This window comes from Chloroflexota bacterium, from assembly GCA_038040195.1.
GTDB lineage: Bacteria > Chloroflexota > Limnocylindria > QHBO01 > QHBO01 > DASTEQ01.
Window position 1 is genome coordinate 376,347 of the sequence record JBBPIR010000001.1, and the last position, 54,821, is coordinate 431,167.

The 54,821-nt window shown below is 69.2% G+C and carries 62 protein-coding genes and 3 tRNA genes (2 of these 65 cut by a window edge); 35 read left to right on the plus strand and 30 right to left on the minus strand.

The window, feature by feature from the left end; all coding sequences use genetic code 11:
* The 5 genes in view from sufC to sufB are tightly spaced (at most 21 nt apart) and all read right to left on the minus strand, a layout consistent with a single transcriptional unit that may run on beyond the window.
* Positions 1-120, minus strand: the 5' portion of a protein-coding gene (sufC, locus tag AABM41_01880) for a Fe-S cluster assembly ATPase SufC (GenBank protein ID MEK6191057.1). The gene continues 738 nt to the left of window position 1, outside the view; only the first 120 of its 858 coding nucleotides appear in the window; the start codon lies at positions 118-120; its stop codon lies beyond the left edge, outside the window.
* Entirely contained in the window at positions 117-623 is a 507-nt protein-coding gene (locus tag AABM41_01885; protein ID MEK6191058.1) for an Rrf2 family transcriptional regulator, read from the minus strand. Before AABM41_01885 ends, sufC begins: the two co-directional genes overlap by 4 nt.
* A 10-nt stretch (positions 624-633) precedes the next feature.
* Complete coding sequence (locus AABM41_01890; protein ID MEK6191059.1) at positions 634-963, minus strand: Rieske 2Fe-2S domain-containing protein; 330 nt, start codon at positions 961-963, stop codon at positions 634-636.
* Positions 960-2,225: a SufD family Fe-S cluster assembly protein gene (locus AABM41_01895; GenBank protein MEK6191060.1), complete on the minus strand. Its 1,266-nt coding sequence runs from the start codon at positions 2,223-2,225 to the stop codon at positions 960-962. The genes AABM41_01890 and AABM41_01895 overlap by 4 nt, the downstream gene beginning before the upstream one ends.
* A gap of 21 nt (positions 2,226-2,246) precedes the next feature.
* A complete protein-coding gene (sufB, locus tag AABM41_01900; GenBank protein MEK6191061.1) occupies positions 2,247-3,671 on the minus strand; it encodes a Fe-S cluster assembly protein SufB in 1,425 nt (474 codons plus the stop codon).
* 315 nt (positions 3,672-3,986) lie between these two features.
* On the opposite strand from sufB, the gene rsgA reads away from it, so the two are divergent.
* Genes rsgA through AABM41_01915 form a run of 3 tightly spaced genes read left to right on the plus strand, consistent with a single transcriptional unit; the run spans position 3,987 to position 8,229 of the window.
* Positions 3,987-4,904, plus strand: coding sequence for a ribosome small subunit-dependent GTPase A (gene rsgA, locus AABM41_01905; protein ID MEK6191062.1), 918 nt, complete (start codon positions 3,987-3,989; stop codon positions 4,902-4,904).
* A 52-nt stretch (positions 4,905-4,956) separates the two neighbouring features.
* On the plus strand, positions 4,957-5,649 hold the full coding sequence (locus tag AABM41_01910) for an MBL fold metallo-hydrolase (GenBank protein ID MEK6191063.1): 693 nt from the start codon (positions 4,957-4,959) through the stop codon (positions 5,647-5,649).
* Positions 5,650-5,661: 12 nt separating this feature from the next.
* A complete protein-coding gene (locus tag AABM41_01915; protein MEK6191064.1) occupies positions 5,662-8,229 on the plus strand; it encodes an AMP-binding protein in 2,568 nt (855 codons plus the stop codon).
* Here AABM41_01915 and AABM41_01920 read toward each other — a convergent pair.
* Positions 8,226-9,725, minus strand: a complete 1,500-nt coding sequence (locus tag AABM41_01920) for a M20/M25/M40 family metallo-hydrolase (protein ID MEK6191065.1) — start codon at positions 9,723-9,725, stop codon at positions 8,226-8,228. The genes AABM41_01915 and AABM41_01920 overlap by 4 nt on opposite strands.
* A gap of 98 nt (positions 9,726-9,823) precedes the next feature.
* Here AABM41_01920 and AABM41_01925 point away from each other — a divergent pair, with 98 nt between their 5' ends.
* From AABM41_01925 to AABM41_01935, 3 genes are all read left to right on the plus strand, one after another.
* Complete coding sequence (locus AABM41_01925; GenBank protein ID MEK6191066.1) at positions 9,824-10,246, plus strand: cyclic nucleotide-binding domain-containing protein; 423 nt, start codon at positions 9,824-9,826, stop codon at positions 10,244-10,246.
* A 34-nt stretch (positions 10,247-10,280) separates the two neighbouring features.
* Positions 10,281-10,356, plus strand: a tRNA-Gly gene (locus tag AABM41_01930).
* 26 nt (positions 10,357-10,382) lie between these two features.
* Positions 10,383-11,315, plus strand: coding sequence for an acyl-ACP desaturase (locus AABM41_01935; protein MEK6191067.1), 933 nt, complete (start codon positions 10,383-10,385; stop codon positions 11,313-11,315).
* 28 nt (positions 11,316-11,343) lie between these two features.
* Here AABM41_01935 and AABM41_01940 read toward each other — a convergent pair whose 3' ends face one another.
* The gene (locus AABM41_01940; protein ID MEK6191068.1) at positions 11,344-11,757 is read right to left on the minus strand and encodes a DUF6855 family protein; all 414 of its coding nucleotides are present in this window, start codon (positions 11,755-11,757) and stop codon (positions 11,344-11,346) included.
* Between the two features lie 56 nt (positions 11,758-11,813).
* Between AABM41_01940 and AABM41_01945 the strand changes: the two genes are divergently transcribed.
* Positions 11,814-12,716, plus strand: a complete 903-nt coding sequence (locus AABM41_01945) for an NAD(P)H-binding protein (protein ID MEK6191069.1) — start codon at positions 11,814-11,816, stop codon at positions 12,714-12,716.
* A gap of 22 nt (positions 12,717-12,738) precedes the next feature.
* Here the strand turns inward: AABM41_01945 and AABM41_01950 are convergent, their stop codons facing one another.
* The gene (locus AABM41_01950) at positions 12,739-13,191 is read right to left on the minus strand and encodes a hypothetical protein (GenBank protein ID MEK6191070.1); all 453 of its coding nucleotides are present in this window, start codon (positions 13,189-13,191) and stop codon (positions 12,739-12,741) included.
* Between the two features lie 48 nt (positions 13,192-13,239).
* Positions 13,240-14,091 (minus strand): pirin family protein, encoded by an 852-nt coding sequence (locus AABM41_01955; GenBank protein ID MEK6191071.1) that lies wholly within the window; start codon positions 14,089-14,091, stop codon positions 13,240-13,242.
* A gap of 92 nt (positions 14,092-14,183) precedes the next feature.
* Between AABM41_01955 and ribA the strand changes: the two genes are divergently transcribed.
* The 4 genes from ribA (at position 14,184) to AABM41_01975 (ending at position 18,451) form a co-directional block, all read left to right on the plus strand.
* Positions 14,184-14,957, plus strand: a complete 774-nt coding sequence (ribA, locus tag AABM41_01960) for a GTP cyclohydrolase II (GenBank protein MEK6191072.1) — start codon at positions 14,184-14,186, stop codon at positions 14,955-14,957.
* Positions 14,958-14,970: 13 nt separating this feature from the next.
* Positions 14,971-15,657 carry an SDR family oxidoreductase gene (locus AABM41_01965; GenBank protein ID MEK6191073.1) on the plus strand — a complete coding sequence of 229 codons (687 nt, stop codon included), beginning with the start codon at positions 14,971-14,973 and terminating at the stop codon, positions 15,655-15,657.
* A 10-nt stretch (positions 15,658-15,667) separates the two neighbouring features.
* Positions 15,668-16,762 (plus strand): kelch repeat-containing protein, encoded by a 1,095-nt coding sequence (locus AABM41_01970; protein MEK6191074.1) that lies wholly within the window; start codon positions 15,668-15,670, stop codon positions 16,760-16,762.
* A gap of 108 nt (positions 16,763-16,870) precedes the next feature.
* Entirely contained in the window at positions 16,871-18,451 is a 1,581-nt protein-coding gene (locus tag AABM41_01975; protein ID MEK6191075.1) for a phosphoenolpyruvate carboxykinase, read from the plus strand.
* Here the strand turns inward: AABM41_01975 and AABM41_01980 are convergent.
* Positions 18,448-20,676, minus strand: a complete 2,229-nt coding sequence (locus AABM41_01980) for an adenylate/guanylate cyclase domain-containing protein (protein MEK6191076.1) — start codon at positions 20,674-20,676, stop codon at positions 18,448-18,450. The genes AABM41_01975 and AABM41_01980 overlap by 4 nt on opposite strands.
* Before the next feature lie 5 nt (positions 20,677-20,681).
* A complete protein-coding gene (locus tag AABM41_01985; protein ID MEK6191077.1) occupies positions 20,682-21,134 on the minus strand; it encodes an OsmC family peroxiredoxin in 453 nt (150 codons plus the stop codon).
* Positions 21,135-21,188: 54 nt separating this feature from the next.
* Between AABM41_01985 and AABM41_01990 the strand changes: the two genes are divergently transcribed.
* From AABM41_01990 to pyrE, 9 genes are all read left to right on the plus strand, one after another.
* Positions 21,189-21,794, plus strand: a complete 606-nt coding sequence (locus tag AABM41_01990; protein ID MEK6191078.1) for a GNAT family protein — start codon at positions 21,189-21,191, stop codon at positions 21,792-21,794.
* Positions 21,795-21,812: 18 nt separating this feature from the next.
* Positions 21,813-22,790, plus strand: a complete 978-nt coding sequence (locus AABM41_01995; protein MEK6191079.1) for an HIT domain-containing protein — start codon at positions 21,813-21,815, stop codon at positions 22,788-22,790.
* Between the two features lie 81 nt (positions 22,791-22,871).
* A complete protein-coding gene (gene pyrR, locus AABM41_02000; GenBank protein ID MEK6191080.1) occupies positions 22,872-23,423 on the plus strand; it encodes a bifunctional pyr operon transcriptional regulator/uracil phosphoribosyltransferase PyrR in 552 nt (183 codons plus the stop codon).
* Positions 23,420-24,367: an aspartate carbamoyltransferase catalytic subunit gene (locus tag AABM41_02005; GenBank protein MEK6191081.1), complete on the plus strand. Its 948-nt coding sequence runs from the start codon at positions 23,420-23,422 to the stop codon at positions 24,365-24,367. Before pyrR ends, AABM41_02005 begins: the two co-directional genes overlap by 4 nt.
* Positions 24,361-25,749, plus strand: a complete 1,389-nt coding sequence (locus AABM41_02010) for a dihydroorotase (protein MEK6191082.1) — start codon at positions 24,361-24,363, stop codon at positions 25,747-25,749. Before AABM41_02005 ends, AABM41_02010 begins: the two co-directional genes overlap by 7 nt.
* Before the next feature lie 33 nt (positions 25,750-25,782).
* Complete coding sequence (locus AABM41_02015; GenBank protein MEK6191083.1) at positions 25,783-26,139, plus strand: hypothetical protein; 357 nt, start codon at positions 25,783-25,785, stop codon at positions 26,137-26,139.
* Positions 26,140-26,151: 12 nt separating this feature from the next.
* Entirely contained in the window at positions 26,152-26,478 is a 327-nt protein-coding gene (locus AABM41_02020; GenBank protein MEK6191084.1) for a hypothetical protein, read from the plus strand.
* Positions 26,475-27,296, plus strand: coding sequence for a hypothetical protein (locus AABM41_02025; protein MEK6191085.1), 822 nt, complete (start codon positions 26,475-26,477; stop codon positions 27,294-27,296). Before AABM41_02020 ends, AABM41_02025 begins: the two co-directional genes overlap by 4 nt.
* A 27-nt stretch (positions 27,297-27,323) precedes the next feature.
* Positions 27,324-27,953, plus strand: a complete 630-nt coding sequence (pyrE, locus tag AABM41_02030) for an orotate phosphoribosyltransferase (GenBank protein ID MEK6191086.1) — start codon at positions 27,324-27,326, stop codon at positions 27,951-27,953.
* A gap of 28 nt (positions 27,954-27,981) precedes the next feature.
* On the opposite strand, the gene AABM41_02035 is transcribed toward pyrE, so the two are convergent.
* From AABM41_02035 to AABM41_02045, 3 genes are read right to left on the minus strand one after another with little or no spacing between them, the layout of a single operon-like run.
* Positions 27,982-28,851 carry an NAD(P)H-hydrate epimerase gene (locus AABM41_02035; protein ID MEK6191087.1) on the minus strand — a complete coding sequence of 290 codons (870 nt, stop codon included), beginning with the start codon at positions 28,849-28,851 and terminating at the stop codon, positions 27,982-27,984.
* Complete coding sequence (locus tag AABM41_02040; protein ID MEK6191088.1) at positions 28,848-29,408, minus strand: cytochrome c; 561 nt, start codon at positions 29,406-29,408, stop codon at positions 28,848-28,850. The genes AABM41_02035 and AABM41_02040 overlap by 4 nt, the downstream gene beginning before the upstream one ends.
* A 4-nt stretch (positions 29,409-29,412) precedes the next feature.
* Positions 29,413-30,882, minus strand: a complete 1,470-nt coding sequence (locus tag AABM41_02045) for a cbb3-type cytochrome c oxidase subunit I (protein MEK6191089.1) — start codon at positions 30,880-30,882, stop codon at positions 29,413-29,415.
* A 104-nt stretch (positions 30,883-30,986) separates the two neighbouring features.
* On the opposite strand from AABM41_02045, the gene AABM41_02050 reads away from it, so the two are divergent.
* Positions 30,987-31,544: a nitroreductase family protein gene (locus AABM41_02050; protein MEK6191090.1), complete on the plus strand. Its 558-nt coding sequence runs from the start codon at positions 30,987-30,989 to the stop codon at positions 31,542-31,544.
* A gap of 45 nt (positions 31,545-31,589) precedes the next feature.
* Here the strand turns inward: AABM41_02050 and AABM41_02055 are convergent.
* From AABM41_02055 to AABM41_02070, 4 genes are all read right to left on the minus strand, one after another.
* A tRNA-Met gene (locus tag AABM41_02055) sits at positions 31,590-31,664 on the minus strand.
* A 49-nt stretch (positions 31,665-31,713) separates the two neighbouring features.
* The gene (locus AABM41_02060; protein ID MEK6191091.1) at positions 31,714-32,043 is read right to left on the minus strand and encodes a sporulation protein; all 330 of its coding nucleotides are present in this window, start codon (positions 32,041-32,043) and stop codon (positions 31,714-31,716) included.
* Between the two features lie 212 nt (positions 32,044-32,255).
* A complete protein-coding gene (locus AABM41_02065) occupies positions 32,256-32,609 on the minus strand; it encodes a hypothetical protein (protein MEK6191092.1) in 354 nt (117 codons plus the stop codon).
* Between the two features lie 165 nt (positions 32,610-32,774).
* Positions 32,775-33,692, minus strand: coding sequence for a glycosyltransferase family 87 protein (locus AABM41_02070; GenBank protein ID MEK6191093.1), 918 nt, complete (start codon positions 33,690-33,692; stop codon positions 32,775-32,777).
* Between the two features lie 86 nt (positions 33,693-33,778).
* On the opposite strand from AABM41_02070, the gene AABM41_02075 reads away from it, so the two are divergent.
* The 4 genes from AABM41_02075 (at position 33,779) to AABM41_02090 (ending at position 37,330) form a co-directional block, all read left to right on the plus strand.
* Positions 33,779-34,945, plus strand: coding sequence for an acyltransferase family protein (locus tag AABM41_02075; GenBank protein ID MEK6191094.1), 1,167 nt, complete (start codon positions 33,779-33,781; stop codon positions 34,943-34,945).
* Positions 34,942-36,885, plus strand: a complete 1,944-nt coding sequence (locus AABM41_02080) for a long-chain fatty acid--CoA ligase (GenBank protein ID MEK6191095.1) — start codon at positions 34,942-34,944, stop codon at positions 36,883-36,885. Before AABM41_02075 ends, AABM41_02080 begins: the two co-directional genes overlap by 4 nt.
* A 21-nt stretch (positions 36,886-36,906) precedes the next feature.
* A tRNA-Lys gene (locus tag AABM41_02085) sits at positions 36,907-36,981 on the plus strand.
* 19 nt (positions 36,982-37,000) lie between these two features.
* On the plus strand, positions 37,001-37,330 hold the full coding sequence (locus AABM41_02090) for a hypothetical protein (protein MEK6191096.1): 330 nt from the start codon (positions 37,001-37,003) through the stop codon (positions 37,328-37,330).
* A gap of 67 nt (positions 37,331-37,397) precedes the next feature.
* Here AABM41_02090 and AABM41_02095 read toward each other — a convergent pair whose 3' ends face one another.
* Entirely contained in the window at positions 37,398-39,020 is a 1,623-nt protein-coding gene (locus tag AABM41_02095) for an alkaline phosphatase PhoX (protein MEK6191097.1), read from the minus strand.
* Between the two features lie 139 nt (positions 39,021-39,159).
* A complete protein-coding gene (locus AABM41_02100) occupies positions 39,160-39,519 on the minus strand; it encodes a TSUP family transporter (GenBank protein ID MEK6191098.1) in 360 nt (119 codons plus the stop codon).
* A gap of 142 nt (positions 39,520-39,661) precedes the next feature.
* Between AABM41_02100 and AABM41_02105 the strand changes: the two genes are divergently transcribed.
* The 7 genes from AABM41_02105 (at position 39,662) to AABM41_02135 (ending at position 46,201) form a co-directional block, all read left to right on the plus strand.
* Positions 39,662-40,711, plus strand: coding sequence for a substrate-binding domain-containing protein (locus AABM41_02105; GenBank protein MEK6191099.1), 1,050 nt, complete (start codon positions 39,662-39,664; stop codon positions 40,709-40,711).
* A 99-nt stretch (positions 40,712-40,810) separates the two neighbouring features.
* The gene (gene pstC, locus AABM41_02110; protein ID MEK6191100.1) at positions 40,811-41,755 is read left to right on the plus strand and encodes a phosphate ABC transporter permease subunit PstC; all 945 of its coding nucleotides are present in this window, start codon (positions 40,811-40,813) and stop codon (positions 41,753-41,755) included.
* Positions 41,755-42,699, plus strand: a complete 945-nt coding sequence (gene pstA, locus AABM41_02115) for a phosphate ABC transporter permease PstA (GenBank protein ID MEK6191101.1) — start codon at positions 41,755-41,757, stop codon at positions 42,697-42,699. Before pstC ends, pstA begins: the two co-directional genes overlap by 1 nt.
* A 61-nt stretch (positions 42,700-42,760) precedes the next feature.
* Positions 42,761-43,612 carry a phosphate ABC transporter ATP-binding protein PstB gene (gene pstB / locus AABM41_02120; protein ID MEK6191102.1) on the plus strand — a complete coding sequence of 284 codons (852 nt, stop codon included), beginning with the start codon at positions 42,761-42,763 and terminating at the stop codon, positions 43,610-43,612.
* Positions 43,609-44,427, plus strand: a complete 819-nt coding sequence (gene phoU / locus AABM41_02125) for a phosphate signaling complex protein PhoU (protein MEK6191103.1) — start codon at positions 43,609-43,611, stop codon at positions 44,425-44,427. Before pstB ends, phoU begins: the two co-directional genes overlap by 4 nt.
* An 11-nt stretch (positions 44,428-44,438) precedes the next feature.
* The gene (locus tag AABM41_02130) at positions 44,439-45,122 is read left to right on the plus strand and encodes a response regulator transcription factor (GenBank protein ID MEK6191104.1); all 684 of its coding nucleotides are present in this window, start codon (positions 44,439-44,441) and stop codon (positions 45,120-45,122) included.
* Positions 45,119-46,201 carry an ATP-binding protein gene (locus AABM41_02135; protein ID MEK6191105.1) on the plus strand — a complete coding sequence of 361 codons (1,083 nt, stop codon included), beginning with the start codon at positions 45,119-45,121 and terminating at the stop codon, positions 46,199-46,201. The genes AABM41_02130 and AABM41_02135 overlap by 4 nt, the downstream gene beginning before the upstream one ends.
* Here the strand turns inward: AABM41_02135 and AABM41_02140 are convergent.
* The 8 genes from AABM41_02140 to ccmA are packed head-to-tail and all read right to left on the minus strand — an operon-like array spanning position 46,198 to position 52,548.
* On the minus strand, positions 46,198-47,238 hold the full coding sequence (locus tag AABM41_02140; GenBank protein MEK6191106.1) for a tetratricopeptide repeat protein: 1,041 nt from the start codon (positions 47,236-47,238) through the stop codon (positions 46,198-46,200). The genes AABM41_02135 and AABM41_02140 overlap by 4 nt on opposite strands.
* Positions 47,235-47,762, minus strand: coding sequence for a redoxin family protein (locus tag AABM41_02145; GenBank protein ID MEK6191107.1), 528 nt, complete (start codon positions 47,760-47,762; stop codon positions 47,235-47,237). Before AABM41_02145 ends, AABM41_02140 begins: the two co-directional genes overlap by 4 nt.
* 3 nt (positions 47,763-47,765) lie before the next feature.
* Positions 47,766-49,736, minus strand: a complete 1,971-nt coding sequence (locus tag AABM41_02150; protein MEK6191108.1) for a cytochrome c-type biogenesis CcmF C-terminal domain-containing protein — start codon at positions 49,734-49,736, stop codon at positions 47,766-47,768.
* Positions 49,736-50,173, minus strand: a complete 438-nt coding sequence (locus AABM41_02155) for a cytochrome c maturation protein CcmE (protein MEK6191109.1) — start codon at positions 50,171-50,173, stop codon at positions 49,736-49,738. Before AABM41_02155 ends, AABM41_02150 begins: the two co-directional genes overlap by 1 nt.
* Positions 50,170-50,355 carry a hypothetical protein gene (locus AABM41_02160; protein ID MEK6191110.1) on the minus strand — a complete coding sequence of 62 codons (186 nt, stop codon included), beginning with the start codon at positions 50,353-50,355 and terminating at the stop codon, positions 50,170-50,172. Before AABM41_02160 ends, AABM41_02155 begins: the two co-directional genes overlap by 4 nt.
* Positions 50,352-51,071 carry a cytochrome c biogenesis protein CcsA gene (gene ccsA / locus AABM41_02165; GenBank protein MEK6191111.1) on the minus strand — a complete coding sequence of 240 codons (720 nt, stop codon included), beginning with the start codon at positions 51,069-51,071 and terminating at the stop codon, positions 50,352-50,354. The genes AABM41_02160 and ccsA overlap by 4 nt, the downstream gene beginning before the upstream one ends.
* 8 nt (positions 51,072-51,079) lie before the next feature.
* Complete coding sequence (locus AABM41_02170; GenBank protein ID MEK6191112.1) at positions 51,080-51,769, minus strand: heme exporter protein CcmB; 690 nt, start codon at positions 51,767-51,769, stop codon at positions 51,080-51,082.
* Positions 51,766-52,548, minus strand: coding sequence for a heme ABC exporter ATP-binding protein CcmA (gene ccmA / locus AABM41_02175; GenBank protein MEK6191113.1), 783 nt, complete (start codon positions 52,546-52,548; stop codon positions 51,766-51,768). Before ccmA ends, AABM41_02170 begins: the two co-directional genes overlap by 4 nt.
* A 128-nt stretch (positions 52,549-52,676) precedes the next feature.
* Here ccmA and AABM41_02180 point away from each other — a divergent pair, with 128 nt between their 5' ends.
* The 3 genes from AABM41_02180 to AABM41_02190 all read left to right on the plus strand — a co-directional run bounded on the left by AABM41_02180 (position 52,677) and on the right by AABM41_02190 (position 54,100).
* Positions 52,677-53,141 (plus strand): plastocyanin/azurin family copper-binding protein, encoded by a 465-nt coding sequence (locus AABM41_02180; protein MEK6191114.1) that lies wholly within the window; start codon positions 52,677-52,679, stop codon positions 53,139-53,141.
* A 64-nt stretch (positions 53,142-53,205) separates the two neighbouring features.
* Positions 53,206-53,580 carry a helix-turn-helix domain-containing protein gene (locus AABM41_02185; protein MEK6191115.1) on the plus strand — a complete coding sequence of 125 codons (375 nt, stop codon included), beginning with the start codon at positions 53,206-53,208 and terminating at the stop codon, positions 53,578-53,580.
* A gap of 10 nt (positions 53,581-53,590) precedes the next feature.
* Complete coding sequence (locus AABM41_02190) at positions 53,591-54,100, plus strand: GAF domain-containing protein (GenBank protein ID MEK6191116.1); 510 nt, start codon at positions 53,591-53,593, stop codon at positions 54,098-54,100.
* A gap of 16 nt (positions 54,101-54,116) precedes the next feature.
* On the opposite strand, the gene AABM41_02195 is transcribed toward AABM41_02190, so the two are convergent.
* Together AABM41_02195 and AABM41_02200 are read right to left on the minus strand one after the other, a co-directional pair.
* Positions 54,117-54,323 carry a hypothetical protein gene (locus AABM41_02195; protein ID MEK6191117.1) on the minus strand — a complete coding sequence of 69 codons (207 nt, stop codon included), beginning with the start codon at positions 54,321-54,323 and terminating at the stop codon, positions 54,117-54,119.
* Positions 54,316-54,821, minus strand: partial view of a transketolase gene (locus AABM41_02200; GenBank protein ID MEK6191118.1) — the 3' portion only. It continues 1,864 nt past the right edge of the window; 506 of the gene's 2,370 nt are visible here — the last part of the coding sequence; its start codon lies beyond the right edge, outside the window; the stop codon is at positions 54,316-54,318. The genes AABM41_02195 and AABM41_02200 overlap by 8 nt, the downstream gene beginning before the upstream one ends.

Sequence of the window (54,821 nt, forward strand, 5' to 3'; positions counted from 1 at the left end):
GCCGTTGGGGCCCATCAGGGCGTGAACCTCGCCCTGGGCCACCGTCAGCGACAGGCCGCGCAGGATCTTCCGCTTCCCGGCGCTGACCTGGAGGTCGGTGATCACCAGCTGGTCGGTCATGAGGCTCCGTTCACGATCTGGGCGTGGGCGGTGGCTTCCGCGACCGCACGGATCCGGCGGCGTACGTCGGGCGAGTAGGGCGGGCCGCCGGCGGACTCGGCCCGCGCGGCCAGCTCGGCGAGTGTGGTCGCACCCAGCGTGGCATCGATCGAGGCGAACAGGCGCTCATAGGCCTCGTGGACTGAGCAAGGCTCGCGGTCGCACTGCTCGCCGCTGTTGACCCCGGCACACGGCATCTCCAGCAACGGACCGTCCAGGGTCCGAATCGCGGTGGCCAGGCTGATCTGGTCCGGCGGTCGGGCCAGCCGATAGCCGCCCGCCTGGCCGCGCGTGGCAGTCACCAGTCCGGCGCGTCGCAGGTCGGCCACCAGCTGCTCGAGGTAGGCGTGCGGCAGCCGTTCGCTGCGCGCCACGCTGGTGAGCGAGACCGGCTCCTGCCCCTCGGCCCGGGCCAACGCCAGCAGGACGCGGATGCCGTATTCGGATCGAGTGCTGATCTTCATGACCGGTCTCTCATGGCAGTTCGACCAGGACCTCGTCATCCTCGACCTGCACAGGGTACGCCCGGACCGGGATCACGGGCGGCAGGGCCAGGACCCGGCCACTGAACAGGTCGAAGCGACCGCCGTGGCGCGGGCATTCGACCGCATCGCCGTCCAGCTCCCCCTCGCCCAGGTCGCCTTCATCGTGTGTACACACATCGTCGATCGCGCCCCACCGCCCGTCGGTGGTCTGCCCCACGCACAGCGGCACGCCCTGCACCACCACGGTCACCACCGTCCCCGGGGTGACGTCGGCAGCGTGCAGGCCGGTGGCGAACCCGCGGGTCGTCATGATGCTCATGCCGCCTCCTGACCGATGCGCGTCGCCAGCGCGGCCAGGACTCGGGCACGGATGGGCTCGGAGCCGATGTCGGCCACCGCCCGCTCGAAGAAGCCGCGCACGATCATCCGCTCTGCCTCGTCGGCGGTCAGGCCGCGGGTCTGGGCGTAGAACATCTGGATCGGGTCGATGGCCCCCGCCGTGGCGCCATGGCCGCAGCGCAGGATGTCATTGGTCTCGATTTCGAGGACCGGGATCGGCTCTGCGCCCGCGTTCGGGGAGAGCAGGAGGTTTCGGCATTCCTGGTAGGAGCTGGTCTGCTTGGCCTCCGGCCGTACCCGGGTCAGGCCGTAGAACGCGGAATGGGCCTGGTCGTAGAGGGCGGACAGGTACAGCAGGTCCGAAGTGGTGTGGCTGGCCAGCAGGTCCTGAATCGAGTTGATGTCGATCTTCTGGTCGTCGCCGGCCGCCAGCACGCCGAGAAGCTTGCTGGTGCCGCCCTTGCCGGCCATCAGGACCTCGACCCCGAGCTTGGTCACGCGTGAGCCGATCTCCGCGTTGAGGGTCGTCACCTGTGCATCGGCGCCCACCACCACCCGCTGCGCTGACACGCGCCAGGCGCCGTCGCCGAGCAGCTGGAGACTCGCGTAGCGCACCCGGGACCCCCGCTCGGCTCGAACGTTCACCGTTCCGCCGAACCACCCGGCACCGCCGTCGGGAGAGGCGAACTCCTCGAGCAAAGTGACCTGCGAGTCCTCCCCGGCGACCACCAGGGTGACGGGGAATGCGGCCGCGTCCGCCCGCGACTGAACCGTTCGAGCCCGGAGGACCAGCTCGACCGTCACCTGCGGCGGGACGTACAGGAACGTCCCGGTGGTCCAGGCCGCCCGGGCCAGCTCCCAGAACGTGGCATGCGTCGCCGGACCGGGCGTGTCGTCGGTGAGATACGGGCGCACCAGTTCGGGGTGGCTGGCCACCGCCTCGGCCAGGGGCGTGAAGATGACGCCGCGAGCGGCGGCATCCGGGTCGAGGCCGGAGACCTCGGTGGTGGCCGTCTCGTCGAGCGGCGCATCGATCGGGAGGCTGGCCAGCGACGTGCGGCGCCACTCCTCCTCGCTGCCGCTCGGCCAGGGCGTGGCGCGGTAGCGCTCCGCGCGCGTCAGACGCTCGGCGCCCAGCCAATCGGGTTCGCCGCGCGCGCTCGACAACGCCGCAATGGCCGACGGGTCGAAGGCTGCCGGGGAGAGGCGGACCGGAGTGGCGGTCTGAGCGCCAGTTGTCATCGGTTCATGGGCGAAATCGGTCTAGCCGACCGCGCCCTCCATCTGGAGCTGGATGAGGCGATTCATCTCGACGGCGTACTCCATCGGCAGCTCCTTGACGATCGGCTCGATGAAGCCGTTGACGATCATGGCGCTCGCCTCGGCCTCGTTCATGCCGCGGCTCATCAGGTAGAAGAGCTGCTCGGAGCCGACCTTTGAGACGCTCGCCTCATGCCCGATGGTGACGTCCTCCTCGTCGATCTCCATGTACGGGTACGTGTCGGAGCGGGCCTCGTCGGAAAGGATCAGGGCATCGCAGCGGACCGTGGACTTCGACCGCTTGGAGCCGGGGTAGACCTTGATCAGGCCCCGGTAGCTGGTCCGGCCGGTCCCCATGCTGATGCTCTTGGAGGTGATCAGGCTGGTGGTGTTGGGAGCGGCATGGATGACCTTGCCGCCCGCGTCCTGGTGCTGGCCGCTCCCGGCGAAGGCGATGCTCAGGACCTCTCCATGGGCCCGCTCACCGAGGAGATAGATGCTTGGGTACTTCATCGTCAGGTGGGATCCCAGGTTGCCGTCAACCCACTCCATCACGGAGTCCTCGTAGGCCACGGCCCGCTTGGTGACCAGGTTGTAGACGTTGTGGCTCCAGTTCTGGATGGTCGTGTAGCGCACCCGGGCGCCCTTCTTGACGATGATCTCGACCACCGCCGAGTGGAGGCTGGCGGTCGTGAAGGACGGGGCCGTGCAACCCTCGACGTAGTGCACGCTCGATCCCTCGTCGGCAATGATCAGGGTCCGCTCGAACTGGCCCATGTTCTCGGTGTTGATCCGGAAGTAGGCCTGCAGCGGCAGCTCGACGTGGACGCCCGGCGGCACGTAGATGAAGCTCCCGCCTGACCACACGGCGGTGTTCAGGGCAGCGAGCTTGTTGTCGTTGGCGGGGATGACCGTGCCGAAGTACTCCCTGAACATCTCGGGGTACTTGATCAGGGCCTCATCGGTCCCCAGGAAGATGACACCCAGTTTTTCCAGGTCGGCGCGGATGTTGTGGTAGACGACTTCAGAGTCGTACTGCCCGCCCACCCCGGCCAGGTACTTCTTCTCGGCCTCGGGGATGCCCAGCCGGTCGTACGTGCGCCGGATGTAGTCGGGCACGTCGTCCCAGGACTGGACCGCCTTGTCGGTGGCCGTCACGTAGTAGTAGATGTCCTGAAAATCGATCTCGCTCATGTCCCCGCCCCAGGTCGGCATGGGCCGCTTTTCGAAATGCCGATACGCCTTGAGCCGGTTGTCGGTCATCCACTGCGGCTCGCCCTTGATGCGACTGATCTCCTCCACAACCGCGGCGCTAAGCCCCTTCTTCATGACGTGCAGGGGCTTCATCTCCGAGTCGTGCCAGCCGTACTTGTAGCCGGCGGGGACCTGGGTCAGAGCGGGGTTCGGAGTGGGGTTGGGAAGGGTCATGTGACTCCCGATTCATGCCTAATCCGACTCATTCAGTCGGGGATGCGAGCATCATCCTCCCTGGGCCGAGATCGGTCAACCGGACCGATGGCCCCGGCCGGCCGCGTTGACACCGGACGCCCCGACCGATACCGTCGGGAGCCTCATCACTCGCAGGCGAAAAGGAGACGCACCGATGACGACGCCCGTTGTCCTCGACCGGTCGCGCTCGCGCCTGCCCGGAGCGACATTCCCGGCCTGATCCGGCCGCCGGCCGCTCCTCGTACCCGCGGGCGCGCTCCTCGTGGACTTTCCCCACTCGAAGGAGTCGCACCCTTGTCCGTTTCCACCCTCAGCGGGACCGTGCTGCGCGCGCGCAGCGGGTTCTACACCGTGACAACCGAATCCGGCACCTACGAGTGCCAGCTCCGCGGCCGCCTGAAGCGTGAGCGCCAGTCCGAGGACCTGGTAGTCATTGGCGACCGGGTGACGCTGACGCCCCTCGGCGAGGCCGAAGGCCTGATCGAAGGGGTCGGCCCCCGGCGGAGCCGGTTCTCGCGTCGCCAGCCCGGTGGCCGGGGCGCCTGGAAGGAAGACCTGATGGTCGCCAACCTGGACCAGCTGGTCGTCGTATTCGCGTGCGCCGATCCGGTCCCCCATGTGCGCATGCTCGACCGTTTCCTGGTCATTGCCGAGCACAACCAAGTTGAGACTCTCATCGTGGCCAACAAGCTCGACCTCTGCGGACCGCAGGCCGCGGAGGCCGTGTTCGGGGCGTACGAGCGCATCGGCTACCCGGTGCTGTACGCCAGTGCCCGAACCGGGCAGGGCGTTGCGGAGCTCCGTGAGCGCCTGGCCGGCCGCATCAGCCTGGTGGCCGGTCCTTCGGGCGTGGGCAAGAGCACCCTCCTCAACGCCGTCCATCCCGGCCTCAACCTTGCCACCGGGCCGATCAGCGAGGCGCTCCACAAGGGACGCCACACCACGACCCTGGCCGAGCTGCTGCCCGTGGATGGACCGATGGGCGGGCACGTGGCCGACTCGCCCGGACTGCGGCAGATGGGGTTGTGGCAGATCCCGCCCGACGAGCTGGCGTGGTGCTACCCGGAACTCCGCCCCCACCTCGGGAACTGCCGTTTCGCGGACTGCTCCCACGGCCCCGAGCCGGGGTGCGCGATCACCGCCGCCGCCGCGAGCGGGGCGATCAGCCCTGCCCGCATGGACTCCTATCGTCGCCTGGTGGCGAGCACCTAGCACCACCCAATTCGCGGTGCAGGCGCGCACCGTCATTACAATCGGCAGTCCGATGGAAATCGCCCCTCACGTCCACTCCGTCCAGCTGCTGGGCGCGAACGCGTTCCTGATCGCCGAGAAGCGGCTGACCGTGATCGATGCCGGGCTGGCCGGCTCGCGACCACTCCTCCTGCGCTACCTCCGCCAGATCGACCGCTCGATCGACGAGCTGGATCGGATCATCTGCACCCATGGCCATCCCGATCACGTGGGCGGCGTCCGTGAACTGCTGGACGAGGACCGGATCGAGGTCTTCGTCCATCCCGCCGACCTGGAGGGCGTGAGCCTCACCCTGCGAGAGGCGCTGGCTGCCCCCCAGGGCGGCACTCGGCTCGGCCATCTGCTCCAGTACGTGACGCCCCATCCGGGAGCGGCGGCGCCCCTGGGCGACGGGGACGTGCTCCCCGTCCTGGGGGGCCTGGAAGTGATCCACACCCCGGGCCACACGCCGGGCAGCGTGTGCCTGTATGCGCGGGGACCGCGGATCCTGTTCACGGGCGATGTGCTCCAGGTCCGCTTCGGGAAGCTGGCCTTCGCCAGCCCGATCTTCAGCCACGACCACGCCCAGGCTCGCGCATCGGTTCAACGCCTGGTCCACCTGGACGTGGATATCATTGCCTTTAGCCACTACCGGCCGATGCGTGAGGGCGCCTCGGCCGCGCTGGCGGGACTCGCCCGCCAGGCCGCCACCGGCCGATCGGGCTGACCTGGAGTGACGATGGAGACCGTTCTCGAACTCGTCCAGGATTCGGTCAGGCGGTTCGACCGCAAGCCGTTCCTCCTCATCCGACCGGGCTTCCGGACGCGCGTCACGCGCTACCGAGACCTGGGCCGGCTCTTGCCGCGCGTGGGCCGCGTCCTGCGCGACCAAGGCCTTCAGCCGGGCGATCGGGCCATCATCTGGGCCGTGAACCGCCCCGAGTGGGGTATCAGCTTCCTGGGCGCCGTGCACGCGGGAATCGTTCTCGTCCCGCTCGACGTGCGGAGCGCGCCCGACTTCGCCGCCAAGGTGGCCGCCAAGACGCGTGCCAGCCTGGTCCTGGCATCGGCTCAGACCGCGGCCCAGGCGGCCGGCCTGGGGTTGCCCGTGCTCCTCATCGAACGGGTTCCAGACCTGGCCCGGCGGGCCGAGCCGTTGCCGGCCGCCGACATCGGTCCTGACGACCTGGTCGAGGTGGTCTTCACGTCAGGCACCACCGGTGAGCCGAAGGGGGCCATGCTCACCCACCGCAATATCGCCAGCAATGCGCAGGCCCTGCTCAAGGTCTTCCCGCTCGGGCCCAAGGAGCGGATGCTCTCGGTCCTGCCGCTGTCGCACATGTTCGAGCAGTCGCCCGGTTTCCTGGCACCCATGCACGCCGGGGCCAGCATCGTGTATCCGGTCAGCCGCCAGCCGTCGGTCCTGCTCCGGACGTTCCGCGACTTCAAGGTGAGCATCCTGCTCATCGTCCCGCAGGGCCTGAAGCTGCTGGACAACGCGATCGAGCGCAAGGTGGACCAGGGCGGGAAGCGCGCGACCTTCGAGAAGCTCCACCGCTGGGCGGCGCATGTGCCGCGCTTCGTCAAGCGGCTGCTCTTCCGACCGGTGCTGCGCAGCTTTGGCGGGCGGCTCCACACCATCGGCATCGGTGGGGCGGCCATGGACCCCGACCTGGGTCGTCGATGGGCGGACATGGGCCTCGACGTCCTCCAGGGCTATGGCGCCACCGAGCTGGGGCCGTTGGTCAGCTTCACCCGGAAGGAGCGAAACCGGATTGGAAGCGTGGGCGAGGTCATCCCCGGGGTCGAGATGGAGATCGCCGGTGACGGCGAGGTTCTGGTCCGCGGGCCGAACGTCTTTGCCGGGTACTGGGAGGACCCGGAGAAGACCGCCGAGGCGATCGACGCGCAGGGCTGGTACCACACCGGGGACATCGGCGAGATCAGCCCGGAGGGGTTCCTTACCCTGCGCGGCCGGAAGAAGGACATGCTGGCTATGCCTGACGGAACGAAGGTGTACCCGGAGGACATCGAAGCGGTCCTGGCCAGGGACGAGCGGATCCAGGACGCCACCGTGGTCGGCTTTCCGATCGGCCCCAACCTGAAGATCCACGCCGTATTCCTGATCGACGACAGCGAGGAGCCGGAGCTGGTCGAGGCGGTCGTCCGCGACGCCAATGCCAAGCTGGGCGCGCATCAGCAGATCCGCTCGCACTCGTTATGGGCCGATGACGACTTCCCGCGGACGCACACGTTGAAAGTGAAGAAACGGGAGGTCATTGCCCGATTGGAGGCCGATGCCGCTGCCGCTGCGGGCGTGCCGGGCGTGGCGGTCGCTGATTCCGGTGCCGGAGCCGATCAGCCGCCGGCAGGCGCTCCGACACTGGCGGAGGGGACGCTCGGGACCCTGATCCCGCTGGTGGCCTCCATCGCCGAGGTTCCGCCTGAAGCCGTTCTGCCGACCGCCCGACTGTCATCGGACCTGAACATGGACTCTCTCCAGCGGGTTGAGCTGCTGGGAGTCATCGAGGAGGAGCTCGGGGTCTTCGTGGACGATTCGGCCCTGGATCCGGAGGCCACCGTGGGCCAGATCGCGGCCCTCGTCGACGCCTCCCGCGAGCTGCCCCACGACACGGGAATCCTGGGTTGGCCGCTCAATCCGCTGCCCCGGGCGCTGGGGATGGCCGTCCAGGAGCTGATCACGGCGCCTGTCCTCAACCTGTTCTATCGGATCGGCATCCGCGGCCAGGAGAATCTGGTGGGGCTGGAGGGCCCGGTCATCTTCGCCTCCAACCACTGTCTTCACACCGACAACCAGATCGTCATGTCGTCGCTGCCGTTCGCATGGCGCTGGCGCCTCTCGGTGGCCGCGTCCGCGGAGCGGGTGTGGAGCAACCCGGCTATGGCCCTCGCCGGCGGGATGCTGGCCAACGCCTTTCCCATCGCCCGTGAGGGCGGCGTGCGGCGCAGCCTGGAGCTGCTCGGGGCCCGGCTGGATCGTCGCTTCAGCATCCTCATCTACCCTGAGGGCAAGCTGACCGTTGGGGGGCCGATGCAGCCGTTCCTGGCCGGTACCGGACTGGTCGCGGTTGAGGGTGCAACTGCTGTGGTGCCCATCAAGCTGCGCATCAACCGGATGAGCCGCCTGGAGGCCGCCTGGGGGGCGGCATCCGCCAGGACCCCGCTCAACGGAGCTGCCTGGCGGGGCGACGTGGACGTCATCTACGGCGAACCCATCTGGTTCAGCTCTGACACCACTCCGGCCCAAGCCACGGATCGGTTGGAAGAGGCGCTCGCCGCGCTCTAGTCGGAGTCCGTCGGGTAACCGGTCAGCAGCAACATTAGGACGTGGGCGGCCGCGTCGGACATCTCGTCCAGCGCGGCGTCGTTGATCTCATCCATCGTGTCGCACGCGAGGTGGTAGCACGGCGACATCGGTTCACCTGCCTCGCCCCCGAAGAGCTCCGCCTGCGCGTCGGACTTCAGCTCGGACGCGCCGCTGAAGAGCCCGCCGTTGGGGACCAGCGCGTCGTCGAATGGGGCGTGGTCCGAGCCGCCGCCCAGGTCCAGGGTCTCGTACGCAAGGCCAACGGTGTCGAAATAGGCACCGAAGGCGGCTGTGATCTCCTCCGAATCGGCGATGCCCGCAGGGGCGTAGACGAACCGGCCGTAGTTCGACGAGCCGAGCATGTCGAGGTTCAGGTACGCGACGATGGCGTGCAGCTGGTCGTCCGACTGGCGACCAACCCAGTCGCGCGACCCGTACAGGCCGAGCTCTTCGCCGCTCCAGAAGGCGAACCGCACGGTGCGAGGGGTCGGCTCCAGCTCGGCCAGTTGCTGGGCCATCTCGAGGATGGTCATGGTGCCCGAGCCGTTGTCGTTGATGCCAGGGCCGTCGAGCACCGAGTCAAGGTGGCCGCCCACCATCACCACCTCGTCCGCGACGCTGCCGGCACCGATGCCCCCGCGTTCGGCGATGACGTTCGCGGTGACGCGGTCTTCGATCAGCGTTAGAACCGACAGATGGACCGATGAGCCCTGGGCCGCGGCCCGCCGGAGGGCGGCTCCGGCGGGACCGGAGGCGTATACCGCCGGGATATGGATTCCGTCCGGCCTCAGCAGGGTTGGGCGCCGCAGGCTGCCCGGTTCATACGCCGGTGAGCTCATGATCAGCGCCGCGGCGTCCGCGGTCTGAGCGTGGTCCACCATCTGCCGCCGGCCGCACGGCCCTGCGCCGACCACAGCTATGGCGCCGGCGGGGAAGTCGACCCAGTCGTCGGAATCACATCCTCCGGAGCCGATGGGCTGGCCGTCATCGCTGACGGCCACAGCCACGACCGGGGCCGTGATGTCGCCCGAGGCGGAGAAGATCAGCGCGTGGAGGTGGTGGGGGCCAACGAACGTCTGGTCGTTGGCGGTGAGCTTGGCGGGGGCCGTCTCGATGAAGAACGGGAACGTGAACTCATCCACGGTCACCGCGTAGCCCGCGGCGCGCAGCTCGTCCGCTACGTACGACACGGACTCGACGTAGCCCGCTGTGCCGGCGGCGCGAATTCCGTCATTCGCTTCGGCGATTTCGAGCAGCTCGTCGAGGTGCTGCCGAATGCCCGCCGGCTCGACGGCGGCTCGGAGCGCTTCACTGATCGTCAGGTCGGCGGCGGGTTCGCCGGGGCTCGCCGACGGCGAACCGCCCGACGAGGGGCTGGGGCGCGGCGAGGCGGTATCGGCCTGGCAGGCAGAAACCAGCAGGAGTGCTGCCAGCAGGCCACCCGCGAGGCGCACACGTGAACGGTATCGCGTCATCCCAGCAAACATACTGGCCGGGTTCGGGGAGGGGTTCGATTCACGCTCCTCGATTGCTATGCTGCGGGTGAAATCGGTCCAGAGGGAGACACGGCGCTGTGGCCACCGACGAGAAGCTGAAGCTGCTGAAGACAGTCCCGCTGTTCGCCCTGTGCGACGCGCGGTCGGTCGAGCGGCTAGGGATGCTGGTCGAGGAAGTCGACCTGCCCGCCGGTCGGGTCCTTTTCAGGCAGGGGGACACCGCCCACGAATTGTTCATCGTCGTGACTGGCCAAGTCCGGGTCGAACGGGACGGCGCGCTCATCGCCGACAGCGGGCCGGGCGAGTTCTTCGGGGAGATCGCGCTCGTCGCCGGCGGGCCGCGAACGGCGACTGCGACCTGCGTAACCCCGTGCCGACTGTTGGTGCTGGGCCGTCGCGACTTTCACAGTCTGATGGACGAGTTCCCCGGACTGAAGATGCAGGTCCTCGAGACGCTGGCCAAGCGGGTTCGCGCGCTCGACACCGCCGCTGTCCACTAGGTAGGATTCGCGGGCGCCTCAAGCGCAACACCGGGCGGGAGTAACTCAGCCGGTAGAGTGTCTGCTTCCCAAGCAGGATGTCGCGGGTTCGAGCCCCGTCTCCCGCTCCACGTCCCTGTTCTGCACCGAGAGTCGCATGCCCCCATCCGCCGAAGAGCGCGCGCTGCTCCTGACTCTGGAACCGGAGGCCGCCCGGTTGTACGACCGGCACCTCAAGGTGGCCCAGGAGTGGTTTCCGCACGACTACATCCCGTACCGCCTCGGCCGAGATTTCGATAAGGAGCCCTGGACCCCGGACCAGCCGCGGTTGACCGGCGTCGCCCAAACGGCCTTCGAGGTCGGTCTTCTGACCGAGGACAACCTCCCCTCGTATCACCGCCTCATCCATGGGATGTTCGGCCCGGGCGACGGAGGGTGGATCAACTGGGTCGGACGATGGACCGCGGAGGAGGGACGCCATGCGATCGTCCTCCGGGATTACCTGACGGTGACCAGGAATATCGACCCGGTGCTCCTCGAGCGCGGCCGGATGGCGCAGCTCCAGCGGGGATACGACCCCAAGCGGCCCGGCCTGCTCCACGGGCTCGCCTACGTCACGTTCCAGGAGCTGGCCACGCGGAATACGCATCGCAACACGGGCAAGTACTCGGACGACCCGGTCGCCGATCGGATCATGATCCGGATCGCGGCCGATGAGAACCTGCACGCGGTCTTCTACCGCGACATCATGACCGCCGCACTCGAGATCGAGCCGTCCGCCGCGGTGCAGGCTATCGTCGACGAGGCCATCGATTTCCAGATGCCCGGCGCGGGCATCGCGGGGTTCGTGCGCAAGGCGGCCCTCATGGCCAGGGCCGGCATCTACGACCTCCGGGGCCATCGCGACGACGTCCTCGTGCCGATCCTTCGACATTGGAGGATCTTCGAGCTGGAAGGTCTCAACGCTGCGGCCGAGGAGGCCCGGCAGCGTCTCCAGGAACACCTCGACGCGCTCGAGGTTTCGGCTCGGAGGTTCGAGGCGCGGGTCGCCGAGTCGACCGAACGGCGGGTCGCCCGGGCCGGCGGCTAGGTCGGCGGCTAGGCGGAGTGGCAGCCGGCTAGCGGGCGCGCATCCGGTTGTTCTTGGCGTCGTGGGTGAGCTCCGCGAGGTCCAGCGCCTCGAGCAGGGGGGGGAGGTACATCCCGAATCGGCCACGGTAGCCCTTGCGGAGCCCGTACCAGCCGCCCACCGGGTTGCTGGCTGAGCGGCCCCAGGCCTCGACGGTCCCGTCAGCCGCCGGCTTCTGCTCGTCGGCGGCGCCGAGCGGGATCCAGTCGCCGTGCTTCTTGAGCGCGGCGTGCAGGTCCTCGATGGCGCGCAGATGGTACTTGAGCTGGGTCGAGCCGACCTGGCACACCAAGGCCGGCGGATCGGCGGCTTCGTCGCGCCACATCCGGTACTCGGACGTGCCGGGTGGCGTCTTCAGGACCCACGGGTCGTCCTTCGTCCCGGCCGCCTTCTCGTCTGACACTGGATGGTCCTCCGCGCGCGTTTCTGGATGGGACACGCAGTGTAGGGTGGTGGCCCATGCTTGACGCGGTAACGGGCGCGTTCAGCTTCACCGGCCGGGCCATCGCCGGGCGCCTGCTCAGCGAAGGGCGCGACGTGGTGACGCTGGTGCGCCGCCATGGCGCTCCGGACGCGGACAGCCGGATCCGGACGGCGATCGTCACGCTCGACGACCCGGCTGCCTTGGTGGAAGCGCTCCGCGGGGTGGACACCCTGTACAACACCCATTGGATCCGCTTTGCGCGCGGGGAGATGACCTTCGAGCTGGCTATCCAGCGTACGCGGCGGCTCCTGGACGCGGCTCGCCGCGCCGGCGTGCGGCGCGTCGTTCACGTCAGCGTCGTGAACGCGTCGGAAACAGCGCCGACCGCGTACTTCAGGGCCAAGGCGCGGCTGGAGGCCGACGTGCGCGCGTCAGGGCTGTCGTACGCGATCGTGCGACCCACGCTGACCTTCGGCAGCGGCGACATCCTGGTCAACAACCTGTGCTGGGTCCTGCGGCGATTCCCCTTCTTCGTCATTGGGGGCGATGGGCGGTACCGGCTCCAACCCGTGCACGTGGACGACGTGGCTCGGATTGCCGTCGAAGCCGGCCAGTCCTCAGTGGACCTGGTGACCGATGCCGCCGGCCCGGACCTCCTCACCTTCAACCAGTTCGTCCGTATCTTGGCCGACGCCGTCCGCAGCCGGGCCTGGCTGGTTCACGCCCAGTCGCCCCTGTCCCTTGCCGCCAGCCGCGTCCTGGGGCTCCTGGTACGGGACGTCATGCTGACCCGCGACGAGGTGACCGAGCTGACCGCGAGCCTGCTCGTCTCCGACCAGCCGCCGCAGGGGACCATCGACCTCGGCACATGGGCGAGCGCCCACGCTGATGCGCTCGGCCGGAAATATCACTCGGAGCTCGACCGCCACTACCGCTGATGCAGCCGGCGAGAACGGCCTTCTAGGTGTCGCCCTCCCCCGGCTCGCCGATCTCATCGACCGGCGGAGTAGACCCGTCGAGAGCCAGGACGACACCCTCCTCGCCGGCGCTGGGCTGAACCAGCTCGGACGACTCGCGGACGTCGCCGCTGATCTCCTCCTCGACGTCGTCGATACGAACGATCGCGAAGCTGACCTGGGGCGGGATGGCAGCGGAGATTACCACCTCGCCGATTCGGTACGGCGAGCGCTTGGTCCGCAGCGCGGCGTTGGCCTTTTCCTGGAGGGCGGTGGCCTTGATAACGATGTCCGCCAGCAGGCCCGGATCGATCCTCTCGACAATCGTGGTCAGGCCGCGTTTTGCCCGACCCGCGAACCGGCGCGCCTGGGCCTGGGTGGCCGGATCCTGGATCTTCTGGCCGACCTGTTGGGCGGCCTTTTCGGCTTCCTCGATCGCCTTGCGGAACATGCTCATGGCGGGGTCAGTATCGGTCGCGAATCGGCCGGGTGCACGGCTTCTGCGCTAACCCAGATACGACTGCCCGAGCACCAGATCGTCGCCACTGCGGTCGAATTCAATCCGCAGGACGCGTGCCGATCCGTCGACGGCCTGCAGCCGGGCCCGCCCCTTGTCGCTGCTCCAGACAACGGCCAGGTTGGCCGGTCCCTCCGGATGGATCGATCCACTCGCGCTGAGCACAACCTCGTCCCTGCCGTCCCGCATGACGCGGAGGGTCCCTGCTATCGGGTACAGCAGGAGGCCGTGGTCCGGCTCCGGTGTGACATCGACGGCGGCGCCTTCGGTCAGGGTCGTGTCCGCGTAGCGGCGCAGGCCCGAATGGTTGACGCGGAAGGGCGACATCGGTCCGACCAGCTCGAGGGTCTCGACGCCCGGCGCCTCCGGCACCTGCACCCGATCCGCCGCCCGCAGGACGGCGAACTCGGCCACCGGGATGGGCGGTTGAGTGTCCGGGTGGTAGACCAGGATGAAGGCCCGCGTGACCTGGTCGTCGGCTCCGTTCCATTCCTGGTGGAGCATGCCGCGCACGCCCTCCGTCAGCCGGCCGAGATCCCCCTCGTCCATGGTGCCGCGGATGTGGTTCAGCGAATCGTCGTGCTCGACCCGGCCGGCCAGGATGTAGAACAGGCGCTCATTGGTCCGATGCGGGTGGTGGCCGATCCCAAACCCGGGCTGAAAGAACCCGTCGTGGACCATGACCATGGGGCCCAGGCGCTGGACCGATGTGTACGGGCCTACGCTCTCGATGGCGATCAGCCCCCGCACTCCGAACTGCTCCTCGCCCACTCGGAAGAAGTGACCGGAGCCGATGACGGTCAGGTCGCTGTCGAGCTGGATGTCAGCAAAGTTGTCCATCGGGGGAGCCAAGCCTAGCTCGAAATGCATCCAGTCGGGGATCGGGGTATGGTCGCGGAACTTTGTCGAACAGAGCAGGGCGGAGCAGGCCCGTGCCGCTCCGCGGCACGACCCTCGAGGAGCTTCTCGAGCAGAACCGCGGCCACCAGTGCCCGGACCTGCCACCGGACCGCGTCTGCGTGCGGATGGAGGCGGTGGCCGACCTCCCGACCCGGTTCGGCGACTTCCGGGTGATGGCCTTCTGGAACGATCGCGACGGCAAGGAGGACGCGGCCCTGGTCAAGGGCAAGCCGTGGGACGGCGAGGACATCCCGGTCCGGATCCATTCGGAGTGTCTGACCGGCGATGCATTCGGATCGTTGCGGTGCGACTGCCGGGACCAGCTCGAGGCCTCCCTCCGCTTCATGGGGAGTCAGGAGTCGGGCCTGGTCCTGTACCTCCGCCAGGAGGGGCGTGGCATCGGCCTGGCGAACAAGATTCGCGCCTATGCCCTCCAGGACCAGGGTCTGGACACCGTCGAGGCCAACCAGGCGCTCGGGTTCCGGGACGACGAGCGCGACTACGGGGTGGCCGCCCACATGCTCGGCCTGCTGCAGGTCCGATCCATCCGGCTCATCACCAACAACCCGCGCAAGATCGCCGGGCTGGAGCAGCACGGCGTCCGGATCACGGGAAGAATCCCACTGGTCGTGCCGCCCAACGAGCACAACGTGTTCTACCTGTCCACCAAGGCGAGCCGGTCCGGCCACTACATCGACCTGTCCGGCTACGAGCACCTTTCCGAGCAGCTGGACCGGCCGATCGTGGAGGGCATGACTCCCGAGCTGATCGCCGAGATCGAGGAGGTCGCCGACGGCGCAGCCTGAGCGGGTCGCGATCATCACCGGGGCGGCCGGAGGGCTGGGTCCATTCGTCACCCGCGACCTTGCGGCGGCGGGCATGCGGCTGGCGCTCGTCGGCTCCCGACTGCGTCCGTTGCAGGCGCTCGGCGCGGAGCTGCGGCTGGCGGAGGACCGCTGGATGGCTGTTGCGGGTGACTTGAGGAAGCCGGCGCTTGCCGAGAAGGCCGTCGCGACCGTCGCCGATAGGTTCGGGAAGGTGGAGATTCTTATCCACCTGGTGGGTGGCTACCACGGCGGCGAGTCGGTGGTCGCCATGCGCGACGCCGAGGTGGCGGCCATGCTGAGCCAGCACCTGTGGACCACTCTCAACATGGTCCGCGCGGTGGTTCCGCGCATGGCGGCCGGTGGTTGGGGTCGGATAGTGGCCGTCTCCTCGCCTCTGGCCTCGACGCCGACCAAGGGTGTGGCGCCGTACGCCATCGGAAAGGCCGCCGAGGAAGCCCTGCTCGGCACCCTGGCCCGCGAGGTGGCAGGCACCGGGACGACGGTCAACCTGGTCCTGGCCCGGACGATCGACGTCGAGCACGAGCGCGACGCGGAGCCATCTGCCAAGACCGCGTCCTGGACGACGCCGGAGGAGATCTCGGCCACCATTCGGCACTTGGTCAGCGAAGACGCGAGCGCCATTAACGGGGCCAAGATTCCGCTCTTTGGAAACGGGTAGCTGGAGGCCGATGCAGAGGCAGTCCTGCCTGAGCGCAACCCTGGTCGCCCTGGTCGTAACGGCTCTGACGGCCTGCGTCGCTTCGCCCTCGCCCATCGCGTCGGAGGAGCCCAGCGCCTCGCCGACCGCACGGGCGTCGGCATCGCCGTCGCCAGCTCCGACTCAGGCACCCGTCGGCTGGCGCGAGCTCACTGTCTCCGGGTCCACCCCAGCGCCCCGAGAGGACCACACCTGGACCGCGGACGCCGAAGGACGGTACGCGTACTTGTTCGGTGGTCGTGACGACACCGGCCCCGGCTCGTACGGCGACCTGTGGGCCTACGACCTCTCCGCCGACACGTGGCAGCAGCTGAGCGGCGGGCCACCGGCCCGCTTCGGGCACAACGCGGCCTGGGTGCCGGGGATCGGGCTCGTCATCTTCGCCGGCCAGGACCAGGCGTTCTTCAACGACTTGTGGGCCTACGACCCGGTCGCCGACAGCTGGCAGCAGCTGCCGGACACCGGGGATCGTCCCGTCGCCCGATACGGGAGCTGCGCGGCGGTCGGTCCCGACGGGCGGCTGTGGATCAGCCACGGGTTCACCAGCGAAGGCGCGCGCTTCGCCGACACCCGCGCCTACGACTTCGCCATCAGCGCATGGTCCGATGAGACACCCATCGGCGCCGCCCCAATCGAGCGCTGCCTCCACGCCTGCTGGTGGACTGAAGGCGGCCAATTCACCTTGTATGCGGGCCAGACGAACGGGGTGACCTCACTCGGGGACCGATGGGAGCTGACGGTTGGCCCCCGCCCCGGGACCAACGCGTGGCTGGAGCCCGATCAGGATGGGAGCCCGCCATCTGCGCGAAACCTCTACGCGGCCGCGCGCTGGGAGCTTGGAACGCTCGTATTCGGCGGCCAGGCCCTTGACGGCACCTACCTGGGGGACGCATGGCTGTTGGCCGACGACGGTACGCACACCCAGGTCCTGCCGGGTGTGGCCGGGCCTGCGCCACGGTCCGGAGCCGATCTGGTCGCCGATCCAGTGCGGGGTCGTGTCCTGCTGTTCGGGGGTAAGTCCGGGGCGAGCGTGTTCGGCAATCTTTGGGAGCTGACCCTGGACTGACCGGGCCACAGCGGCCTCGAGTTGGTACGATATGTCGCCGTTAACGACCGTCGGGCGCCCCTGCGATCGCGCCCGCCACCGAACCCGCGACAGGAGAATTCAGGCCGCATGAACGTGGTCGCCGACCCGGCGCACGCCCCCGCGGGGCCCAACGGCACCCGGCTCCCCACCGCCCGCTCGGTTATCTACGACCCGACACCCGCGGAGCTCCAGGAGCTCACCAGCCGCATGCCGCAGGCTCGCCGGACTGCCTTCGGCAACTACAACGTCCAGACCCGAGTGGTCAGCCGTTCGAAGGCCTGCACCTACCTGGTGACGGATGACCCGTCCATCACGGACGACCAGACCATCGACCGTGCCGAAGGGGCACGGATCGGCGCGCACCAGGACGCGTACATCGCGAACCGCGAGATGGTGGTGGTGGACGGCTTTATCGGCAACGACCCGGAGTACCGCTCGCGAGCCCGCCTGTACATCGAGGCCGCCAACGCGAACATCGCTGGCATGCAGCAGCAGCTGCTGTTCCCGCCCGATCGGCTCGCCGCGGAGTGGGTACCCGAGTTCGTGGTCATCTACACCCCCAACCTGCCCATCGCGGGCTACTCGGACGATCGGCTGATCGCAGTCGACGTCGAGTCGGGCATCACCCGGGTGATGAACTCGGACTACTTCGGGGAGGCAAAGAAGGGCGGCCTCCGGATGTGGAACGCCAAGGTGTATGCCGCCGGCGGCCTGGCCATGCACGCCGGCTGCAAGGTGGTGCCCACCGATGCGGGGGAGCGGACGATCCTGATCATCGGTCTGTCGGGGACCGGCAAGACGACGACGACCTTCACTCGCCAGAACGGGTCGCAACCGGTGCAGGACGACTTCATCGGCCTGTTCGCGGGCGGCAAAGTGATCGGTACCGAGAATGGGTGCTTCGCCAAGACCTTTGGCCTCGACCCCCGGCACGAGCCGGCCATCCACGGCGCGGTGACCAAGCCGGACGCCTACCTCGAGAACGTGTCCCAGAAGGAGGTTGACGGGCCGGTCGACTTCTTCGACGCCTCGTACACCAAGAATGGGCGGGCCACCTTCCCCATGGCGTCGCTCGGCATCTGGCGCGATCCGCGGCACATCGGTCCGGTCAACGAGCTGCTGATCCTGAACCGAAATGACAACGTCATCCCGGGCGTGGCGCTCCTCTCGCGGGATCAGGCCGCCGCCTATTTCATGTTGGGTGAGACGAGGGGAACCTCGGCCGGCGGCGCGGCCGAGGAGGGCAAGGCGCTCCGGGTGCCGGGCACCAACCCGTTCTACCCGTATCGCGACGAGCAGCAGGGCAACCGGTTCTTCGAGCTGATGGGCACGCACCCCTTCGACGTGTACCTCGTGAACACCGGGCGCGTCGGCGGGCCGGAGGACGATCCACGCTCGAAGAAGCTCGAGATCGAGCATTCGGGGGCTATCGTCAAGGCCATCGCCGAGGAATCCATCCGCTGGGAGCGGGACCCGGACTTCGGGTACCAGGTTGCCACCGCGGTGCCCGGAATCGACGATCCGGAGCTCCTGCAGCCGCGCCTGCTCTACGAGCGGACCGGGCGAGCCGATGAATATCGCCGCTGGGTAGAGCGACTGAAGCGGGATCGGGCCGAGTTCCTGGCCGGATTCCCGGGCCTCCGCGCGGAGATCCTGGCCGCCGTCTAGTTCAGCGGCGCGTTCCGCAGACCGGTGACCCGGTAGGCGGTGATGGCGTGGGTGAAGCCTTTCAGGCTGAGATCGTCGACCGGCTCGGCCACGACCTGGTCCTCGACCATGGCATGCAGTCGTTGGCTGACCAGGATCTCGCCGGCCGCCGCCGCGGTGCTGAGCCGTGACGCCAGGGTGACCACCACTCCGACGCCGGCGTAGTCGTAGCGGCCTTCGAAGCCGATGCGTCCCAGGGTTGCGTACCCGACCCCGATCCCGATCCCGAGTCCCAGCTCATAGCCGCGCTTCAGCCACCCCGCCGCGAGTTCTGCGAATCGGTCGCGCATGGCGACCGCGGTCCGCACCGCGGCCAGCTGGTGATCGGGCAGCGGGGTCGGGTCGTTGAAGAAGATCATCAGCCCATCGCCGGCGAAGTGCTCGACCGTGCCGCCGTTGGCCACCGCGATCTCCCCCACCGCTGCGTGGTACTGGCGCAGCACGCTGAACAGCTCCTCCGGCTCGGCCGTTTCAGCGAATGGGGTGAAGCCCCGCAGGTCGCAGAACAGGGCGCTGATCTCGCGGCGATGTCCGGCCAGCAGTGCCTCGCCCTCGGGGCTCGACAAGAGCCCCGCAACTTGTGGCGCGAACCGCGCCAGCTCGGTCCGCTGCCGCTCCACCGTTTCAAAGAGCCGGACGTTGGAGATCGCGATGGCGGCCTGATCGGCGAAGGTGCTCAGCAGGTTGATCTCCGGGTCGCTGAAAGCCCGCACCTCGTAGCGCCACACCGAGAGGACGCCGATCGGGGCTTGGTCGTGAATGAGGGGGATGCCGAGGATCGTCCGGAATCCGGCGATCTTCTGAGCGTCGAGCAGGGTGTACTCCGGATCGGCCAGGGCGTCGAGGATCTGGATTGGTCGCATCTCTAACAGGGCTCGACCCATGGCTGACCCGCGTTCCGCCTGGAAGCGTCGGTTGCTGATGAACTGGCGGAACGCATCCGGAATGCCCGCGGTGAACGTAGCGGACAAACCGAACGCTCCTTCCTCGCCGCGAACGATGTTCCCGTCATCTGCGTTGGACAACCTGGTGGCGCTATCGATGACCGTCTGGAGGACGTAGTCCAGGTCGAACGTCGATCGCGCAATCGCGGCCAGGACCTGGCCGACGGCGGACTCGCGCTCGAGTGCCTCGTGGGTCTCGCCCAGCACGTTGGCCAAGCGAATGGCAAGAGCAGCCTGCTCGGCGAAGGTGCCCAACAGCCGAATCTCCGCCTCGCTGAAAGGACGCACTTCCAGGCGCCAGACGACCAGCACGCCGATCGGCACGCCATCCTGGAGCATCGGTACGCCCAGGAGCGTCCGATATCCCGCCGCAGCTTGGACATCCTGAAGCTGGTATTCGGGGTCCTCGAGGACGTCGGGGATATGGACGATCCTGCGCTCGAGCACGGTCCGGCCGATCAACGAACCCCGCTCGGGCCGGTACTCGCGGCTCATCACCATGGCCAGATATTCGGGCGCAACCAGTCCCGAGTGGGCAATGACGCGGTACACGTCACCGTCCTGGCGGACGATGTTTCCCTGGTCCGCTCGACAGATCTGGACGGCGCTGTCGATGACCGTCTGGAGTACTCCGGTGAGATCAAATCGGGAGCGGTTGATCGACTGCAGGACCTCACCGATCGCCGCCTCGCGCGCCACTGCCTCCCGAGCCTCACCCAACAGGCGTGCAAGCCGGATCGCCACACCCGCCTGATCGGCGAAAACAGTGACGAGCTCGATCTCCTCGTCCAAGAAGGGTTGCACGCGGTTCCGCCCCAATCCGAAAGCCCCGATCAGGCCATCGGCGGACCGGATCGGGACGCCAAGCAATGACCGCACGCCGCCGACGCGATAGGCACCGGCCTCGTACTCCGGATCGGCGGCGATGTCCACGACGTGCACCGGCTCGCCGCTGAGTGCCACACGACCCGTGATAGACCTCCGATCGATCGTGTCCGGGTGCTCTCGTTCGTAGGCCCAGTGCTCGGGGGAACCACCACTGGCGGCGGCGAAGCGAAAGACGTCGCCGTCACGCAGGAATACGAAGCTCATGTCCGCACGGCAGAGACTGGCCGCCTCGGCAGCAAGTTGATTCAGCGCAGGCTCCAGCTCGAAAGTGGAACCACTGATCGCCGCCAGGACACGGCCGACAGCAGAGACCGCTGATCGGTCCTGGTCGAGCGTCGTGGGCGCATCAGGCACGGAGCTCAGCCCTCGTCGGGCTCCTCCAGGGTGGCGTCGACCGACAGCTCGACGTTGCCCTTCAGGGCGCGGCTGATCGGGCAGCCGTCCTTCGCTTCCTCCGCAAGCCGTTCGAAATCCGCCTTGTCGATGCCCGACACCCGCCCAATCACCTGGAGGGTCGAGGACGTCACGCTCCAGCCGTCGCCAACCTTTTCGAACGCGACCTCGGCAGCGACGTGGAGGTGCTCGGGTGGGTGACCGGCCTTGGCCAGCCCGTTCGAGAAAGCCATGGAATAGCAGGCGGCGTGCGCGGCGGCGAGCAGCTCCTCGGGCGACGTCCGGCCGTCGACTTCCTCGGTTCGAGACCCCCAGCTGACCGGCAGGTCGCTGAAGAGGCCCGAGGAGTAGGCCGTGACAGTGCCGGAGCCGCCCATCAGGTCGCCACTCCACGACGCGGTCGCGCGGCGGGTGGTCATCGGAAAGGGCCCTCCTTGTAACCTAGGCGCCAAGCCTAGCGCACGGATGCCCCCATGACCGACTCCCACCTATCAGATCCACCCCTTCGCGCCCTCCGCGGTGAGCTGGTCTACCTGCGTCCCGCCGAGCGCGACGACCTGGACCGATTCGTCCGCTGGTTCGCAGATGCCGAGACGACCCGCTACCTGAGTATCCGCGCCCCGTTCAGCCTGCCGATGGAGGAGCACTGGTTCGAGGGAATGGTGGCCGAGCAGGGCAAGAGCACCTACCACTTCGTCATCTGCCGCCTGGCAGATGACGAGCCGATCGGCACCGCCGGCCTCCACAACCTGGACTTGGTGAACGGCAACGCCGAGTTCGGGATCAGCATTGGCGAGAAGAGCGAGTGGAACAAGGGGTATGGGACCGATGCCCTGCACGCGATCTGCGATTTCGGGTTCGGACAGCTGCGTCTCGAGCGAATCGAGCTCCAGGTCTACGCGCCAAACGCCCGCGCCCGGCGCTCCTACGAGAAGGCCGGGTTCGTGCTTGAAGGAACACTGCGGCACCGCCATTTCGCTGAAGGACACCACGACGACGTCCTGATCATGTCGCTGCTGCGCGAGGAGTGGGCTGCCCAGTCTCGTCGCCGATCGTGGGAGCTGAACGAGCTCGGCTGAGCGCCGGGCTGCGCGGCGATGTTCGAGCTGCGCCGGGACCCAGTCACGGGCTGGTGGTCGGCGATCGTCACCGACCGGGCGTTCGAACACGCCTCGTTCACGGTCGAGGCGGCGCCGGTGGAAGGGACCCACTGCCGCCACTGTGACGAGGCGCCGGAGGGGGATGACGACGACGTCCGGAGGGTGACATTGCGAGCCGACGCGTTCCAGATCGTGGAGGCCGGACGCGAGCCGGCGGCCCAACTGTCGATGCTCCCCGAAGTGGCCGCCTCGCGCGGGTCGTGGGAGATCGTGGTCGGGCCGCGCGACCACCACGAGCGGTTCGCCGATGCGCAGCCACATCTCGCCGAGCGGTTGTTGCGGGCCGTGCGCGACGGGATGCTGGAGCTGGGCGCCGCTGCCCGACCGCCGGACGAGCCGATGTACGTGCAGGCGCTCCAGTCCTACGGCCGCCAGGCCGGGTCGCGGACCCAGCACCTGAACTTCGAGCTGTATGCGATCCCCCAGATCCCGCACCGCGTGGCGGAAGAGATCGGCGGCGGCGCGCGCCACATGATCTCCCGCCAGGCCTGCGTGTGGTGCGCGATGGCCGCCGCCGAGGAGGAGAACGGTGCGCGCCTGGTGCTGGCTGACGAGCGGTTCGTGGTCGTGGCCCCGGCCGCCAGCCGTTCGGCCTTCGAGCTGCTGGTGATCCCGCGCGAGCATGCGGCGGACTTCACCGGCCTCGACGACGAAGCGATCGGCGCCTGCCGTGCCACGCTTCAGCGCACCCTCGGCGCGCTCGGGGTCCTGGGCGACCCGCCGTACAACCTGTTCCTCCACACCGCGCCCGCCGGGGAGCGGCTGGACCAGACCTACCACTGGCACTGGGAGCTCCATCCGCGGCTGCGAGTCATCGCCGGCCTGGAGCGCGCCACCGCGCTGGCGGTGAACCCCGCCGCGCCCGAGTACGCCGCCGAGGTCCTCCGCGACCACCTGGCCCGCGCACCCCGTTGAGGGTCGCCAGGTGTCATACTCCGGCCGTCCCCGAAGCGCCCCTTTAACGCGGTCCGGTGAGGCCGCCAAGGAGCCGAACCAATGACCTCCGAGCGCCGCATCTTCGACGCCGATGACCTCCGCCGGGCCCTGACCCGGATTGCGCACGAGATCGTCGAGCGCCACGAGGGCACCCATGACCTGGTCCTGGTTGGATTGCGCACTCGCGGCCATCCGCTGGCCGAGCGGCTGGCTGGGCTCATCGAGGAGCACGAGCACGTCCGCCCGCCGGTTGGCTCGCTGGACATCACGTTCTACCGAGACGACCTGACCCGGCTGGCCCACGCGCCCATCGTCAAGCGCAGCGACCTGGGCCCTGACGTCTCCGATCGCACGGTGGTGCTGGTCGACGACGTCCTGTACACGGGCCGAACGATCCGGGCCGCCCTCGACGCCCTGACCGATCACGGTCGCCCGCGGGCCGTGCGCCTGGCGGTGGTGGTCGACCGCGGACACCGCGAGCTCCCCATCCGGCCCGATTTCGTGGGCAAGAACCTGCCCACCAGCGCAGACGAGGTGGTCCATGTCCGCCTGGTCGAAACCGATGGGGTTGACGAGGTGGTCCTCACCCGGTCCGATGGAGCCCCGGCGTGACGGCCACCTGGATCTCCACCTGGACCCGGCGCCACCTGCTGGACGTCGACGAGCTGTCGCGGGCGGAGCTGGAGGCGGTCCTCGATCTGGGCGTCGAGCTGCGCGGCCGCCGGGCCGCCAGGGAGCTGCCCGACAGCCTGCGCGGCCTGGCGGTGGGCCTGGCCTTCTACGAGCCGTCGACCCGGACCCGGGTCAGCTTCGAGCTGGCGGCTCGCGAACTCGGGGCCACGGTCACCGATCTATCGGTGGCGGGCAGCAGCGTGGCCAAGGGCGAGTCGCTGATCGACACGTTGCGGACACTGGAGCGGACCGGGGTCCGGATGGTCGTGTTACGCCACGCGGCCAGCGGAGCGCCGTACCTGGCCGCGCGCTCGCTGGAGCGGGCCGCCATCCTCAATGCCGGCGACGGCACCCACGCCCACCCCACCCAGGCGCTCCTGGATGCGCTCACCCTGCGCGAGGCGCTGGGCTCGCTGGAGGGAGCGCGGGTTGTGATCGTGGGCGACGCGGCCCATTCGCGGGTCGCCCGATCGGATCTGCATGCCCTGGTTCGGCTCGGTGCCTCGGTGGTTCTCAGCGGACCGCCAGCCTGGGTCAACCCCTTCGCGGGCTGGCCCGGCGTGTCGGTCGTGACCGACCTCGCCACGGCTTTGTCCGGTGCCGACGCGGTGGTGGCGCTCCGCGTCCAGCGCGAGCGGGCGGCCGGCAGCGGAGTCCCGTCATTGGGCGAGTACGTCTCGCGCTGGGGGCTGACCGCGGAGAAGCTCGAGCGCGCGTGCCCCGGGGCGTGGCTCATGCATCCGGGCCCGGCCAACGAAGGAGTTGAGATCGCCGCCGAGCTGTCCACCGACCCTCGCAGCCTGATCGGGCGCCAGGTCGAGAACGGGGTCCCCATCCGGATGGCGGTCCTGTCCCTGCTGGCGGTGGAAATGGACCGATGGTGATCGACCGATTCGGGTCCCTCGCTGATCCGCCGGCCACCTTCGCGCTGACCGGCGTGCGGGTCATCGACCCGTCGACGAATACCGATGTCGTCCGCGACCTCGTGGTCGCGGACGGGGTGATCCGCAATGGCGACGCCCCGTCCGGCATCCCGCGCATCGATGCTGCCGGGCTGGTGGCCGCTCCGGGACTGTGCGACCTCCATACGCACCTGCGCACTCCGGGGGACGAGGGAGCCGAGACGATAGCCAGCGGGACCCGGGCGGCGGCACACGGCGGCTTCACCACGGTATGCGCGATGCCGAACACCGATCCACCACTCGACGATGCGCTCCGGGTGCGGGGCCTATTGGCCGAAGCCGCCCACGCCGCCGCCCGTGTGCGTGTCGTGGCCGCCGCCACCCGCGGCCGTGCCGGGGAACAGCTGACCGACCACGGGGCGCTGGCGGCCGCCGGGGCGATCGGCTTCAGCGACGATGGAGTCGCGGTCGCCCCGGCGGCGGTAGCCCGGCAGGCACTCGCCTACCTTGCGTCGTTGGGCCTCCCGCTGGTCGAGCACGCCGAGGAGCCGGACCTGGCAGCCGGGGGCCTGATGCGGGGCGGGCCCACCGCCACCCGGCTGGGCCTGGGTGGCTGGCCGGCCAGCGCCGAGCTGGCCATCGTCGAGCGCGACCTGGCGCTGGCCGCCGAGACCGGAGGCTGGATTCACTTCACGCACCTGGCCACCGCCGCGGGGCTTGAGCCCATCCGGCGCGCCCGCGCCAGCGGGACGCGTGTCACCTGCGACGTAACGCCGCACCACCTGGCGCTGACCGACGCGTGGGTGGCCGGAGACCGCCATTTCGCGTGGGAGAACGGTCACGATCCCGAGCCGGGCGCATCGGCCGGGCTGGATCCGGCATTCGCCTACGACGGGGTGTGCCGCGTGAATCCTCCCCTCCCCACGCGCGACGATGCGATGGCCCTGCTGGCCGCGGTGGCCGACGGGACGGTGGATGCCATCGCCACCGACCACGCCCCCCACCCGCCCGAGCGCAAGGCCGTGCCCTTCGCCGAGGCCGCGCCAGGCCTGATCGGGCTGGAAACCGCGCTCGGCATCGGTCTGGCGGCCGTCGCGGCCGGCCACTTGGAGCTATCGACGCTGCTGGCGGCCCTGTCAACCCGCCCGGCCGCTCTCATCGGTGAGGCGCGCTCGATGGCCGCCGGATCCAACGCGGACCTCGTCGTCTTCGACCCCCAGCGCAGCTGGCGGGTCGAGCGCGCGGCCCTGGCCAGCCGGTCGGCCAACACGCCGCTGGTCGGCATGGACCTGCCGGGCGTGGTGCGGCTGACGGTGGCCGCCGGGCGGATCACGTACGACGCCGGCCTGATCGGTTCGGAGTGAAGCCCGCGCGCTTGTGGCACGATGCGGGGCCGCATGAGCATCCGCATGAACGAGGAGCTCGACCCGAACGAGGGCCCCGGGCTGGGCTGCTTCACCGTTCAGGCGGTGCTGTTCGCGCTCATCCTGCTGTTCATCCCGATCGGGGTCTTCAGCCTGAGCTGGCCGGTCTGGCTGCTGACCGCGATGCTGGTCGTCGCCATCATCCTGCTGTTCTTCATCAGCATGACCTCGGTCTTCCTGCTCCGGGTCTTCTTCGCCGCGCGTCGGACGGGGCGCGGACGGACGTATGGTGCGACGGCCCCACCCCTGACAATCGAGAGCGACGCATCGGATACTGATGCCCCTCGATCCGACAGCCAGCCAACCGACCCGCCCAACGACCAGAGCTAGGAGCAGCGCCCCGTGCCGCTGATGGTCACCTTCTTCAACGTCCGCAAGGGCCGCGACACGATCTTCAAGTGGGGGATGCGGACCCGGTTTCCGAAGCAGGCCCGCGAGTACGAGGCCCGCTACGGGATTCGGTTCATCGGCTGGTTCAATGTGACCGAAGGGTCCGAGTGGAACAACGTGGTCATCCTGGACCTGCCGAACTACGCGGTCCTCGACGCCTTGTATGCCGATCCAGGCACCCGGCGATGGGGGCATCGGGTCGCGGAGTCGATCATGGACACCAAGCACGTCATCTTCCTGCGCGAGCGAATGGGCCCCGACCTGGTGTACAAGCCATGACCACTTCGCCGCGCCTGGTCGCCCTCCGCGAGCTGGCCGAGGAAGCCGAGCTGGAGCGGCGCGACTTCATCGTGGAGGCCACCGAGCTGCTGCGCCGCTTCCTGGAGGCCAACCGCGACCGGTTGCGGGAGGTCGGTCCACTGACCCTGGTCGACGACGAGCAGGACTTCCTGCGCTACCACCCGGTCGACGAGCTGTGGGTGACCCGCCTGACCTATCAGGACCCGGCCGACGGCGAGTGGTATGACCAGGAGCAGGAGGTGGACACCATTTCCGAGCTGGTCGAGCTGTACAACCCCGCCGACATCCTGGCGTGGCTGATGGAGGCCGCGCGCAACCCGCTCGACCACCTCGCGCCCGCTGACAAGCTGTCCGAGGACGAGGCCGCGCCGGCCGAAACCGAGGAGGATTGGCAGGCCGAGCTGCCCGCCGAGCAGCAGGAGACGATCGCGGCACAGCGGTTGTGGCAACTCGCTGATGCTTACCGGTCCCAGCTCCAGGAGCAGCAGGCCAGCCTGCTGCGCGAGTTCGTGGGCAACGGCGAGGATGCGCTGCGCCGGACCGGGGACATCGTCCTCCTCGACGAGGCGGACGACATGCTCGTCCTGCGAGGTGACGGGCGCTTCGAGACCACCCTGAACCTGGCCGATGTGCCGCCGCGTGGCGGTGAGCCGGTCGAGGCGCACCGCGAGGGCCTGACCGTGACCGATGCGCGGACGGTGGCCGAGTTCTATGACCCGGCCGACGTCCTCCAGTGGGTCACCGAGGCGCTCACCGAGCGCTACCCGGCGGTCGACTTCAGCGCCGTCTACGACTGAGCCGATCAAACCATGCTGCCTGGACCGATGACGCGGGGCGTTCCCCTGCCGAACGACCTCGCCACGGCTTCGATCGAGGACCTCTTCCGCGACGCGGGCGCCCTGCGGGAGGGCCACTTCCGCCTGAATAGTGGGCTCCACTCCCCCCGCTACCTGGAGAAGTTCCTCGTCCTCCAGTACCCGACCCTGGCGTCAGAGCTCTGCCGCCGGATGGCCAAGAAAGTCATGCACGAGGCGCCGAACGTGGTGGTGGGGCCGACCACCGGTGGCGTCCTGCTGGCCTTCGAAACAGCGCGACACCTGTCGGCCCTCCTGGGCTGGGAGGTGCGGGGCCTGTTCGCGGAGCCGGTCGGTCTGGGCGCCGGCCGGGAGCTGCGGCGGGGATTCGAGGTCAGCCGTGGCGACACCGTGGTCCTGGTCGACGACATCCTGACCACAGGCTCATCCCTGCGCGAGACCGCGGACGCGGTGGAGCGCGTCGGGGGGAGGGCATCGGCGGCCGTGGTCATGGTCGACCGGTCATCGGAGCCGGTCGAGATCGGCGTCCCGGTGCTGGCGGTGGGTCGGATCGAGATCGCTGCCTGGCAGCCGCAGTACTGCCCGTTGTGCGAGGCCGGGGACTGGCTCGAGACCCCGGGGAGCAGCGGACTGCCGTGAGGGCGCCCCCCCGGCGCTAACCGCGGCCTCAGGCCGCTCCGGACGGGTCTTGCCAGGTGACCTCGGTGATGCGGCCCGGCGGGAACTCCCCGTCGGCGGGCACGATTCCCGCCTCAGCCTCGATCGGGATCCCGATCGGAGCCACCAGGTAGCGGCCGGCCAGGCGCCGGGCTTCGGGATCGAGCGCGAAGCCGGCTTTGGCCCGATGAAAGGTCACGGTCAGGTCGGCGGCGACCACCGGGTCGGACTGTTCGCCGCCGGTCAACCCGATCAGGGTCGGCGTGTCGACCGCCAGCACGCGGCACGGTCGGCCCGCCGCGGCGGCATGAGTCCGAATCGCGTTCATCAGCTGGACCGCGCTGGCGATCGGCTCCCGCAGCGGGCCCGCGGCGCCGCTCCCCAGCAGGGCGTCGACGAGCAGCGAGGCCCCGGAGAGGCGTGCGCGCAAGCTGACCAGCAGCTCGGCGCTGGGTGCGATGAACACCTGGAGCGAGCCGGCCGCGGCCATGGCCTGGAGGACCGCCCAGTTGTGGGCCGCGGCCGGCCCGGCGATCTTCCCGGCGTCCCCGACCAGGACCGCGATCACCTGCTGCCCGGCAGCCGCCAGGCGGCGGGCCACCACGAATCCATCCCCGCCGTTGTTGCCGGTCCCGCACAGCACGACGCTGAGCAGCCGCTCCGTCAGCGGACCACCGGGACCCACGACCGGCTCGGCCAGGCGCACCAGCTCGGTGAAGGCGACCTCGGCCACCGTGGCGCCGGCGGATTCCATGAGGGCGTCCTGGGTCAGGCCCAGCTTCTGCGCGGCCTCGTCAATGGCCGCCATCTCGGCCGCGCCGATCAGCACCGACCGGGTGCGCGCGTCGGCCCCGGGCGTGCCAACGCCCGGATCGGTCATTCGAGGGTCAGCAGGTACTCGACGATGGTCGCGATCTCGTCGGGGGTGAGCGTCCCATCAGGTCCGCCGAAGACCGGCATGCCGCCCCGGTCCAGCCCGGCGACTTCAGGCCCGCTGCCATCGATCCACAGGTTGGGCCAGGTGTCGGGGAAATCCGCCCCCAGCTGCTGGAGGTTGTCGCTCTTGGGTCCGGCCGCGATGCCGTGGAGGCTGGGGAATATCCCCTGGCCGGACAGGTCGGTACCGTGGCAGGCCTGGCACTGCGAGCGCTCGATGAGCGTCACCGCGTCCGCAGCGCCGCCGCTGGGCGGCGCACCACTCGGAGGGGCACCACTCGGCGGGGCACCACTCGGCGGGGCACCACTCGGCGGCTCCCCGCTTGCCGGCGGACCGCTCGCCGGCGGACCGCTGGGCCCGGCCCCAACCAGGTCCGGGTTGGTGCCCTCGAGGTTCAAGCCGAGTGAAACGACGCCCAGCAGCAGGACCGTCGCCCCAAATCCCACCATCCAGAGCGGGATCCGTTCGTTGCCGGTCTCGACCGGTGGCGGTCCAGTCATCGGGTCAGTGTCCCGCCGGCGCGGCGACCTGAGCCGTGCCCGGCGTGGTGGTGCGCACAGGCCGGCCGTGGGCCGCCAGCAAATAGGCGCCGAGCGCGTGTCCTGCCCCGGCCAGGCCCAGCAGACCCATCCCGGCCCACGCGATGAGGTGGATGGGAAGCAGGTTGGCGGAGATCTCGTCCGGAGGCATACCGTCGGCGACCATGCCGACATGGAACAGGCCGGCGGCGATGAGAGCCACGCCGGCCACCGCCGCGCCGCCCAGCGCGGCCCAGGTGACGATGTAAGCCAACAGTCCACCTGAATGCGATCGGTGCAGCATCCGAGGCCAGGCATGCTCGGCCACCGCCAGCAAACCGATGGTCAACGCTCCGCCGAGCGCGAACGCGGCCAGGCCGAAGGGCCATTCGGTGCGGGCCACCGCGGTCTGCACCGCGCGTAGGGACTCGACACCGGCAAGGAGCACGCTGCCCCCGAGGAACGTCAGGGATGTCACCGCCAATGCCATGGGACCCGGTGACAGGACCAGGAACCATCGGCCTCGCAACGTCATCGACAGGTTACCGATGATGGCGACGGCCGGCACGAGGAGCATCAGGGTGGCCGCGTTGCCGGCGCTGACCAGGGCGTACGGGACGGAAGGGTGCACGGCCGCGCCAAAGGACGACACCCCGCTGAGGATCACCCACGCGCCCAACCCGAACCACGCCAAGGACCCTGACGCCAATGGCTGCCCTGTCAGCCGCGGGATGAGGTAGTGGAGAGCGCCGATCCCCGCCCCCAGCAGCCACAGGAGTGACAGGCCGCGCACCCATACGGCCTCCGTAAGTCGGTCAACCGTCGGGTCGAGGTCCAGGACTCCGGTCACGGTCGCAGCGGCAGTCAGTCCAAACAGGGTGAGCATGGCCACCCCGAACCAGGCCAGACCCACGAACGGCCGCTGCAGGCCGCGGAGGCTGTTCCAGAACGACCCGTTGATGAGGACCAGGCCGAGCAGGAGGACGAGATTCACCGGCAGCGGGAAGGCAGTCAGGGTCCCGGTACCGGCGAGGGCGGGGAGGTACAGAACGGTCAGTCCGGCGGCGAAGCCGATGTTCCAGGTGATCATGCCCAGCATCCCCATCCGGGGACGGGCCAGCGGACGACCGGTGAGCCGGGGGGTGATGAAGAAGATGGCGCCCAGCGCCGCGTTGGTGAGCCAACCCCAGACAAAGGTGTGGCGGAACCCGGCTGCGACGGTCTCCGACGTGAACGCGATAGCCAGCCCGAAGGGCAGCTCCTCCACGACGAGCTGGAACCCCGAGATGACCATCTGGGCCGCGGCCAGGCTCCCGATCCCGGTCGCCGTGAGCAACCACAGCGCGCCGAATCCGAAGTACCCCATGGCCGCGGCGTCGGGGCCAGAAGGGAGAAGCTGCTGGCGCGGCTTGGGCGGCTGCTCGTACGGGCGCAGCCGCTTGAGGTTGCCGGTCATGCGAGCGCGCGCGCCCTCCTGACTGAGATCCGGTGTGGGACGGTTCCGCACCCCGGGCCGCCGCCGGGGCGACCCGGCGGCATTGTAGCGGGCACAATCAGGGCATGACCCATCCCCCGCCGCTTCGCGACACGGTTCGTCCGCTGCTCCGCGCGCGCCAGGTCCGCGAGTTCACCGACCAGGCCCCGACCGATGGCGAGCTGAGAGCCATCACCGATGTCGCCCGTTGGACGGGCAGCAGCCGCAACACCCAGCCATGGCGGTTCCTCGTCATCCGCGACCGGACCACCATCGCGCGCCTCGAGGCGGCCGGCCTGCCCCAGACCCGCGCCCTGAAGACCGCGACCGCGGTCGTCGCCATCGTCCTCCCCGATGACCCCGAGCGGGGGGTGTCCCACGCCTACGACGATGGCCGGGCTGCGGAGCGGATGCTCATCGCGGCCGGAATGCTGGGTTTGGCGGCGGGGATCGCCTGGGTCCGGCCGGACGTCCTTCCTGCGGCACGCGAGATCCTGCAACTGCCGGCGGACCGCATGGTCCGCACCCTCATGGCCCTCGGGCACCCCACGCCGGAAGCCCAGAAGCCAAAGTCACCGCCGGGCCAGGCCCGCCTCCCACGCGACGAGACGGTCTTCGACGGGGACTGGCCAGGAACGGAATAGGACGAACCCCGGGCGGTCGGACCCGGGGTTCGTGGGACTAAGCGTTGGTTGCGGGGGACAGATTCGAACTGCCGACCTTCGGGTTATGAGCCCGACGAGCTACCGCTGCTCCACCCCGCGACCTCCTAGGGTACCGGGAGGTCGCGCATCGGTCAAACCTGCAAGATCGTCAACCGCGCCGCGCGAAGCTCTTGACAATGGAGCGGACGACGAACAGGAACACGATCGCAACCACCATTCCCCGCAGCGCGATCCGGTTGACGTCGATGGCCGGCTCCCAGGTGACCTTGTCGCCGCGGATGATCCAGGTCCCCACCGGTCGGGCGCTCACCCCGAACCCGCCTCCTCCGTTGTGCTCGGTGTCGCTGCCTCCGCCGCCGCCACCCTTAATGTCCGCGGCGGGGATGAGCATGACCCCGTTGCGCTCGATCGGTTCGCCGTACACGCGGGAGACGGTCATGGTGTCCCGCGCTCCCTGCAGCATCTCGTCAACGTTCATGGCTCGCACCTCTACATCGGTCTGGTGGCTCCAGTCTAGGCGGATCCGCGCCAAGGGCCATCAAGTGGGCTTGTGGGCACCGGGCTCCATCTCAACCATCCCCCATTGGCCGCCGTCCCGCGTCAGGATGGCCAGGAGCGGCCGCTCACATAGACGAACGCGCCGCCTATCGGCGGCGCGTTCGGGGCTATGGGTCCTTATTCAGATCAGCTTCACTCGACTGTGAATGCGATCCGCATGCCCTCGGCGTAGTGGGCTTCCAGCTCGGTCTCGTCGTAGATGTTGCAGATCAGGACGTAGTTGCCGGCTTCCAGGGTCGCCGTCAGCTCGGCGGTGTCTCCCACGGCTAGGTCCTCAATCTCGTCGATGACCTCCATCCCCTCGCCGGCCTCTGTCACGGCGCCGTGCTCATCGACGGGAAGGTCACCGAGGTCGAGATCGGTCCGGATGATCACAAATTCGTGGACGTCGTCCGGCCCTTCGTTGGTCACCACGAACGTGACGTCGCCGGCCGAAGCGCTCTCGGCGTCGGGCACCACGGCAAACTCCTGGAGCGTGACGTTCACGGTGGTGCCACCTGCAGCCGCCGAGCCCGCTGGTTCGTCGGCTGGACTCTCGCTTGCACTCTGGGCGCAGCCAGCCAGGGCTAACGACAGCAGGGCAACAACTGCGAGTATCTGGTATCCGCGTCGCATGGGTTCTCCTCCGTTGCGTTTTTCCGGGGCCATACCCTACCCCGCGGTGGCCGGTTCCGCACGCGGGGAGGCCGGGGCGGTGGCCGACGCCGGCCGCGTCTCCAGCAGGGCGGCTGCCCCGAGCAGGAGGGACAGCCCGTTGAACCAGATCACCGGAAGCGCCAGCAGACAGGCGCATGGCACCAGCCAGGCACGGTTGGTGCGGGCGGCCCACCACAGCACGACAACGGCCAGCGGGAGGCGGACAAAGAGCGGGATCGGCACCGATGCCGCGTATCCCCCGCCCGCACCTTCGCTGAACACCACCGATAGCCAGTCTCCCCATAGTTGGGGCGCGGCGACGAACGAGGCCGCAGCTCCCGCCACGGTGACAAGGACCGCCAGCCCGAACTCCAGCCAGCGGCCTCGGAAGGCCAGCCACAGCGCGCCCACGCCGGGGGTGACCTTGGTGAGCGCGAGCCCGGCCCAGGCCGCCGGCACGCTTAGCCCAATCACCACCCCGTAGGCGAGCAGCAGGTTGATGTTGCCTGCCCAGATATCGGCGCCGGCCAGGAGCACGAGGAGTGGCAACATCGTGCGGTACTGGCGCGGGACCCGACGGAGCATGGCCACCGCCACCCCGGCCAGCAATGCGGTCCAGCCGAACATGAAGGCCGGCCACGGCAGCTGCCCCGCGGGCGCCAGCACCTGAAGGAACGGCGGCGGATACAAATAGGAGCCGATCACACCAACCGCCGCTCCGGCGTACGGATCCGGGCTCCGCAGCGCGTCGTAGTAGGCGCGGCTGTCCCAGCCCAGGTAGTCAACGGTCAAGTTGGACGCGACGCCGGCGAGCGTGAAGCCTGTCGCAGTGACGACGACGACGAGCAGGGGCGTCAGGCGCAGCACCCAGTTGGCCGGCTTGCCATCGGCCGCCAGCCATCGGGCGCGGGCGAACGCCGCGACGGCCTCCATCGGACCACGGATCGTAGAAGAGGTGAGCCACGAAGGGAAGAGGCGAGGGTTAATTTGGCTGGGGTCGCTCTGGCAGACTTACCGCCGTGCGCGAGCGGCTCAACTGGATCGACTGGCTCAAGGTCATCGTCGTGTTCGGGGCATTCGTGTTCCACGCCGCCCAGCCGTTCGTGCTCACGACGTGGCTCGTGAACGACCCCGACAAGAGCCTGGTCCTGAGCCTGCTGTCCGGATTCGGCTACATGGTCGGGATGCCGCTGATGTTCTTCCTGGCCGGCGCGGCGACCTGGCTGGCGGTCGAGCGCCGGGGTATCGGCGGCCACACCGGGCTGCGCCTGCGCCGTCTGCTCATCCCTCTGGTGCTGGGCCTGGTGATCCTGGGCCCGCCGCAGGCCTGGGTGGCACATCTCGCAGCCGGGGGTGAGGCGAGCCCCCTGGCGTTCCTCGGCATCTACCTGGGCGACCTTCGCTTCTACCCCAACCCTGGCTGGTTCGGCGAGTACGGCCACCACCTGTGGTTCCTCGCCTTCCTGTTCCTGTACGTCCTGCTGACCTTGCCCCTCCTGTCGTGGCTGCGCGCTCGGCGCGCCGCGGGGAGCGACCTTCGGATTGGTGGCCTCGCCGATGGCCCGTGGGGCTTGATCCTGCTCCTCCTACCGGTAGTGGCGGGGCAGCTCATCCTGCGCCCACTCTTCCCCGACTACCGCGATTGGGCTGACTTCGCGCTGTGGCTCTCGTATTTCGTCATAGGGATTTCAGCCATGGCCGACCGACGGATGTTGGGCGCGATCCTCCGCCGCCGACGGGTGACCCTGTGGCTGGTCCCGATCATCGCGGTCGCCTATCTCCCGGTCGTGCTCCTCGGCTCACCGCTGGACCTGGAGCACGCCCCGGGCTTCACGCCAGCCGGACTGGCTTACGTGGCGTGGCGCACGGCGCTGGGCTGGGTGATGGCCCTGGTCCTCGTCGGCGTGGCAGCCACCTACCTCACTGCCCGGCCCCGATTCCTGGGTTGGGCCAGCGAGATGGTCCTCCCCTTCTACGTCCTCCATCACCCGGTGACGGTGGTCGTGGCCGCCGTGGTAGTCGGACTTTCCGCCGGGCTGTGGGTCAAGTTCGGCCTCATCCTCCTCGTGGCCGGGGTCACGACGGTGGCGTTGTGCGTGGGGTTGGACATGGCGACCACCGCGCTCAGCCGCCGATTGCGGCGGAGTACGGCGGCTTCCGTGACTCCGGCGGAGGCGCCGCCGTGACGGTGGTTTCGGGTGAGCCCCTCGCGGTCGCGGCCGCCGACCGCTCACGGTCCGTGGTGGAGCTGATCTGGCGCACGGTGGAGCGCACCCCTGACAAGGAAGCCATCCGCTGGAAGGCCGGCGGTGGCTGGCCAAGCTGGACCTACGCCGAGCTGTGGGCGCAGGTCGCGTCCGCCTCGATCGGCCTGCGCCGGATGGGCATCGGCGCCGGCGACCGGGTCATGATCCTGAGTCGATCGCGGCCGGAATGGCTGGTCGCCGATCTCGCCTGCATGGCACTCGGCGCGGTCACGTGTCCGCTCTATCCCGGCGACCCGCCGGCCCGGATGGCCGAGATCGCCCGGCGAGTTGGCCCACGGCTGGTGTTCGCGGAGGACGCCAAGCTCCTCGGGCGCCTGCGCTCGGCGCCATCCGGTTCAGAGCCGGATGCCCGGATCGTGCTCTTCGAACCTGAGCCTGCCGGTGGTGCCGCGATGACCCTGGCCGACCTGGTGCAGGACGCGGATTCGTCCCCCGAGGCTCGCGCCGATTGGGAGAGGATCTGGCGAACAATTCACCCAGCCCAGGTGGCGACCATCGTCCACACCATTGGCGTGGACGGCGACCCACTGGGCGTCGTGGCGTCCCATGCCAACCTGCTGCACTCCTTTCACGCCACGGTGGAGGCAATCCCAATCACGTCGGCGGACGTCATGCTCTCGGTACTCCCGATGAGCCACATGTTCGAGCGCGGCGGCGCCATGCTGGCCGGACTCGGAGCGGGGGCCACGATCGCCTTCGCGGAGCGCCAGATCGAGCGCTGGGCAGCCGACATGGGCGAGGTCCGACCCACCATGATGGCCTCCATTCCGCTGTTTTTCGAGCGGATTGAGCATCGGATCAAGACCGGTGTGGCGACCGGACCGGCCTATCGCCGGGCCCTGTTCGACTGGGCCACCGGCCTGGGTCGGCAGCATTACCGCAACCACCTCGCCGGACTGACCGATGGACCCTGGCTTCGCCTGCGTCGCTGGCTGGCGCAGCGGACGGTGCTGGCGCAGGTCCGAGGCGCGTTCGGCGGCCGTCTGCGTTTCTTCATCTCGGGCGGATCGGCGCTGCCGGAGCCGACCGGCGTCTTCTTCGACTCGATGGGGTTCCCGATCCTGGAAGGCTACGGCCTGACCGAGACCGCCCCGACCCTCACGGTCAATCGACTGGCGACCTACCGATACGGCACGGTCGGGCCACCCCTTCCCGGGACCGAGATGCGGATCGATCCAGGAAGCGGCGAGATCCTGGTCCGCGGCCCACAGGTCATGCTCGGCTACCTCGACCGGCCGGCGGACACGGCGCGCGTGCTGGACGCGGAAGGCTGGCTGCGAACCGGGGACATCGGCGAGTTCGACGAAGCTCAGCGCCTGCGCATCACGGGCCGGCTCAAGAACCTGCTCGTGCTGGCCACCGGCAAGAACGTAGCGCCTGCCCCTATCGAACGGGCGCTGCTCGAATCGCCATACATCGCGCAGGCGGTGCTACTCGGGGACGACCGCGACGCGACCGGCGGCCTGCTGGTGCCCGACCTGGCGGCAATCCGCGTGTGGTCCGGCGTGACCGGAGGCGATGCCGATGGCGACGCCGATGATGGCGCTCGGCTCCTGGCACGCCCCGAGGTCGCCGCGCTGCTTCGCCAGGAGGTGGATCGCATGACCGCCGAGTTCGCCACATACGAGCGACCGCGTCGGATCGCGGTCCTGCCACGTCCCTTGAGCGCGGCAGCCGGGGAGGTCGATGCGGCAGGCTCGCCGGTCCGATCGGTGGTCATGGCCAGCTTCCCGGAGCAGGTGGCCGAGTTGTTCGACCGACCCCGAACCGAGCCGCTGCGTGGTCGTAGCGCCGAGTCGCCGCGATCTGCCGCGTCCCCGGAGGCCTCGCCCGAACCAACGGCCACCGCGTCAGGCTGACCGCCGCCGTACGATGGCGCGGGGCCGTTAGCTCAGCGGCAGAGCAGGGGACTTTTAATCCTCGTGTCGTGGGTTCGAATCCCACACGGCCCTCCAGCATTCAGGAGCTACCGAGATGGCGAAGCAGAGCCGGGCAGAAGGAAAGGATCAGCCGGCCGAAGGCGCTGACTGGCCAGTCGGCATGCCCTTCACGTTGTACTTCCCGCGTCGGGGCGGCTACGACGCGGCGGACATCGAGTACGCGGCGCCGTTGCCGCGCGTTGGGGACATGGTCGAGTACATCGACCCGGGCGGAGCGCACCGCCTGTACGCGGTCGCCGACGTAGTTCACACGCTTCAGAGCTCGCCGTCCGCGGGGGTCGGCGGCATCCCTCTCCTGCGAGCCGGCATCCCGGCCGTCTATCTGTCGCGGACCCGCCGGAAGGCGCCGCGCCGCGCGCCCTGACGGGGCGAACACCATCGAGGGCCGCCCCGGAGGGCGGCCCTCGCATCGGTTTTGATAGATCTGACAGCTAACTCCCAGGGATGTACATCAGCAGCAACTGACCGTCTTCAAGGCGCTTGACATACGGGCCGGTAGCCGTGCTCGGCGGCCCGACCCAGATGTACGGGTCGCCACCAGGTTGCGGATCCGTGAACGCGGCTAGGTCCTGGTGCCCCTGCACGTCGAGTGCCCACCAGCCAGCCCCAAACGCGGTGTCCTCAAGCCGCGCGATGCCGCTCGACTCGGCTGAGGAGCCGGTCCCAGTCACCGAGGCGACCTTGGTCCAAGTTTCGGCTGCGAAGGAGTACTGCCAGATGTCGTTGGCGCTGAGGGAGTCCTCCTGGACCATGATGCTGTTGTGCCCTACGTCGAGGTTGTCCGGGTTGACGAAGGCGGAAGCGGCATCTGCGCTGTCCGCGAAGATGCTGAACGAGTCGACGATTCGCGGGTCCTTCTCGTTGAGGACCATCTTGAAGATGCGGCCGTTCGACGTCACGCCGGTTCCCAAAGGCCCCCTGAACAGGCGGCCCGTGGTTCCGCTCTCTTGCAGACGATCGGTGCCGGTGTCCGCGAAGTAGACCTCCCGCGGATTGTCCGGGTCATAGGCGAGGTCCTCGACCCGGACGAACTGGAACACGTTGTTCGCGTTCGACCAGTTCTCGAGGGCGGTCTGCGGCGCCTCGCCGGTGACGCCCCGCGCCACGTCCGTGGGGACGTGGATGAACCGACCGCTAAATTCGTCGCCCGCCATGATCTCCAGGTAGTCGTTGGCGGCGTCGAGGGCGAGCGGGTCATAGGGGTCAGCCAACGGAGTGCCGTTGGTGGCCGTCACTTGGAAGGCCCACAACTGGCCCTTGTCGGCCATCATCTGCTCCGCGTCGTTGGCGGTGTACAGGTACAGCTGTGACGAGGGGGCGACGAACGTGTCGTCCCCCGAAAGGATGGCGAGTTTCTTCCAGTCGCCGGGGATGACGACCGTGTTCTCGTGGTTATGCCGGCCCGCGCGGCTGATCACGTCGAACTCGCCAGTCTCCGTGTCCAGCCATACGCTGTAACCAGCCTGCCGATTCGGGGCGATCGCCGGGTCTGGCCCGTACACCGCTCCCGGCGGCACGCTCAGGATCGTCTCGTTCGACTCCTCGTTGACCAGGAAGGTGTAGTTGTCGAACCCATGCTCGGGGCCGGCCATGAAGGCCGAGCAGAAGCGCAGGAATCCGGCGCCGCCCGGGATGACGCCCGAGATGATCTGGTTCTCCAGCTGGGTGACCGATTGCTCAGCGATGTCGACCCGGACCCGTGATACCGACGAGTCCTGGAGGTCGGCTTTGCCCCCGAACGGAACGTGGGACTGCTCGTGCGCGACAAACACGTCCACGTAGCCCGAGCCATCAGGCCCCGGCCGTACGCCGATCCCATCAGGAATGCCCTGGAAGAAGTCGTCATCGACGAACGGATCCTCGCCGGAGTTGATGAGGGCGATGATCTCGGCCGCCGGGTCGGTGACCGCCGCGGTGAACTCGAGGTAGGGGTCCGAGGCTGTGTTGTAACCGTGGGGGGCGCCAATCGAGCTGGCGGGAAGGGTGAGGGTCAAGGCGAGGGCAGCCAGGATCGCTCCTACGGAGCGTCGGGACCGCCCGAGTACCGGAGTCATGGGGCACGCCTCCTGTCACATTCGGTGGGCGGGATGCCAGACCCCCGGGTGGGGCCACTATGGTGCCTCATTTCGAGGCTCGTGGCTCGCGGGAGCGGCGCCGGACGCCCGATTTCGGTGCATAGACGCACCGTAACGATCACACCCAGAGGGCCAGCCGGACTCCAATCACCACCAGCAGAACACCGAACGCACGCTGGATGAGCTCGTTCGGCAGACCGACGGCCACGCGAGCGCCTATGAAGGCGCCGATCAGGATGCCTAGGGCCAACAGAAGAGCCAACGGGACGTCGATGTACCCCGCACGCCAGTACTCGATCGCGCCCAGGATGCCAACTGGCAACAGGAGCGCCGCCAGCGACGTCCCGGCCGCATGCTTCGGCGTCATGCCCAGGAGCAGGATCAGTGCCGGCACGATGATCAGCCCGCCGCCTATGCCGAAGAGGCCGGACAGAACGCCTCCAGCCAACCCGATGAGACCGCCCAGGAAAAACTGCACGATACGACCTCCTCACGCCTTTACGAGTGTGCCCATCGTAGGTGCCCGGGCTTTACAAAGCGTTGATGTACGGCTGACGATCGCTTGAGGCCGCCGCGCCAGCATGGAATGGCAAATGTCCACGCCTGAAGGAGTTTCCATCGTGATTTCCCCCCTCCGCCCGCTTGCAGTGCTGTTTGCGGGCCTGCTGCTGATCGCGGCCTGCCAGCCGTCCGCGAGCGGGTCGCCATCAGAGAGCGGGGCAGCCGCCCCCAGCGGCGACGAACTGGCCGGCGACATCCAGGTCTCGGGATCCTCGACCGTCAAGCCCATTACCAGCCTGGTAGCCGAGGCTTTCGGCGCCATACATCCGGAAGTGACCTACTTCGTCGATGGGCCAGGGACCGGCGACGGCTTCGCGCTGTTCTGCAATGACGAGACCGACATCAGCGACGCCTCACGCCCCATCAGCGACGACGAAATCGCGCTCTGCGAGGATGCCGGCGTGGAGTACGTCGAGCTGAAGATCGCGATTGACGGAATGGCCGTCATCACGTCCGCCTTCAACGATGACGCCACGTGCATGAGCTTCCTCGACCTGTACGCCCTGCTGGGCCCCGAGTCGCAGAGGTTTGAGACGTGGGACGCCGCGAATCCGCTCGCGGCCGACCTCGAGGCGCAGTTGGGAACCGAGCGCGGCGAGTCGCATGCGCCTTACGGTGCCTTCCCGCTCGACGTCACGGCTCCGGGTGAGGAGTCGGGAACGTTTGACAGCTTCGTCGAACTTGCCATTCGGGGCATTGCCGATGAGCGCGAGCAGGAGCGCACCACACGCCCGGACTACACGCCATCGGGTGATGACAACGTCATCATCGAAGGTGTCGCGGGCACGGAAGATGCGCCTCATACGCTCGGCTGGGTCGGCTTCGCCTACGCCGACGAGAACTCCGACCGCGTCCAGCTGCTGGAGGTCGACAAGGGCGACGGCTGCGTGGCCGCCACTCCCGAAACGATTGCGTCGGCCGAATACCCGCTGTCCCGCTTCTTGTACATCTACGTCAACACAGTGCGGGCGGACGCGAATCCCGCGCTCCAGGGCTTCGTGGACTACTACCTTTCGGACGAGGGCATCGCCTTCGTGACCGAGGCCGACTATGTGGCCCTCGATCCGGCCGACCTGGACGAGACGCGCGCTGCGTGGGAGAGCCGCTAGCCGGCCTTGATCTCCCTCTCTCCCTCCAGGGGCCGGGCGCCTCCGGGCGCTCGGCCCTTTTCATACCAGGACCTCGTTGCGTAGAGTGAACGCCCCACCATGACGGCCATCTCCTCCCCTCCACCAGTCCCACTTCGCGTCCTGGACCTGCGCATCGGTGCCCGGCGCCGCTTTCGCGAGGGTGTGGTCCGAACCGCGATCACGGCCGCCGCCGCGACGTCGATCCTGATCAGCACCCTCATCGTGGTGTCGCTGGTCGGGAACGCGATCGCGTTCCTCCGGGACGTGGAACCGGGGGCGCTGCTCGCGGATGGCTGGTTCCCCCGACGCGACATGTTCTCGATTCCCACCATCGTGGCCGGAACCCTGGTTGTCAGCGCCGTCGCCATGGTGATCGCTACGCCGCTCGGCCTGGGGGCCGCCATCTACCTGTCGGAGTACGCCTCCAGTCGCAGCCGCAAGATCCTCAAGCCCATCCTCGAGGTGCTGGCCGCAATCCCCTCGGTAGTACTGGGCTATTTCGCCTTGACGGTGATCAGCACCCAGGTCGTGGGCCGCATCAATCCGGACGTCTCGATCTTCAACCTGGCTGCCGCCGGGATCGCGGTTGGCATCCTGATCACGCCCCTCATCGCCTCGGTGGCCGAGGACGCCCTGCATGCAGTTCCCAACGCCCTGCGGGAGGCCTCCTACGGCCTCGGCGCTCGCCGGCTGGCGACCAGCCTGCGGGTCGTCGTCCCGGCCGCGGTGTCGGGGATCGTGGCCGCCCTCATCCTGGGCATGTCGCGAGCCATTGGGGAAACCATGATCGTGGCCATCGCGGCAGGGGCCACCGGCGGGTCGTTATTCACCCTCAACCCGTTCGACCCGGGCATGACCATGACCGCGGCCATGACCTCGTTGGCGACCGGATCGGACCAGGTGCGAGGCGCCACTTTGGCATTTCCCAGCCTGTTCTTCGTTGGCCTGCTGCTGTTCGGCGTCACCTTGGTCCTGAACTTCATCAGCGAGGCCTTCGTCCGACGAGTTCGGGAGCGCTATTAGTGGCCGGGGCGATCCGGGCTCCCCAGGCGGTCCGCGCCCCCAGCCCGACCAGCGCGGCGGTTGAGGCCGCACTCCGAGCCGGGCGTCGGGACTGGGCGGGCATGGTGGCCGCGACGTTGCTGTTGCTCACGCTTCTCACCTCGCTCGCGATCCTGTTCGTCCTGCTGGCAGACGTATTCGGTCGCGCCCTGCCGGTGTTCGCCGAACGGGGCTTCGATATCCTCACCACCCCGCTCAGCGCGCGCCCAACCCAGGCGGGCGTGGCACAGGGCCTCTTCGGCTCGATCGTGCTCACGATCTTCGTGGTGGTCCTGGCCTTGCCCATCGGGATCCTGGCCGCCATCTACCTCGAGGAGTACGCGGGCGACAATGCCTTTGCGCGCTTCGTGAACACGAACATTCGAAACCTGGCCGGGGTGCCCGCCATCGTCTATGGGCTGCTGGGCCTGGCCGTCTTCGTCACCGCCCTCGGGGCCGGGCGCAGTCTGCTGGCCGGAGGCCTGACCCTCGCCATCCTCGTCCTGCCCATCGTGGTCATCACCACCGCCGAAGCGCTGCGCGCCGTGCCGTTGACCATCCGCGAAGCGGCGTTCGGGGTGGGCGCCACCCGTTCAGAGGTCGTGACCAGCCATGTGCTGCCGTATGCCCTGCCCGGGATCCTGACCGGCACCGTCCTGACGCTGGCGCGAGCCTTCGGCGAGACGGCGCCGCTGATCATGGTGGGAGCCATCACCGGCGTGTTCCGTACGGCTCCGGGTTCAATCCTCGAGTCGCTGGAAGGGCCGTTCACCGCACTGCCGACGATCGTTTTTGCATGGTCGCGTGAGGTGAAGGACGAGTTCCGGGCCCTGACCGCCGCGGCGATCATCGTCCTGCTGGTCGTGATCCTGACCGTCAACGCCGCGGCTGTGCTGCTCCGCAATCGGTACGATAGGCGCTGGTGAGCGGATGTCCATCAAGCTGGCACCCTGGATTCGAAAGCCAAACGACCCTGGAGACGGGGCAATGACCGAGCAGACGGTCGGCGTGGCGCCGCGCGAGAAAGGTGCGGTCAACATTTTCAGCTCGACCAGCACCGCTCCGGACGTCGGGTTGGAGCCGGTGTTCGAACTGCGGGACTTCTCCGCCTACTACGGATCATTCCGCGCCGTCCGTGAGATCAGCTTCTCGGTAGAGCGGAACCAGATCACCGCGATCATCGGTCCGTCGGGATGTGGCAAGAGCACGCTCCTGCGCAGCTTCAACCGGATGAACGACCTTGTGCCGTCAGCTCGGGTCAGCGGCGAGGTGCTCTATCACGGTGTGAACTTGTATGACCCCGGCGTCGACCCGGTGGAGGTCCGGCGCCGAATCGGGATGGTGTTCCAGAAGCCGAATCCGTTCCCGAAGTCGATCTACGACAACGTGGCGTTCGGTCCGCGGGTGGCTGGATACAAAGGCGACATGAAGGCCCTGGTCGAGGAGTCTCTCCGTCGCGCCGCCCTGTGGGACGAGGTCCGCGAGAAGCTCGGGTCGCCCGGGACGTCCCTGTCGGGGGGGCAGCAGCAACGACTGTGCATCGCGCGCGCGATCGCGGTCGAGCCGGACGTCATCCTCATGGACGAGCCGTGCTCGGCGCTGGACCCCATCGCCACCCTGAGGATCGAGGAGCTCATGCGCGAGCTACGGGAGAACTACACCATCGTGATCGTGACCCACAACATGCAGCAGGCGGCTCGGGTGTCGGACACGACGGCCTTTCTGACCATGGGTGAGGATCGCGCCGGATACCTGGTCGAGATGGCGCCCACCGAGAGACTGTTCACCCAGCCAGCCAACCCACTGACCGAGCAGTACATCACGGGGCGGTTCGGATGAGCGGCCCCGACGAGCCCATGGCGCCCGATCCGGCAAAAGGCACCGGCAAAGCTGAAACTGCGCCGCCGACGCCGGTTGGTCCGTCGGTCGCGGCGACGGCCGCATCGGGACCCAACGGCGACAACCCGGGCGCAGCGTCAGGCGATGCGCCGGCGACGCGGGCGCCGCGCGCGACGCTCGACAGCGAAGTGCGTACGATCAAGGACGACGTCCTGCGCCTGGGGGCGCTGGTCGAGGTGGCGCTGGAGCGGTCCGCGCGCGCCCTCACCGATCGTGACTCCGAGCTGGCCGACCACGTCCGATGGGACGACGCTGAGGTCAACGACCTCCAGCGCCGGGTCAGCAATGCGATCGCCGTGACACTCGCGACCCAACAGCCCATGGCCCGTGACCTCCGAGAGCTGCTGGCCCTCTACCACGCCGCGGCGGAGCTCGAGCGCATGGGCGACTACGCGGTGAACATCGCCAAGCTCGCCCAGCAGCTCGCATCCGAGCCGGAGATCCCGATGTTCAGCCAGATCCCGCTCATGGAACGGCTGTGCCGCTCCCAGCTGCACGCGGCGATGCGGGCGCTGGTCGACGTCAGCGAAGCCGACGCGCGAGCGGTGTGCGCCAACGACGACGAGCTGGATCGGCTGTACGACGCGGTCTACCGCTCCGCCATCGAGGTCATGCAGGCCGACCCCAGCCGTGTGCCGCAGGCGACCCACATGCTCTTCATCGCCCACCACCTGGAGCGATTGGGCGATCGGGTCACCAACATCGGCGAGGACGTCGTGTACCTGGCCACCGGCCAGATCGAGGACTTGAACTGAAGCGACGGATCCTGGTCGTCGAGGACGACCGCACGCTGCGCCAGGCGCTGACGTTCAACCTCACTCGTGAAGGGTATGACGTGGCCAGCGCGGTCGACGGCGAGCAGGCCCTGGCCGCCGGGCGCGACCGGCGACACGACCTCATCCTGCTGGACCTGATGCTGCCCGGGATGAGCGGGTTGGAGGTCCTGCGCACCCTGCGCCGGGAGGGCATCGAGACCCCGGTCATCATCCTGTCGGCCAAGCGCGACGAGGTCGACCGGGTGGTCGGACTCAAGGTGGGAGCCGACGATTACGTCCCCAAGCCGTTCAGCCGGCCGGAGCTGCTGGCCCGTGTCGAAGCCGTGCTGCGTCGCGAGGGGCGGGCCCTGAGTGGCACGAACGGAAGTGGTGAGGTGGTCACCTCGGGCGCGATCCGGATCGACATCGGGCACCGCGAGGTCAGGTTGGGCGAACAGGCGCTGACCCTGACTGCCAAGGAGTTCGACCTGCTTGCCCACCTCGCGGCGCACCCGGGCCGGATCTTCACCCGCCATCAGCTGCTGGCTCGGATCTGGGGCTTTGACTACGACGGGACCGATCGAACGGTGGACGTCCACGTCAGCTGGCTCCGAACCAAGCTGCGCGCCATGGACGGTCATGACTACTTCCGGACCGTGCGCGGGGTGGGATACGCCTTCCGGCCGCGTCCGTGAACGACCCCGAGACGCTGACCGCGATCCTCGCCCGCGGGGGCGACGATGCTCTCGTCGTGGTCGATGCCGACCTCCGCATCCGGCAGGCATCGGCGGAGGCGGCCAGCCTGGCGGCGCGTTCACGCGAGGAGCTGGGCGGCCTGAGCCTGATCGCCGCCTTCGGGTCGGCCTCCCTCGACGAGCTGGCCCGGGCGGCGATCGCGGCAGGCGAACCCCGCTCCGGCGAGGCGGCCATGGGCCGGATGGCCAGTCGCCAGTTCGAGGCCGAGGCAGTGCCGCTTCCCTCGGGGGGCCTGCTGCTGTGGCTGCACGAAGTGACCGCGGCTCGGCGGGCGGCGCAGGCCCGCCGCGACGTGGTGGCCAACATCAGCCATGAGCTGCGCACGCCGCTGGCCTCGATCAAGCTGCTGGCCGAGACCCTTGCCGACGGCGCGGTCGCGGAGGTGGACACGAGCCGTGAGTTTGCGGTCCAGATCCAGCGTGAGGTCGACCACCTCGCCCAGCTCGTCGACGAGCTGCTGGACCTGTCGATGATCGAATCCGGGGAGACTGTCCTCGTCATCGAGCCGGTGGCGCCGGCGCGGGTCCTGGCCGACGTGGCGGAACGGATTGGCCCCATCGCAGCCCGACGCGAGGTCGCCGTGCGTCTGGTGGAACGGCCCACGGGCCAATCAGACCCCGGCCGGGTCCGGGTCGCCGCCGACTCGGCTCGGCTCGCGCAGGCACTCCTCAACCTCACCCACAACGCGGTCAAGTACAGCCATCGCGGCGGCGAGGTGCGCTTGGGCTGGGACCCGCTCGATGACCGCGTCCGCTTTTGGGTCGCCGATGACGGGGTGGGCATCTCGCTCGCGCACCGCGAGCGGATCTTCGAGCGGTTCTACAAGGTCGACCGTGCCCGCGCCCGCCGCGACCGCGATGGCGAGAAGGGCCCGCGCGACCTGGGTGGGGCGAGTGCCGGGCTGGGCCTGGCCATCGTGCGACATATCGCTGAAGCCCACGGCGGGGCCGTGGGCGTCGAGAGCGAGGAAGGGGTCGGCTCCACGTTCTGGATCGAGGTTCCCCGGGCCGAGGGCTAGCGAACCTCCTCGAGGCTCGCTGCCGCCTGCTGCCGCAGCGCGCGAATCATCGGGACCCGCGGGTCGTCCGGGGCGATCTCCAGGAATGCGTCGAAGGCCTCGATGGCGGTCGCAGCGTCGCCGTACCCGCGCCACGCGATCAGACCCCGGAAGAACGGCACGTCGGGGGAGTCGGGGGCCAGCTCGGCGAGGGAATCGGTCGCGGCCGCGGCATTAGTCCAGTCCGAGGCGCGGATGTAGGCGGTGATGAGCCGAACGTACGGATTGGTGTCGCCCGGATCCAGACCGATGACGGCCAGCAGGGTGAACGCCGCTCGCTGAAGATCCTGACCCGAGCTGCCCGCCAGGTACGCGTCGGCCAGGTCCGACAGGGACGCCACGTCGGAAGGGTCGGCGGCAATGATCGTCAGCAGGCGCTCGATCTCGGCCTGGCGCGCGGACTCGGCCGCCTGGACCTCGGCCAACGGCTGGTTGACCACCGTCTCGGCGGCGAGGCTGAACGGTTCGGGCAGGAGGAAGCCGATGCCCAACACCGCTGTCAGGGCCACGGCCACCCCAACCGCCAGGCGACGGGCGACGGGCCCGGACAGACCAGGATCGTGCGCCGGAGGACTGGCTTCGGCCAGCCGGGGATCGGACACCGCCGACGGCCGCAGGAGCCACCAGGCAAGGATGGCCGCTCCCAGCGCAGTGGCCGCCAGCGGGACCAGCCACGGGGCCGCACCGGGCGGGGTGAGCAGGATCCAGTCCCCGTAGCGGGCGACGAACGAGGCCTTGACCTGCTCCGGGCTCAGGCCGGCTGCCAGCATCTCGTCGACCTGGCGCCGGATCTCGGCCGCGGCCTGGGTCGGGGAGTCGGCCGCCGACAGCCCGGCGCAGTCGGGGCAGCGCAGCTCCGCAGCGACGGCCTGGGCCTGCTCCTCGACGGTTGGGGCCTGTGACGGCCGGAGGGCGATGACCGCAGCCAGCAGCGCGGCCACCGCCACCAGCGCCAGCACCGCCCAAGCCGAACGGGATACCCGGGACAGACGACTCATGGAGCCACCCCGATGAGCGCCAGATTGCGGGCCATGGTGGCCTCGGTCAACGGGCCGTAATGCTTGGCCCGGACGATGCCATCGGCGTCGACGAAGAAGGTCTCCGGCGGGCCGAGCACGCCGAAGGCCAGCGCCACCGATCCCGACGGGTCGTCGAGCTGCGGCCAGCCGCCGTCGCCGTAGCGGACCAGGAATTCGAGCGCGTCCTGCGGCGTGTCGTCGTACAGGATCCCCACCAGCTGGACCTGATCCGGGTCCCGAGCGCCCAGGTCCATCAACACCGGATGCTCGTCCACGCAGGCCGGGATGCACCAGCTGGCCCAGAAGTTGAGGACCGCCGGACGACCGACCAGATCGTCGGCGCTGAGCGACTGGCCGTCGAGTGTCGTCAGCACGAAGGACGGCATCGGCTTCCCGATCAGCGGCGACGGAATCTCGGCCGGATCGCGTCCCAGGCCGGTGAACAGGACCCAGCCCAGCGGGATGGCGAGCAGCGGGACGAGCAGCCAGCGCGCGGCGCGCATCGGTCAGGACCCCGTCCTCGTCGCCGCCGCCCGGCGGCCCGGCCAGATCGCGAAGCCGGCGCCCAGCACCACCACCGCCCCGCCGACCCATATCCAGGCCACGAGCGGGTTGACGAACAGGCGCAGAGTCACCGCCCCGGTGTCGGGGTCGTACGCCAACAGGGTCAGGTAGAAGTCCTCCCCGACCGACGTCATCACGGTCGGGGTGGCGATGGCCGCCACCGAATTCGGATAGTCGCGCAGGGCTGGCCGGACCATGCCCGCCTGTGGTCCGCTGACGTCCAACTCGGCTCGCGTCTCGAACACCCGGGGATCGGCGGCCAGGGGCTCACGGACCAGCTGCCGATGGGTCACCGTGTAACCGGCCAGGCTCGCCGACTGCCCGGGGGTCAGCACTGCGGTGGCCTGGATCGACCCGGAGGCGCTGACGGCGACGGCGACTGCCGCCACCAGTACGCCCAGGTGGGCCAGGTAGCCACCGTACCGACGCCGGTTGCGGGTGGCCACGCCCCAGGCGGCGCGGATCCAGCCCTCCCCACTCGACCGGCCGCGACCGCGGGCGGCCCGAACCACCTCGCGCAGCAGGGCGGCCCCGGAGAACCCGGCCAGCCCCAGCGTCAGCAAGGCCGCCGCTCCCCGCAGACCGGCTACCGCCCCGAGGGTAGTGAACGCCAGTCCTACCAGGGCCGGGATCACGAACCGATCCCGCAGCGTGCGCCAGCTGGCCGCGCCCCAGGGAAGCGCCGGCCCAACGCCGGCCAGGAACAGGAGCGCGGCGAAGAATGGGGCACTGACCCGGTCGAACCACGGCGCCCCGACGCTGAGCCGCTCCCCGCTCAGCGCTTCGGCCACCAGCGGATAGAGGGTCCCAAACAGGACCGCGAACGCCAGCCCCGCGAACAGCAGGTTGTTGAGCAGGAACGCCGACTCGCGGCTCACCAGCGCCGGAGGGGGGCCAGTCCCCGCCAGGTCCCCGACGCGCCATACGACGAGCCCAGCGCCGACCATCAGCGCCGCGAGGACGCCGGCCAGGAACCAGGCCCCGATCGCGGACTGGGTGAACGAGTGGACCGATTCGATGACGCCCGATCGCGTCAAGAACGTGCCCAGCAGGGTCAGCACGAACGTGGTGGTGACCAGGATCACGGTCCACGTCCGGAGGGAGCGACCTCGTTCGGCGACCATGGCCGAGTGGATGAAGGCGGTGGCCGTCAGCCACGGCAGGAGGGCCGCGTTCTCGACCGGGTCCCAGGCCCAGTAGCCGCCCCATCCCAGGACCTCGTAGCTCCACCACGCCCCGGCCACGATGCCGGCCGTCAGAAAGATCCACGGCACCAGCGTCCAGCGCCTGACCAGGGTCAGCCACTGCGCGTCCAGCCGCCGCGTGACCAGTGCCGCGACGGTCAGCGCGAACGGGATCGCCAGCCCCGTGTAGCCCAGGTACAGGAGCGGCGGATGCAGGCCCATGAAGGGGTGGTTCTGGAGCAGCGCGTTGGGCCCGTTGCCCTCGGCCGAGACCGGGGTGACCGAGACGAACGGGTCACCAGCCCAGGTCATGACGGCGAAGAAGAAGGCGGCCACGACCGCCAGGCCGGCCGCGGCCCAGGGCATCAGGGCGGGGTGGGCGGATCGGTATCGGTACAGCAGCAGGCTGGACCAGCCGGTGAGGAGGAGGGTCCAGAACAGGATGCTGCCCTCCAGGGCGGCCCACAGCGAGATGAACGAGTAGAACGGCGGGGTGGTGGTGGCGTTGTTGCGGGCCACGTACAGGATCGAGAAGTCGTGCCCCAGCAGCGCCACCACCATGACCCCGCAGGCAATCGCTGAAAGGCCGCACGTGACATACACCGCCCGCCGTCCGGCGGTCGCCAGACCGATGTCGCCGCTGCGCGCGGCGAGGACCGAGGCGGCGGCGGCGAACAGGCTGACCGTCAGGCCGATGACGACCGCCCCGTGACCGATACCGGCCAGCATCAGCGCGCCGGCAGCTGGCCCTGGGTGGGGGCCACGTAATTCTCATCGTGCTTGACCAGGACCTCTTCGGCCTCGAACACGCCATCGGGACTCAGGACTCCCTCCACCACCGCCCCCGCGCCCTCGCGGAACGAGCTCGTGGGCGCCACGCTCGAGTGAACGGTGATCTCGGTCTCGCCGTCGGTCAGCACGAAGGTCAGGTCAGTGGCGGACCCGGAGACGCTATCCGGCAGCACCAGGCCACCCAGGCGAACGGACTGACCGATGGCCGCCTCCCCGCGGGCTGCCAGCTCGGTCGGGGTCAGGTAGTAGACGAGCGCGTTGCCCACCCCGCTGAACGCCAGCCAGCCGATGATCGCCGCCACCCCAGCGCCCACCAGCCACGGGCCCCATCCGCGGCGCCGGATGGGGGGCGGGAGCGGGGTGGAGACGCTCATGCCCGGCGGTCGATCGGGGGGTCGGACGGGCGTGGCTGATCCGATGCCGGGGTGGAACTGGTCTGGCGTGCGCCTTGCAACCGACGGGCCAGGGTGACGGCGTATAACCCGGTGCCACCCAGGATCACCCCGTATGCGGCGACAACGAAGGCCAGGTCGCCAATCGCGCCGAGGTCGATCATGGGCGGGGCGCCGGGACGGCGGCCGCCAGGCCGGGCAGTCGACCGCGGCGCGCAGATTCCTCGCCTTCCCAGTCCAGTCGCGCCAGCCGATATCGGTTCACCATCAGCCACAGCCATGCCAGGCTGAACGCCCCGAGCATAAGCAGCAGCGCGGCCACGAACTGCCCCGGCGCAGGTGGATTGAGGATCGTGTCGGGCGACATGAACGTCGGGCCCTGGTGCAGGCCGCGCCACCACACCACGCTGAAATGGACGATGGGGATGTCGATGGCGGCGACGATGCCCACCACCGCAGCCCGCGTGGCGCGCCGGGCCGGCTCATCGGTCAGCCGCCGAATCAGCAGGTAGCCCACGTACAGGGCCAGCAGCAGGGCGGTCGTCGTGAGCCGCGGGTCCTCCCACTGCCAGAAGGTGCCCCAGACAGGGCGGCCCCACATCATGCCGGCCCAGATGGTGGCCGCCGTGAACAGGACGCCGACCGCGGCCCCGGCCAGGGCAGCCGCGTCAGCGCGCGGATCCCGTCGGACGAGCCACCAGACCGATGCCGCGGCCGTGACCCCGAAGGACAGGTACGCCAGCCAGGCCGACGCGACATGGATGTACATGATTCGCTGCGCCTCGCCCTGGTTCAGGTCGGCCGGCACGCCAAACAGGGCGAACGCGGTTGCCCCCGCCACGGCCACCAGCGCGCCGATCCCCAGTACCCGCGTGGCCACCGGTCGCCTTACTCCTCGAGCGCCAGGCCGTACGTCAGGCCGCCCGCCAGGAGCATGGCCAGGTCGTAACCGATCAGGAGCTGCAACCAGGCGCTCAGCTCCCCAAGGGGGTCCCCGGCCAGCAGGCTGGCGGTGGCGCTGACCGCGGCCAACAGGAGCGGGGCGACGACCGGAAGGAGGAGGAGCGGCAGCAGCACCTCGCGGGCGCGCAGGCGGACCGTCAGCCCCGCATACAGGGTCCCGATGGCCGCGAACCCCAGCGCTCCGAGGCCGATGACCAGCACCAGCCCGGGAAGTGACGAAGCCACGTCGAGCGCATACAGGATGACCGTCAGCGGCAGCACCAGGGCGCCCAGGGCCAGCATGGCCGCCAGGCCGCCCAGCGCCTTGCCCAGGTAGACGGCAGCCCGGGGGACCGGGTACAAGGCCAGCAGCTCGAACGCGCCATCCTCCATCTCCAGCTGATGCAGCCGGCCCACGGCCAGCACCCCGCTCAGGATCACGGCCAGCCATAGGAGCCCCGGACCGGCGGCCGCCAGGCGGGCGTGGTCGGGGCCGAGCGCAAAGCCGAAGATGAGCAAGGTCAAGGCGGCCAAGAACAGGGTGGAGGTCACCGCCTGGCGACCGCGGAGCTCGGCGCGCAGATCCTTGGCGGCTATCGCCCGCGCGACGGCCAGGTGACGAGCTACCGCGCTCACGGACGAGATCCCTCCGGCAGCGCCCCGCTCCATGGCTGCAGAGCGCCACCCGTCATGACTTCGCCACTGGCGCCCTCGCCCCCGACCTCCACCAGCAGCCCATCCACCAGGCGCAGCCAGCCGTCCACGCGAGCGGCCAGGCGCTCGTCCGCGTGGGTTGCGACCAGGACGGTGGCACCTGCCGCCCGCCACTCGTCCAGGAGCTCGTCCACCAGGGCCATCCCCGGGGCATCGAGGGCCGCGTACGGCTCATCCAGCAGGACGAGGCGCGGGTGGCCCAGCAAAAGACGCCCCAGCGCCAGTCGACGGCGCATGCCGGCCGAGAAGGCTGTGACGCGGGTGTCGCGGTCGCGTGTCAGGCCCACTCGCTCGAGCGCGGCGCCCACCCGGCCCGCGCGGTCGGGCCCGGGGAGCCCCATCAGCTGGGCGGCGAATCGGAGGTTCTCGGCTGCGGTGAGATCGTCATACAAGCCCGTGGCATGGGGCAGGAACGCCACCCGGGGGCGGATCTCCTCGGGCCGTTGGGCAACGTCGATGCCGTCCACGGCGGCCATCCCGAACGAGGGCCGGAGTGCGGTGGCCAGGATGCGCAGCAGGGTCGTCTTGCCGGCGCCGTTGGGTCCCAGGACGGTGACGGCGCGGCCGGCCTCCACCCGCAGCGTGACGCCGGCCAGGGCCGGACTGCGGCGAAAGAGACGGGCCAGGTCATGCGTTTCTACCGCCGGTGTGGTCTCGTCAGGGACCCCCGTCGGGCGAACGTGAATCGTGGTCGGCGGCATGCTCGTCCAGTGGGCGGAGGGGCGGGTCTCGGCAGTGTGCGGCCTGCCCCCCAGTGCGTCAAATTCCTCGTTCCATGCCAGAATTGGTTCCCAAACCAATACAAACCACAGCAGGAGACCGGCACCTCATGTTCAGTTCACGCTCCGTTCCGGGGTCCCGACATCTGCCCGGGGCGACCTGGGTCGCCATCGCCGTGCTCGCCTTGGCCGCATGCAGCCCGTCAGCCAGTGCCTCGAGCACGGCCGAGAGCGCCGCTGCGAGCGCCGAGCCCCCGGCCGAGAGCGCCGCGGCCAGTACTGCTGCAAGCCCGTCCGAGCCGGCCGTTGGCGGAGATACCACCGTCACCATCTCCGGTAACTCGTTCGGCGGCGACTTCACGATTTCCGCCGGCTCGACCGTGACGTTCGTCAACAACGACAGTGTCGGCCATACCGTGACGAACGGGGAGAACGGCGTGGCGGCAGCAGACGCCCTCTTCGACGAGCCGCTGGCGGACGGCGGGACGTTCGAATTCACGTTCGACACGCCCGGGGTCTACCAGGTGACCTGCAAGATCCACTCGACCATGAACCTCACCATCACGGTCCAGTAACCCGGCTACGGGCCGTCCGGCGAGTTTGATTCTGCCGGGGGGCGGTGCTACCGTTCGGCGCCTCATGGACGCTGGCCTGCACGCGCCGCTCCCCGCGCCTCACGGTCGCGCGGAACGCCGCGCCCTGGCAAGCCGCGGGGAGTCCGCCGCCACCGCCGCTCTGACCGTGCTCGGTCAGAAGTGGGTCCTGCGCATCATTCACGCCCTCGGCGAACGGACCCAGCGCTTCTGTGAGCTGCAGGACGCGCTGGGCGGCGCCAACTCGGCCACCCTGTCGCAGCGGCTCAAGCTCCTCGAAGACGAAGGCCTCATCTCGCGCCGCGTGGTGTCCTCTGTCCCGCCCTGGGTGGAGTACTCCCTGACCCCCAAAGGCCGCGATCTGCATGAGGCCCTGGCCCCCATCGACCGCTGGGCGGACCGATGGGCCACCCTCGCCTGAGCCGAGCGGCATGAGCCATCCGGTCGCCGAGACGGCGCCCGGCGAGCATATCGACGCCCTGGCATTGGTCCGGGACACGATCGCCGCAGCGGACGGGCCCGCCGAAGCAGGCCAACGGGCGGTCGAGATCCTGTACGAGCGCTTCCCCAGCTACGACTGGGTCGGCATCTACTGGGTCGACTCGTCGGGGGCGGAGCTGGTCCTTGGTCCGTGGACCGGCCCCGAGGCGACCGAGCACACCCGCATCCCGATCGGAACCGGAATCTGCGGTGCGGCGGCGGCCTCGGGCCAGACCGAGATCATCGACGACGTCAACCTCGATCCGCGCTACCTGGCCTGCTTCACGACCACCCGATCGGAGATCGTGGTGCCCATCCACCACGAGGGAAAGGTCGTGGGCGAAATCGACATCGACAGCTCCGATCCGGCAGCCTTCGGCCCGCCGGATGCACGCTTCCTGGAGGAGGTGGCGGCCCTGTTGGCGGCGCTGCGCCCGCGCCAGGACGAGCAGCCCGCCTGACCGATGCTGGCCGGGCTCAGAGCCCGCCCAGGGCCATGAGGTAGGCGACCAGGTACGGCAGGGCCAGGACGACCACGACGATCCCCAGCGCCAGGCCGACCCAGGCAAAGACTTTCAGACTGGGCGGCGACGGGTGCTCGGGCGGTGGCGTGAGCCGGCGCGGCAGGCGCGGCGGCCGCCGCGGCGGCTGGTGCTCGTAGACGTGTGGCTTCAGCTCAGGCATCGCCATCCAGGCCGGCGGTCAGCTTCTGGAGTCGAGCATGACGCTGCGGGCGCTCGTTCGCATAGCGAGTGATGCCGTCGATGATGTGCCCGGGCCCCAGGTGCGCCTCGTCGATGACCTCCTCGACCGTGCCGCCGGTCCGCCAGCGGTTGTCCCAGTCGGAGGACAGGGAATACGTCTCCCCGATCGGCCCCGTCACCCAATCGTGCAGGAGCTTGTAGGCGCGGTTGGTGATGGCCATGCCGTCGAGACGATCGGCCTCGGAGCAGATCTGATCGCGGTACGCCGCATCCTGGAGACGGAACAGTTGGGGGCTGATGCAGGCCACGATCCGCACGTTGAGGTTGAGCCGGTCGATCTCGGGCAGGACCTTGATCACGTTGGCCGTGGTGGCAGTGCCCTGGACGTAGACCGTGCCGGCGCGCGGGCGGTCTGGGTCCGCATCCCGGACGAGGTACGCGCCGCGAGCCGCTTCGAAGTGCGAGGCCATGCCCAGCG

Excerpts from the sequence above, each read along its gene's own strand:
- AABM41_02095 (MEK6191097.1), bottom strand. The coding sequence starts at position 39,020 with ATGACTCCGGTACTCGGGCGGTCCCGACGCTCCGTAGGAGCGATCCTG.
- AABM41_01945 (MEK6191069.1), top strand. The coding sequence starts at position 11,814 with ATGCTTGACGCGGTAACGGGCGCGTTCAGCTTCACCGGCCGGGCCATC.
- AABM41_02070 (MEK6191093.1), bottom strand. The coding sequence starts at position 33,692 with ATGGAGGCCGTCGCGGCGTTCGCCCGCGCCCGATGGCTGGCGGCCGAT.
- AABM41_02185 (MEK6191115.1), top strand. The coding sequence starts at position 53,206 with ATGGACGCTGGCCTGCACGCGCCGCTCCCCGCGCCTCACGGTCGCGCG.
- AABM41_02160 (MEK6191110.1), bottom strand. The coding sequence starts at position 50,355 with ATGATCGACCTCGGCGCGATTGGCGACCTGGCCTTCGTTGTCGCCGCA.
- AABM41_02190 (MEK6191116.1), top strand. The coding sequence starts at position 53,591 with ATGAGCCATCCGGTCGCCGAGACGGCGCCCGGCGAGCATATCGACGCC.
- AABM41_01985 (MEK6191077.1), bottom strand. The coding sequence starts at position 21,134 with ATGACCACCCGCCGCGCGACCGCGTCGTGGAGTGGCGACCTGATGGGC.
- AABM41_01895 (MEK6191060.1), bottom strand. The coding sequence starts at position 2,225 with ATGACAACTGGCGCTCAGACCGCCACTCCGGTCCGCCTCTCCCCGGCA.
- AABM41_01935 (MEK6191067.1), top strand. The coding sequence starts at position 10,383 with ATGCCCCCATCCGCCGAAGAGCGCGCGCTGCTCCTGACTCTGGAACCG.
- AABM41_02045 (MEK6191089.1), bottom strand. The coding sequence starts at position 30,882 with ATGACCGGCAACCTCAAGCGGCTGCGCCCGTACGAGCAGCCGCCCAAG.
- AABM41_02090 (MEK6191096.1), top strand. The coding sequence starts at position 37,001 with ATGGCGAAGCAGAGCCGGGCAGAAGGAAAGGATCAGCCGGCCGAAGGC.
- AABM41_02145 (MEK6191107.1), bottom strand. The coding sequence starts at position 47,762 with ATGCGCGCCGCGCGCTGGCTGCTCGTCCCGCTGCTCGCCATCCCGCTG.
- pstB (MEK6191102.1), top strand. The coding sequence starts at position 42,761 with ATGACCGAGCAGACGGTCGGCGTGGCGCCGCGCGAGAAAGGTGCGGTC.
- AABM41_01920 (MEK6191065.1), bottom strand. The coding sequence starts at position 9,725 with ATGACGCGATACCGTTCACGTGTGCGCCTCGCGGGTGGCCTGCTGGCA.
- AABM41_01995 (MEK6191079.1), top strand. The coding sequence starts at position 21,813 with ATGTTCGAGCTGCGCCGGGACCCAGTCACGGGCTGGTGGTCGGCGATC.
- pstC (MEK6191100.1), top strand. The coding sequence starts at position 40,811 with ATGACGGCCATCTCCTCCCCTCCACCAGTCCCACTTCGCGTCCTGGAC.
- AABM41_01890 (MEK6191059.1), bottom strand. The coding sequence starts at position 963 with ATGAGCATCATGACGACCCGCGGGTTCGCCACCGGCCTGCACGCTGCC.
- AABM41_01955 (MEK6191071.1), bottom strand. The coding sequence starts at position 14,091 with ATGGACAACTTTGCTGACATCCAGCTCGACAGCGACCTGACCGTCATC.
- AABM41_01950 (MEK6191070.1), bottom strand. The coding sequence starts at position 13,191 with ATGAGCATGTTCCGCAAGGCGATCGAGGAAGCCGAAAAGGCCGCCCAA.
- phoU (MEK6191103.1), top strand. The coding sequence starts at position 43,609 with ATGAGCGGCCCCGACGAGCCCATGGCGCCCGATCCGGCAAAAGGCACC.
- AABM41_02195 (MEK6191117.1), bottom strand. The coding sequence starts at position 54,323 with ATGCCTGAGCTGAAGCCACACGTCTACGAGCACCAGCCGCCGCGGCGG.
- ccmA (MEK6191113.1), bottom strand. The coding sequence starts at position 52,548 with ATGCCGCCGACCACGATTCACGTTCGCCCGACGGGGGTCCCTGACGAG.
- AABM41_02050 (MEK6191090.1), top strand. The coding sequence starts at position 30,987 with ATGACCCATCCCCCGCCGCTTCGCGACACGGTTCGTCCGCTGCTCCGC.
- pyrR (MEK6191080.1), top strand. The coding sequence starts at position 22,872 with ATGACCTCCGAGCGCCGCATCTTCGACGCCGATGACCTCCGCCGGGCC.
- AABM41_01970 (MEK6191074.1), top strand. The coding sequence starts at position 15,668 with ATGCAGAGGCAGTCCTGCCTGAGCGCAACCCTGGTCGCCCTGGTCGTA.
- AABM41_01915 (MEK6191064.1), top strand. The coding sequence starts at position 5,662 with ATGGAGACCGTTCTCGAACTCGTCCAGGATTCGGTCAGGCGGTTCGAC.
- AABM41_02150 (MEK6191108.1), bottom strand. The coding sequence starts at position 49,736 with ATGCTGGCCGGTATCGGTCACGGGGCGGTCGTCATCGGCCTGACGGTC.
- AABM41_01910 (MEK6191063.1), top strand. The coding sequence starts at position 4,957 with ATGGAAATCGCCCCTCACGTCCACTCCGTCCAGCTGCTGGGCGCGAAC.
- AABM41_02035 (MEK6191087.1), bottom strand. The coding sequence starts at position 28,851 with ATGACCGATCCGGGCGTTGGCACGCCCGGGGCCGACGCGCGCACCCGG.
- AABM41_02155 (MEK6191109.1), bottom strand. The coding sequence starts at position 50,173 with ATGAGCGTCTCCACCCCGCTCCCGCCCCCCATCCGGCGCCGCGGATGG.
- AABM41_02010 (MEK6191082.1), top strand. The coding sequence starts at position 24,361 with ATGGTGATCGACCGATTCGGGTCCCTCGCTGATCCGCCGGCCACCTTC.
- sufB (MEK6191061.1), bottom strand. The coding sequence starts at position 3,671 with ATGACCCTTCCCAACCCCACTCCGAACCCCGCTCTGACCCAGGTCCCC.
- AABM41_02025 (MEK6191085.1), top strand. The coding sequence starts at position 26,475 with ATGACCACTTCGCCGCGCCTGGTCGCCCTCCGCGAGCTGGCCGAGGAA.
- AABM41_02060 (MEK6191091.1), bottom strand. The coding sequence starts at position 32,043 with ATGAACGTTGACGAGATGCTGCAGGGAGCGCGGGACACCATGACCGTC.
- AABM41_01990 (MEK6191078.1), top strand. The coding sequence starts at position 21,189 with ATGACCGACTCCCACCTATCAGATCCACCCCTTCGCGCCCTCCGCGGT.
- AABM41_02180 (MEK6191114.1), top strand. The coding sequence starts at position 52,677 with ATGTTCAGTTCACGCTCCGTTCCGGGGTCCCGACATCTGCCCGGGGCG.
- pyrE (MEK6191086.1), top strand. The coding sequence starts at position 27,324 with ATGACGCGGGGCGTTCCCCTGCCGAACGACCTCGCCACGGCTTCGATC.
- AABM41_01885 (MEK6191058.1), bottom strand. The coding sequence starts at position 623 with ATGAAGATCAGCACTCGATCCGAATACGGCATCCGCGTCCTGCTGGCG.
- AABM41_02015 (MEK6191083.1), top strand. The coding sequence starts at position 25,783 with ATGAGCATCCGCATGAACGAGGAGCTCGACCCGAACGAGGGCCCCGGG.
- AABM41_02040 (MEK6191088.1), bottom strand. The coding sequence starts at position 29,408 with ATGACTGGACCGCCACCGGTCGAGACCGGCAACGAACGGATCCCGCTC.
- AABM41_01975 (MEK6191075.1), top strand. The coding sequence starts at position 16,871 with ATGAACGTGGTCGCCGACCCGGCGCACGCCCCCGCGGGGCCCAACGGC.
- AABM41_02140 (MEK6191106.1), bottom strand. The coding sequence starts at position 47,238 with ATGAGTCGTCTGTCCCGGGTATCCCGTTCGGCTTGGGCGGTGCTGGCG.